Origin of the sequence: Ramlibacter sp., from assembly GCF_028291745.1 — a bacterium.
Lineage (GTDB): Bacteria > Pseudomonadota > Gammaproteobacteria > Burkholderiales > Burkholderiaceae_C > Ramlibacter.
In genome coordinates this window covers 1-41,738 of sequence record NZ_JAQGNQ010000092.1, presented here as the reverse complement: position 1 = coordinate 41,738, position 41,738 = coordinate 1, and the positions used below count along the sequence as shown (strand labels likewise).

The 41,738-nt window shown below is 66.4% G+C and carries 42 protein-coding genes and 1 tRNA gene; 28 read left to right on the top strand and 15 right to left on the bottom strand.

Annotation, left to right across the window (positions count from 1 at the left end; genetic code table 11):
• The 3 genes from JWP60_RS17325 to JWP60_RS17315 all read left to right on the top strand — a co-directional run.
• Nucleotides 1-502, top strand: a 502-nt coding sequence (locus JWP60_RS17325) for an aldo/keto reductase (RefSeq protein ID WP_299794101.1), incomplete at its 5' end; no start/stop codon positions are given.
• 228 nt (nucleotides 503-730) lie between these two features.
• Complete coding sequence (locus JWP60_RS17320; RefSeq protein WP_299794098.1) at nucleotides 731-1,372, top strand: GAF domain-containing protein; 642 nt, start codon at nucleotides 731-733, stop codon at nucleotides 1,370-1,372.
• On the top strand, nucleotides 1,341-1,766 hold the full coding sequence (locus JWP60_RS17315; RefSeq protein WP_299794096.1) for a hypothetical protein: 426 nt from the start codon (nucleotides 1,341-1,343) through the stop codon (nucleotides 1,764-1,766). The genes JWP60_RS17320 and JWP60_RS17315 overlap by 32 nt, the downstream gene beginning before the upstream one ends.
• Here the strand turns inward: JWP60_RS17315 and JWP60_RS17310 are convergent.
• A tRNA-Gly gene (locus JWP60_RS17310) sits at nucleotides 1,732-1,805 on the bottom strand. The genes JWP60_RS17315 and JWP60_RS17310 overlap by 35 nt on opposite strands.
• 253 nt (nucleotides 1,806-2,058) lie before the next feature.
• Between JWP60_RS17310 and JWP60_RS17305 the strand changes: the two genes are divergently transcribed.
• The 3 genes from JWP60_RS17305 to JWP60_RS17295 all read left to right on the top strand — a co-directional run bounded on the left by JWP60_RS17305 (nucleotide 2,059) and on the right by JWP60_RS17295 (nucleotide 4,558).
• A complete protein-coding gene (locus JWP60_RS17305) occupies nucleotides 2,059-2,604 on the top strand; it encodes an SLATT domain-containing protein (protein WP_299794093.1) in 546 nt (181 codons plus the stop codon).
• An 89-nt stretch (nucleotides 2,605-2,693) separates the two neighbouring features.
• A complete protein-coding gene (locus JWP60_RS17300) occupies nucleotides 2,694-3,956 on the top strand; it encodes a reverse transcriptase domain-containing protein (RefSeq protein ID WP_299794090.1) in 1,263 nt (420 codons plus the stop codon).
• Nucleotides 3,957-4,240: 284 nt separating this feature from the next.
• On the top strand, nucleotides 4,241-4,558 hold the full coding sequence (locus JWP60_RS17295) for a hypothetical protein (protein ID WP_299794087.1): 318 nt from the start codon (nucleotides 4,241-4,243) through the stop codon (nucleotides 4,556-4,558).
• Nucleotides 4,559-5,175: 617 nt separating this feature from the next.
• Here the strand turns inward: JWP60_RS17295 and JWP60_RS17290 are convergent.
• Nucleotides 5,176-6,966, bottom strand: coding sequence for an NACHT domain-containing protein (locus JWP60_RS17290; protein WP_299794084.1), 1,791 nt, complete (start codon nucleotides 6,964-6,966; stop codon nucleotides 5,176-5,178).
• Between the two features lie 478 nt (nucleotides 6,967-7,444).
• Here JWP60_RS17290 and JWP60_RS17285 point away from each other — a divergent pair, with 478 nt between their 5' ends.
• The 6 genes from JWP60_RS17285 (at nucleotide 7,445) to JWP60_RS17260 (ending at nucleotide 13,481) form a co-directional block, all read left to right on the top strand.
• Nucleotides 7,445-7,759: an ATPase with chaperone activity gene (locus tag JWP60_RS17285; RefSeq protein WP_299794080.1), complete on the top strand. Its 315-nt coding sequence runs from the start codon at nucleotides 7,445-7,447 to the stop codon at nucleotides 7,757-7,759.
• 39 nt (nucleotides 7,760-7,798) lie between these two features.
• The gene (locus tag JWP60_RS17280; protein WP_299794078.1) at nucleotides 7,799-8,266 is read left to right on the top strand and encodes a GAF domain-containing protein; all 468 of its coding nucleotides are present in this window, start codon (nucleotides 7,799-7,801) and stop codon (nucleotides 8,264-8,266) included.
• Nucleotides 8,263-10,284, top strand: coding sequence for an FUSC family protein (locus JWP60_RS17275; RefSeq protein WP_299794076.1), 2,022 nt, complete (start codon nucleotides 8,263-8,265; stop codon nucleotides 10,282-10,284). Before JWP60_RS17280 ends, JWP60_RS17275 begins: the two co-directional genes overlap by 4 nt.
• Nucleotides 10,285-10,403: 119 nt before the next feature.
• Nucleotides 10,404-11,498, top strand: a complete 1,095-nt coding sequence (locus JWP60_RS17270; protein WP_299794073.1) for an L-dopachrome tautomerase-related protein — start codon at nucleotides 10,404-10,406, stop codon at nucleotides 11,496-11,498.
• A gap of 138 nt (nucleotides 11,499-11,636) precedes the next feature.
• Entirely contained in the window at nucleotides 11,637-11,972 is a 336-nt protein-coding gene (locus JWP60_RS17265; protein ID WP_299794070.1) for a hypothetical protein, read from the top strand.
• 186 nt (nucleotides 11,973-12,158) lie between these two features.
• On the top strand, nucleotides 12,159-13,481 hold the full coding sequence (locus JWP60_RS17260) for a sorbosone dehydrogenase family protein (RefSeq protein ID WP_299794067.1): 1,323 nt from the start codon (nucleotides 12,159-12,161) through the stop codon (nucleotides 13,479-13,481).
• A gap of 65 nt (nucleotides 13,482-13,546) precedes the next feature.
• Here JWP60_RS17260 and JWP60_RS17255 read toward each other — a convergent pair whose 3' ends face one another.
• A complete protein-coding gene (locus JWP60_RS17255) occupies nucleotides 13,547-15,913 on the bottom strand; it encodes an ATP-binding protein (protein WP_299794063.1) in 2,367 nt (788 codons plus the stop codon).
• A gap of 409 nt (nucleotides 15,914-16,322) precedes the next feature.
• Here JWP60_RS17255 and JWP60_RS17250 point away from each other — a divergent pair, with 409 nt between their 5' ends.
• Together JWP60_RS17250 and JWP60_RS17245 are read left to right on the top strand one after the other, a co-directional pair.
• Complete coding sequence (locus JWP60_RS17250) at nucleotides 16,323-18,170, top strand: ABC transporter ATP-binding protein (RefSeq protein WP_299794060.1); 1,848 nt, start codon at nucleotides 16,323-16,325, stop codon at nucleotides 18,168-18,170.
• Nucleotides 18,163-18,726, top strand: coding sequence for a DNA-3-methyladenine glycosylase (locus JWP60_RS17245; RefSeq protein WP_299794058.1), 564 nt, complete (start codon nucleotides 18,163-18,165; stop codon nucleotides 18,724-18,726). The genes JWP60_RS17250 and JWP60_RS17245 overlap by 8 nt, the downstream gene beginning before the upstream one ends.
• A gap of 95 nt (nucleotides 18,727-18,821) precedes the next feature.
• Here JWP60_RS17245 and JWP60_RS17240 read toward each other — a convergent pair whose 3' ends face one another.
• The 4 genes from JWP60_RS17240 to JWP60_RS17225 form a co-directional block, all read right to left on the bottom strand.
• The gene (locus tag JWP60_RS17240; RefSeq protein ID WP_299794055.1) at nucleotides 18,822-19,415 is read right to left on the bottom strand and encodes a hypothetical protein; all 594 of its coding nucleotides are present in this window, start codon (nucleotides 19,413-19,415) and stop codon (nucleotides 18,822-18,824) included.
• A gap of 129 nt (nucleotides 19,416-19,544) precedes the next feature.
• Nucleotides 19,545-20,945 carry a CoA transferase gene (locus JWP60_RS17235; RefSeq protein ID WP_299794104.1) on the bottom strand — a complete coding sequence of 467 codons (1,401 nt, stop codon included), beginning with the start codon at nucleotides 20,943-20,945 and terminating at the stop codon, nucleotides 19,545-19,547.
• A 19-nt stretch (nucleotides 20,946-20,964) separates the two neighbouring features.
• Entirely contained in the window at nucleotides 20,965-21,603 is a 639-nt protein-coding gene (locus JWP60_RS17230; RefSeq protein WP_299794052.1) for a 3-oxoacid CoA-transferase subunit B, read from the bottom strand.
• Between the two features lie 144 nt (nucleotides 21,604-21,747).
• A complete protein-coding gene (locus tag JWP60_RS17225) occupies nucleotides 21,748-22,443 on the bottom strand; it encodes a CoA transferase subunit A (protein ID WP_299794049.1) in 696 nt (231 codons plus the stop codon).
• Nucleotides 22,444-22,542: 99 nt separating this feature from the next.
• On the opposite strand from JWP60_RS17225, the gene JWP60_RS17220 reads away from it, so the two are divergent.
• Nucleotides 22,543-23,088, top strand: coding sequence for a LuxR C-terminal-related transcriptional regulator (locus tag JWP60_RS17220; protein WP_299794047.1), 546 nt, complete (start codon nucleotides 22,543-22,545; stop codon nucleotides 23,086-23,088).
• 89 nt (nucleotides 23,089-23,177) lie between these two features.
• Here the strand turns inward: JWP60_RS17220 and JWP60_RS17215 are convergent, their stop codons facing one another.
• Nucleotides 23,178-23,561: a carboxymuconolactone decarboxylase family protein gene (locus tag JWP60_RS17215; protein ID WP_299794044.1), complete on the bottom strand. Its 384-nt coding sequence runs from the start codon at nucleotides 23,559-23,561 to the stop codon at nucleotides 23,178-23,180.
• A gap of 639 nt (nucleotides 23,562-24,200) precedes the next feature.
• On the opposite strand from JWP60_RS17215, the gene JWP60_RS17210 reads away from it, so the two are divergent.
• The 4 genes from JWP60_RS17210 (at nucleotide 24,201) to JWP60_RS17195 (ending at nucleotide 26,030) form a co-directional block, all read left to right on the top strand.
• Nucleotides 24,201-24,737 carry a hypothetical protein gene (locus JWP60_RS17210; RefSeq protein WP_299794041.1) on the top strand — a complete coding sequence of 179 codons (537 nt, stop codon included), beginning with the start codon at nucleotides 24,201-24,203 and terminating at the stop codon, nucleotides 24,735-24,737.
• 180 nt (nucleotides 24,738-24,917) lie between these two features.
• Nucleotides 24,918-25,193 carry a BrnT family toxin gene (locus tag JWP60_RS17205; RefSeq protein WP_299794039.1) on the top strand — a complete coding sequence of 92 codons (276 nt, stop codon included), beginning with the start codon at nucleotides 24,918-24,920 and terminating at the stop codon, nucleotides 25,191-25,193.
• Nucleotides 25,183-25,425, top strand: coding sequence for a BrnA antitoxin family protein (locus JWP60_RS17200; protein WP_299794037.1), 243 nt, complete (start codon nucleotides 25,183-25,185; stop codon nucleotides 25,423-25,425). Before JWP60_RS17205 ends, JWP60_RS17200 begins: the two co-directional genes overlap by 11 nt.
• A gap of 26 nt (nucleotides 25,426-25,451) precedes the next feature.
• A complete protein-coding gene (locus JWP60_RS17195) occupies nucleotides 25,452-26,030 on the top strand; it encodes a peroxidase-related enzyme (protein WP_299794035.1) in 579 nt (192 codons plus the stop codon).
• A gap of 82 nt (nucleotides 26,031-26,112) precedes the next feature.
• On the opposite strand, the gene JWP60_RS17190 is transcribed toward JWP60_RS17195, so the two are convergent.
• From JWP60_RS17190 to JWP60_RS17180, 3 genes are all read right to left on the bottom strand, one after another.
• Nucleotides 26,113-27,363: a PQQ-dependent sugar dehydrogenase gene (locus JWP60_RS17190; RefSeq protein WP_299794032.1), complete on the bottom strand. Its 1,251-nt coding sequence runs from the start codon at nucleotides 27,361-27,363 to the stop codon at nucleotides 26,113-26,115.
• Between the two features lie 82 nt (nucleotides 27,364-27,445).
• Complete coding sequence (locus JWP60_RS17185) at nucleotides 27,446-27,865, bottom strand: thioesterase family protein (RefSeq protein WP_299794029.1); 420 nt, start codon at nucleotides 27,863-27,865, stop codon at nucleotides 27,446-27,448.
• Between the two features lie 6 nt (nucleotides 27,866-27,871).
• The gene (locus JWP60_RS17180; RefSeq protein WP_299794026.1) at nucleotides 27,872-28,654 is read right to left on the bottom strand and encodes an SDR family oxidoreductase; all 783 of its coding nucleotides are present in this window, start codon (nucleotides 28,652-28,654) and stop codon (nucleotides 27,872-27,874) included.
• A 122-nt stretch (nucleotides 28,655-28,776) separates the two neighbouring features.
• On the opposite strand from JWP60_RS17180, the gene JWP60_RS17175 reads away from it, so the two are divergent.
• The 9 genes from JWP60_RS17175 (at nucleotide 28,777) to JWP60_RS17135 (ending at nucleotide 38,773) form a co-directional block, all read left to right on the top strand.
• A complete protein-coding gene (locus tag JWP60_RS17175; RefSeq protein ID WP_299794023.1) occupies nucleotides 28,777-30,456 on the top strand; it encodes an electron transfer flavoprotein-ubiquinone oxidoreductase in 1,680 nt (559 codons plus the stop codon).
• Nucleotides 30,457-30,679: 223 nt separating this feature from the next.
• Nucleotides 30,680-31,657, top strand: coding sequence for a tripartite tricarboxylate transporter substrate binding protein (locus JWP60_RS17170; RefSeq protein WP_299794020.1), 978 nt, complete (start codon nucleotides 30,680-30,682; stop codon nucleotides 31,655-31,657).
• Between the two features lie 113 nt (nucleotides 31,658-31,770).
• Nucleotides 31,771-32,910, top strand: coding sequence for a glycine cleavage system aminomethyltransferase GcvT (gene gcvT, locus JWP60_RS17165; protein WP_299794017.1), 1,140 nt, complete (start codon nucleotides 31,771-31,773; stop codon nucleotides 32,908-32,910).
• Nucleotides 32,911-32,920: 10 nt separating this feature from the next.
• Nucleotides 32,921-33,298, top strand: coding sequence for a glycine cleavage system protein GcvH (gene gcvH / locus JWP60_RS17160; RefSeq protein WP_299794014.1), 378 nt, complete (start codon nucleotides 32,921-32,923; stop codon nucleotides 33,296-33,298).
• A 105-nt stretch (nucleotides 33,299-33,403) separates the two neighbouring features.
• Nucleotides 33,404-36,310: an aminomethyl-transferring glycine dehydrogenase gene (gene gcvP, locus JWP60_RS17155; RefSeq protein ID WP_299794011.1), complete on the top strand. Its 2,907-nt coding sequence runs from the start codon at nucleotides 33,404-33,406 to the stop codon at nucleotides 36,308-36,310.
• A 231-nt stretch (nucleotides 36,311-36,541) separates the two neighbouring features.
• Nucleotides 36,542-37,297 carry a sulfite exporter TauE/SafE family protein gene (locus JWP60_RS17150; RefSeq protein ID WP_299794008.1) on the top strand — a complete coding sequence of 252 codons (756 nt, stop codon included), beginning with the start codon at nucleotides 36,542-36,544 and terminating at the stop codon, nucleotides 37,295-37,297.
• 95 nt (nucleotides 37,298-37,392) lie between these two features.
• Nucleotides 37,393-37,836: an Hsp20/alpha crystallin family protein gene (locus JWP60_RS17145; RefSeq protein ID WP_299794005.1), complete on the top strand. Its 444-nt coding sequence runs from the start codon at nucleotides 37,393-37,395 to the stop codon at nucleotides 37,834-37,836.
• 13 nt (nucleotides 37,837-37,849) lie between these two features.
• Nucleotides 37,850-38,269, top strand: coding sequence for an Hsp20/alpha crystallin family protein (locus JWP60_RS17140; protein ID WP_299794002.1), 420 nt, complete (start codon nucleotides 37,850-37,852; stop codon nucleotides 38,267-38,269).
• Nucleotides 38,270-38,380: 111 nt separating this feature from the next.
• Complete coding sequence (locus tag JWP60_RS17135) at nucleotides 38,381-38,773, top strand: response regulator (RefSeq protein ID WP_299793999.1); 393 nt, start codon at nucleotides 38,381-38,383, stop codon at nucleotides 38,771-38,773.
• Between the two features lie 97 nt (nucleotides 38,774-38,870).
• Here the strand turns inward: JWP60_RS17135 and JWP60_RS17130 are convergent, their stop codons facing one another.
• The 4 genes from JWP60_RS17130 to JWP60_RS17115 form a co-directional block, all read right to left on the bottom strand.
• The gene (locus JWP60_RS17130; protein WP_299793996.1) at nucleotides 38,871-39,524 is read right to left on the bottom strand and encodes a DsbA family oxidoreductase; all 654 of its coding nucleotides are present in this window, start codon (nucleotides 39,522-39,524) and stop codon (nucleotides 38,871-38,873) included.
• 45 nt (nucleotides 39,525-39,569) lie between these two features.
• Complete coding sequence (locus tag JWP60_RS17125; protein WP_299793992.1) at nucleotides 39,570-40,571, bottom strand: SDR family oxidoreductase; 1,002 nt, start codon at nucleotides 40,569-40,571, stop codon at nucleotides 39,570-39,572.
• A gap of 93 nt (nucleotides 40,572-40,664) precedes the next feature.
• Complete coding sequence (locus tag JWP60_RS17120) at nucleotides 40,665-40,853, bottom strand: DUF3606 domain-containing protein (RefSeq protein ID WP_299793989.1); 189 nt, start codon at nucleotides 40,851-40,853, stop codon at nucleotides 40,665-40,667.
• 73 nt (nucleotides 40,854-40,926) lie between these two features.
• Nucleotides 40,927-41,367: a signal peptide prediction gene (locus JWP60_RS17115; RefSeq protein ID WP_299793986.1), complete on the bottom strand. Its 441-nt coding sequence runs from the start codon at nucleotides 41,365-41,367 to the stop codon at nucleotides 40,927-40,929.
• Between the last annotated feature and the right edge of the window lie 371 nt (nucleotides 41,368-41,738).

The window sequence follows — 41,738 nt, the reverse complement described above, 5'->3', positions numbered from 1 at the left end:
CTTCGAATCGCTGCAGGCGTATTACACGGTGGCGGGCCGCGACCTGGAGCGCGAGCTGATCCCGATGCTGCAAAGCGAAGGCCTGGGGCTGATGGTCTGGAGTCCGCTGGCGGGCGGCCTGCTCAGCGGAAAGTACGGCCGCGAGCAGCAGGGCGAGGCCGGCAGCCGCCGCACCGCCTTCGACTTCCCGCCGGTCGACAAGGACCGCGCCTGGGACTGCGTCGACGCGATGCGCCCGATCGCGCAGGCCCGGGGCGTGTCGGTCGCGCAGGTGGCGCTGGCCTGGCTGCTGCACCAGCCGCAGGTGACCAGCGTGATCGTGGGTGCCAAGCGGCCCGACCAACTGGCCGACAACATCCGGGCAACCGAGGTGCGACTGAGCGCGCAAGACCTGCAGCAGATCGATGCGGTGAGCAAACTGGCGCCGGAATATCCCGGCTGGATGCTGGAGCGGCAGGGCGAGTTCCGCCGCCAGCAGCTGAGGGAAGCACGGCGGGACTGAGCGACGCGGGTCGGGCAAACGCTGCCGTTGCAGCGCTACGGGAGTTGTCCGACCGCCGATGTGCGTTTGCGCTGTCTTCGCGGCCGGTTGCGGGTCGGCAGTATCGCGTCCACGCCCACAGAACAGCCAGTGCGCACAAGGTGAGTCGCATCGTCCCATTCCACCAGGCGCCGCCGGGCGCCCTGCCCGCCCATTGCGGCGCGCGCAACACGTTCGCGGTGAGAAGCCATGCGACGTGAAATCTGGCATCCGTTCCGCAGCGCGAGGACTGCTCCCAAGGAGGCGCAGCCGCGGCTGGACCACGTGAAGCTGGCCGATGCCGTGCACGGCCACCCGGATGAACTCCCGACCGAATTCATCACCGACTGGGACGACCTCTCCGGGGTCGAGGTCGTGTCCGGCGAGTTCGTGACCACCACTGCGGACGGCAGCAGCAATACCTTCTTCGAGCCGATCACCGGCCTCTTGCGACAGGTGCGCGAGCGCACCGGCATGGACGTGGTGTTCGTCGCGCAATTCCTCAACGGCAAGCGCCTGATCCGCAACGTGGCCAGCGAACCCGGAGACCCGCAGGCAATGACGGCGGGCCAGGCCGACCCGCTGGAAGCGACCTATTGCCAGCGCGTGCTGGACGGACGCCTGCCGCCCAAGTTGTCGGATGCGCGCGCCAACCCCGAAGCAGCGCGGCTTGCGGCCACCCGCGAGTACGACATTCGCGCGCACATCATCGCCCCGATCGTGACGCGCGACGGCCGCGTGTTCGGCACCGTCTGCGCCTATGCCCACCAGCCACGCTTGAAACTGGACGAGCCCCGGGCCGTGCTGCAATCGGTTGCCCGTGCGCTGGCGCGGGCGCTGGAGCAGGCGTGAGGGCGCGAGCACCTGCTGCCGCCATCTCGTTCCTGTCGAAGGCATGAAGCGAATACTGGGCCGCCTGATCTCGAAACTGCTGCATGCGGCCTTCTGGATCGCGACGCTCTTCGTGCTGGTGTGCCTGCTTGGCTCGCTGCGTTGGCTGCGGCCCGGACACAACCCCACGAGCACGGACTTCGCAGCCTTCGGCGCGGCGGTGCTGTGCGCGATGGGGCTCTTCACAATCTTCTATGTCTACGACACCTTCTGGCGGCCGCCGGAGAGGGAGGAGTGGCAAGAGCAGGGGATGCGGGTGGGGACTGGCGCACACCCGCCGCAGGGTGATCGCGCGAGCAGGACCGCGGAGGTGGAAAGCGTGGAGCGGGCGATGGGGATCGAACCCACGTCTTGAGCTTGGGAAGCTCAGGTCCTGCCATTGAACGACGCCCGCGGGACAGCGGCGGATTGTACAGGGGCGTTCTCTGCTCCGAGCGCGGCTGGGTAGATTCCAGTGGAGGCATGCTGATGCTCCCATCTACCTCGCTTCTCGAATGTGGAATGAGTTAGTATCCGCCTCGGAGCGGCGGGCACGAGGCTGTGCAAACGGCGAATCTAATGACTAACGGGGCAACCCGTTGGGACTATGTCCCTGGTCCTGAACAAGGGCGAATTACTTACTTCTCAATACTCGCCCCTCCACCTTCATGCCGCAGTTTGACGACATCTGGTTCACTTACAAGGCTCGTATTGCCGCTGAAGTCAGGCTGCGCAACGACGATCTTCACTCGCAGGTACTGCTTGTCTGGTATGCAGTACTGAGCACTGCCGGGTCTATCATTGCGGTCAGGCACGAGAAGTTCCTCGGTCCAGATACCGACATTTCGCTGGCCATCCTGTCCGTTGGCTTACTCGCAATATCGATGCTCGTCGCGAGCCGCGATTTCAAGGGTCGTGCGTTGATGATGCGTGCCAATCATCTTGCGCTGAAGACCTTGTACGACGAGCTGAAAGCTGGCACCGTGCCTGCAACTGAAAAGCCGTCACGATACGCAAAACTTCTCCAGGAATGTGAGAACCACACCTCCTATGACGATCGCCATTTTCGCGTTCTAAACAGGACAGGGCTCACCTCCAGAATGCCTTCGACGTCTGACTACCTGTTGTTCGGACTGCACTGGTCGCTTCGCGTTGCGGCCTTCGGTGTCGTGTACCTTCTTCCACTCGGCCTCGCATTCGGATGGCAAAAATAAATGCGGCTAAGGCTTTTCGCGAAAAGTTCTCCCCTACCGGGATAGCGGACACATACTCGAAGCGCCTTTCCGAAAGTCGAGCCGTCGGGTTGGACAGAGTCGACGCGCGCAACTTCCTAGGACGCCTTGCCTCTGAGGTCGCCCTGATCTCCAAGAAGGCGCTCGCAGGGACCTACGAGTACACAAAATACAGAGAGAAGCTCGTTTCTCGTGGTGCTGACAAGGCGCCAAGGCAGCTTGCCATTCCCACCATCCGTGACCGGGTCACGCTTCGAGCTCTTTGCGACTATCTGTTTGACATTTATCCGGAAGCGAGACCGGACCTTCCGCAAGGCAAGATTGACGCTCTGAAAGCCGCTGTTGACTCCGGAAAGTATCCTCACTTCATACGAATTGACCTCCGCGACTTCTATCCGTCACTGAATCATTCCATTGTCCTGTCTCGCGCTAGGCGGCGAGCGCGATTGCCCGCGTTTCGCAAGCTCGTTGCGAACGCTCTCATGAATCCGACTGTTGCTGAAAACGCAGTCAACAACGCTTCGACTAGAACCAAGGGAGTGCCCCAAGGCCTGTCAATATCAAACGTATTGGCTGAGATCTTCATGCTGGAGGTTGATGCTCGAATCAAATCGCTCGCGCCTGTATACATCAGGTATGTGGATGACATCATCATCCTTACTGACGTTGACCCCGGTCCGCTATGCAAGGAAGTGTTTGGAATTTTGCGCGCGTCGAAGCTGTCACCGCACCCTATCAATGAGCCAGGATCAAAGAGCCACATCGGGTTGACTGCTGCGGGATTCACGTATTTGGGGTACTCAGTAGAGCCGACTCGTATCTCGGTCAAGGCGACTAATGTGCTCGCATTCGAAGGCTCCTTGGTCGAGACGTTCGTTGAGTATCGGCATCGACTCAGAACAGCTGTGACCGTTCTTGAACGCGACGCCGCTCGTGCACGCTTTCGGTGGAATCTAAATCTGAAGCTCACGGGATGTATCTACAAGGGTCAGCGCTTTGGATGGGTCTTCTACTATTCGCAAATCAATGATCCCACTGTGCTGCACCGGATCGACAACACCGTGCGCCTATTGTTCAACAGGTTTAAGATTGCAGTGCCACCCAACCCCAAGCGAGCGGTGAAAGCGTACTTCGAAGCGAAACGAACCGACAAGGCTACCCACAGGTATATTCCGAACTACGATTTGCTAACGGTTCCTGCAGTTCGCACGTTCCTCAGTGAGATTGGGGTAAATGTCGCTGGCCTTCCAGATGACGAGGTATTGATTGCCTTTAACCGTATTATTGGTCGCGCGACGCACAAGCTTCAGAAGGACGTGTCCAGCATGTCATAGGGCAGTTATCCCCGGATGGGGATATGCATCAGCATGCCTGCACTGGAATCCGCCAAGTCGAAAGGCACAAAGCGTCCGAAAGCGAAATGATCCGTGGCATTCGTCGAGAGGCTTTCCAGACGCAGCCCTCCGACCCGACGGCCGCGCAGACCCGAGCTACCACCCAAACCGTCCAAACAGGAACGAGTAATGGGGTGACGCACTCTCTCAACCACTCTTGCCCAAGCATGTCCCGAATCTCTCTAAGCTCTTGACGTACTGTCTGGGAGGTGCAGGAACCCGCGGTGGAGCCGATCGTCGCTGTGACGGTGGGCCGATTTTCGGGTGAGGTTGAAGGAAGCTGCGATCGGGAAGTGAGCGACAAGTGCTACGTGGATGCGCTGCACGATCCTCTTGGAGACAACGATTTGATGATGATGATGTTCAAATCGCGTGAGAAGCTGCTTGGTGATCGTCGGTGCGTTCCGGTGGTCGAAGCAACGGCGGAGTCGATCGGCGCACCAGGTCGGGATACCGAGATCTGCGGCCCCGTGAGAGTGCTACCCTTGATGTCGCCTCGCGTCGTTCGCGATGGATTTCACCCGAATTCCATCCGGGAGTGATGCGTGTGGCTCGTGGAGGACGAGGATAGTTGTTTGCACTCTGCTCCCATATCTAACTTTTATCCCGGTGAAGGGTAATGGGTTCGTGGGAGCTAGGGGGTAGTTGTTTGCACTCTGCTCCCATACCTGACATTTACCCCGGCGGAATATGGGTGAAGGCGAGTGACCGTTCTCGGGCGGAACAACTGTCAACCAGTGGGGAGGCGACTTGGAACCCGAATTTGGAGTGTTTGCCGCCGAGGACACCGGCTTCAACTGAGGTTTGGGAGTTTCCCCGATCCAGGTAAACCGCAGGAACCTCAGGGAAGCTCAGTCGGTGAACACGACGGACAAGATGGCGACGCCGGCCGTGGACGACCGGCTCGGACCTTCCCAAGCTCAGTGACGGTCTAGACGTTGGAGGGGAGCAACAGAGGAATCCGCATGGCTCCGGCCGATGCAGCGAGGGAAGACCTCGATGTGGGGTCGCTACTGTGCCCGATTCTTGGGAAGCTCAGGCCCTGCCATTGAACGACGCCAGCGGTTCGGCGGCAGATTGTATTCTGGTTTGCCGACTGTCGGTCCGACGCTGGGGCACGTTACAGGGGCGGGGATCGCGTGCGATGGGTTTGAATGCGTCACAACAGACTTGTTGGAAGTCTGATCGTTGGCGCGAGAACGTACCCGTCAAAATCCTTTATCTTCTTGAACGTCACGAATTCACCTTTTGCGCTGTGACTCCTTGTGTGCACCTTGTAGTGATTTTCTAGGAAGGTGAACAGATCGCCCGGCAGCATTGGCTGAAGAAGTGGCACAAAAGACTCGGGATTTTCCGCAAACGAGAGAAGAGTTACTGCGGCGAATGTGGCCTGCGGCGTATATCCCGTCTGAAACTCGGTCTTCTCAATTGCAAGGCGCCCAAGAAAGACGTTGTACCACGCTTGGTCGAGCTTGGCATCGATCAAAGATCCAAGCACGAGCTCACCGAGGTAAGCTGCCGGCTTCGAAGATAGCGCAGTAGCGACGGCAAGTTCGTTCGCGAGTTTGGAGAACTCACCTTCCAAGAACTTGGCATTAGGCAGTCGAACTATGTAATCAGCAGCGAGGTACTCTTGGAGCGACTTGTGCGCGAACTCATAGCTACGGTAGCTGCTTTCTATGATCAGACCGCTGTGAGATTCAATCTCCCCGATGACATCAGCAGCCTCCCGCTCAGGAAGACCGTACTCCATGTGGATCGAGGTATAGATGCTCGCGAGAAGCGCGCTGTCAAAAACGAGTTCTCCCTGTATCGTGAGCATGAAAGCTACATGCGCCAAAAACTCGAATTTTCGGTCGAGGTCGAATCCAGCATAGACGGACCGGCGAACAATCTGCCTCTGGCTGTCCCATTCTTCCAGCAGTAAATTTACGATGCGCTTGTATACGCTTTTCGGCTTTTCCGGAATGGTCCGGATGCGCTCGTAAATTGCACACAGGTGAGCGACGGTCAAAGGCCGCATCGCGGTATCTTGGTACGGGCTTCCCTGAAGCTTGCTAAGGAAATCCTTCGCATCTCCTTCTGAGGCGAGCCATCGCCGTGCGAAGACTTCGATTTGCTCCTCCTTGAGTGGAGCGATCTCAAACTTTTCTAGATTGCCTAACTTGTACCTGAACTCACGACTCCTCGATGTGACTAGCATTCGAGAGTGCCGGAGAAAGTTGGCTAAAGTCTCAATGTCGGCAATGACCCTCTGCTTGACCACCTCGTTCGAGATTTCATCAAAACCGTCCAATAGGAGAACGACGCCGAGACCATTTAGGTATTCATTGATGGTTTGTCTAACGATGCCGGCACAAACTTCCGATGATAAGCTTTGCTGCTTCTCCTCGGGGAACAAGACAGCAATTCCAAGAGTTTCCTGCAGGCGGTCGTAGATCGGGTGAACGCTTTTGCTGCTTGTAAGTTCGCGTAGTCGGATCAACAGAGGGAAGTTGTAGTTCGCTAGGACTTTGCCCTTCGAGAAGAAGTCGGCGCATATCTTCTGCAGTGAAGTTGTCTTGCCCGCACCAGGATTTCCCAAGATTGCTGCATGCGCGTTCGAATTTTGTAACGCAGTCAAAAGGGGCTGCGTCTGACTTCTTTCTGATCGGTCTACGTGTGTGCTCAGCGGCATCAAGTACGTGTCGAGATCGACGTATATCGCTAACACCGACTTGTGAGTCCGCGAGTCCGAAATGCGGATGCTACTTGACCATGCCTTTATCTCCTGAGCGTGCCGAGCGATGGCTTGCTTTACCAACGCTGAGGTGGCCACAAAGTTCGCTTGAACAGGCCCTTCCTGCGCGCGCAGCAGCGAAGCGTTCTGGCGTTTGACTGCTTCAAGAAGCACTGAAGTCGCGCCGGCGGCCGCGCTGTCTAGGATCCTTGCAGCAATCGCTTCGAGCATCTCGCCTCCGGTGCCGTTCTTGTTAACCGCGCTTCAATTTAGGTCGCGTAGATCGTACAGGATCAAGGAACTCATAGCTTTCGCTTCGGGATGCGGTGCATGCACATGGTTCTCAGACTTCCAACAAGTCTGTTGTGACGCATTCAAACCCTTCGCACGCGATCCCCGCCCCTGTAACGTGCCCAGCGTCGGACCGACAGTCGGCAAACCAGAATACAGTCTGCCGCCGAACCGCGGGCGTCGTTCAATGGCAGGACCTGAGCTTCCCAAGCTCACAGCGTCGGTTCGCATTCGTGGAACACCGCAGTAGCCATCCGCCACGCTCTCACCCTGCTAGAGTTCGTTGCGAGGCGCGGTCGCCCAAGCGCCGGGCCTGTTTGCTGCCTGAACCCACAGCAGCATCGTGTCGCACCACGATGGATCCCCGGTCAACCCCGGGATGACATCATCGAGGTCAAGCATCCGACCTCCCGACCTCATGCACGACCCCAACCAGATCGAAGTCCCCCCGTCCTTCCTCGCCCTCTTCACCACCCCCTCCGGCCACCGTCTCACCGAGCCGATGTCCACGGTCCGCGAGCGCTACGAGCTCTGCGAAGACCTGGCGCAGATGCTGACCGACCGGGCCTCTACCGCGCAATTCAAGTCCGGCGCCAGCGCGGGCGAGGTGCTGCAGCAAATCCAGCTTGGCCTCACGGCGGAAGGCTCGACCGTGCAGCCGTCCGAAGCGACGTGGGTCGTCACGCGGCTCGCCGAACTGCTGGATTGGAGGGCGCCCTCGCCTGCTAGCTGAGCCGGGCAGACAAACGTTCTCGCCCCTACACTGGTCCGAATGGCCGCCTCCCCCACCGCCGACCTGCAGCGCCTCACCACCGCGCTGGACAGCGGTGGCCTGCCTGCAGCCTTGCGCCTGCTCAACGCTCGCACACCCTTCCGCTTCACCGGCATCTACCGCTTCGATGGCGACACGCTGCGCAACGTGGCGCTGTTCGATCGCTGGACCCCGGCGCTGACGCGCGGGCATGACGCGCCCATGAACGAGACCTTCTGCGCCATCACCGCGGGTACCAACCAGCCGCTGGAAGTCACCGACGGCCACCACGACCCGCGCTTTCCGTGGATGCAGGCCAATGCCGTCGAGTCGTATTGCGGCACGCCTATTCGTGATGCCGGCGGCCACGCGGTCGGCACGCTGTGCCACTTCGACTTCAAGCCGTGCGAGTCCATCAGCAGCGAGCTGCCCCTGCTGGCGCACGCGGCCACGCTGTTCCTGCCCTTCCTGGACGTGCGACACGCGTGAACCGCCGCCTCGCCGGCCTGCTCTCCGATCGCTTCGTCGCCTCCGACCCCGAGCGCGCTCGCCTGCGCGGTGCCGTGCGCGCCTGGCTCACCGCGGCCATCGGCGCCGCCATCCTCCTGGGCATCGCCCATCTGCTGCAACAACCCGCGAAGCTGGCCCTGATCGGCGTGGTGGTGCCGCTGATGTCGGCGGTCGCGGTGCAGGACCCCACGCCCGCGCAACAGCGCATCACCATGCTGCTGCTGCCCTTGGTCGCTGCACCCGCGGCGTGGCTGGGCGCGTGGCTGCACGACGCGCCGCTTGCCGCTGGTGTCGTGTTCCTGATCGTGATCGTCGCCGGCTTCGAGGGCCGGCGCTTCGGCCCGCGCGGCGTCGCCCTGGGCACGATCGCCTACCTGGCGTACTTCTATGCGCTGCTGCTCAAGCCGGATCCCGGCAGCGGCTTCGTGGTCGCGGGCTTTCTTGTCGTCGGCACGACCATCGCTTACGGGGTGCGCCTGCTCACGCCCGACCGGCGCGATCGCGTTCTGCGCCAGCAGCTGCGCGCCTTGCGTGCGCGCATGGCGTTGCTGCTGCGCGCCTTGCTGCGCAGCCTCGACGCGAGCGATCACCAGCGTGCGGCGGCGCGTGTGCAGCGCCAGGTCGAAGCGCTCAATGCGCAATCGCTTGCGCTCGACGCCCGCCTGGCGCAGCTTGCGGGCCACGACGATGCGGGCGATGCCGTCGCGGTGTTGCGCGACCGCCTGCTGCACGACGAACTGGCGGCCGAGTCGCTGGCCAGCGCCGTCGCCGCGCTGCTGCGGCGGTCTGGCGAACAGCAGGCGCTGCGTGCCGCGCTTTGCGGCTTGCTGCAATCGGTGCGCGGCGGCACGCGTTTCGATGCCGACACCTTCCAGGCGCAGCATGCGCACCGGGAGGACGCCGATCTGCACTGGCGCCTGCGCCATGCGCTGCACGTGATCGCCGACGAGCCCGCGTGGGCCCTGCCCCTGCCTTCGTTGCAGCCCGCGCGCACGCCCTCGGCCACCGACGGCCGCGCCGCCACCGCGCAGCGCCGCCGCTGGTTCGCGCTCGACGAGCCGACGCGCCAGGCGATCCAGGGCGCCGTCGCGGCCGCGGGTGCGGGGATCGCCGGCCACTTCATCTCGCCGGATCATTGGTTCTGGGCGGTGTTCGCGAGCTTCGTCGTGTTCACGCGAGCCAGCAACGTGGCGCAGACGCTGTCGCAGACATGGAAGGGCGTCCTCGCAACCGTTGCCGGCGTGGCACTGGGGCTGGCCGTGGCCGATGCGGTGGGCGGCCACACGGCGCTGCAACTGGTGCTGCTGTATGTCTTTATCGCCGTCGGCTTCTATGCCTATCGCGGCCTGCAGTCGCTCTATAGCGCGATGCTCACGTCCATGCTCGCGATGCTCTACGGCCTGCTGGGCATGGACGCCTCCGGCCTGCTGGTGATCCGCCTGCAGGAGACGCTGGCCGGCGCCGCCATCGCTCTGGCCAGCGGCCTGGTGGTGTTCCCGGTGCGCACGCAGGACCACGCGGATCGCGAGAGCGCGGCGCTGCTGCGCAAGGCGGCACAGGTGCTGCGCGAGGCGTTCGATGCCGCGCAGCCGCCGCCCGCCCGCGACGCCGTGCGCGCACTCGATCGCGAGCTGCAATCGCTGCGCTCCGCACTCGGCCCGGTCACCGAGACGAGTTATCCCGCGCACAAGCAGAAGCATCGGCAGCGCCTGCACCAGCTCACCCGCCTGGCCTACTGCCTGCGCCATCTCTATCGCGTAGTCGACGAGCATCCCGCGGAACTGCGTGGCGATGCGGCGCTGGCGGATTGCGCGCGGCACGTGAGCGATCGTCTTTGCGAAGTCGCCGCGCGGCTCGAAGGTCACGAAGCAGCGTCTTCGCCGCACGGCAAGCCGCTGCCGTCGCAGCCTGCCGACGACGATCGCCTGCGGCTGGCTCGTCACTGGCTGCGGCATGCCGGTGCGATCGCGGATGCGATGGCGGCCGAGGTTGCCTGAGCCGCTCTCCTGCTGATCGGCCAGGCGCGCGCCAGTCTTCCGACAGCGCCGCCCTCCGTTCACCGACATGGCACCGGCCCCTTCTCTGGCCACATGGGTTTCTCTTCCCGAGGACCCCCATGAGCAAAGAAGAACGCAATCTCCCCTCCGACTCCGTCACTTCGTCCAACGGCACAGCCGCGGCTTCAGGCGCCCCCGCCCGCCTCGTCGTCGTCGCCGAGTTCGAGCACCAGGTCACGGGCGTCACCGTCACGCCGTCGAACCGCATCATCGTCAACTTCCCCCGCTGGAGCGAGGACGCGCCCCTCTCGGTGGCGGAGCTGCGGCCCGACGGCTCGCTGCGTCCCTTCCCCAACGCCGAGTGGAACGCCTGGCGCAACGCGAAGAAGGACGAGATGACGCCGCACGACCACTGGGTGTGCGTGCAGAGCGTCGTGGCCGATGCGCGGGGCAATGTGTGGGTGCTGGATCCGGCCGCGCCGGCACAGGACCGCGTGGTACCCGGCGGCCCCAAGCTGGTCAAGATCGATCCGCAGGACCGCGTGCTGCAGACCATCGCCTTCGACGAGTCCATCGCGCCGCAAGGCAGTTATCTCAACGACGTGCGCTTCAGCGCCGACGGCCAGCATGCCTTCCTTACCGAGTCCGGTGCGCGCGGCGCGCTCGTCGTGGTGGACCTGGCCTCGGGCAAGTCGCGGCGCGTCCTCGACGGGCACCCGAGCACGCAGCCCGAGAAGGACGTGCAGATCCAGGTCGAGGGCAAGGTGCTGCGCCGCACGGACGGGCGCGGCGTCGAGTTCTCGGCCGACGGCATCGCGCTGTCTGCGGACGGCCGCTGGCTCTATTGGCAGGCGATCAAGGGGCGCACGCTGTACCGCGTGCCGACGGAGGCACTGCGCGACGATTCGCTGCCGCCCGAGCAGCTCGAATCGCAGGTCGAAAAGGTCGGCGAGAACGGCCCGGCCGACGGCCTGTGGATCGATGCGGCGGACCGCATGTATGTGAGCGCCGTGCAGGAGAACGCGGTGAAGGTGCGCGAGGGCCAGCAACTGCGCATGCTGGTGCAGGACGCGCGACTGCGCTGGCCCGACACCTTCTCGCAGGGACCCGACGGCACGATGTACGTCACGGCCTCGCACATCCCGGACATGAACTGGTTCGATGCCGCCAAGCCGCTGGCGGTGAAGACGACGCTGTTCCGCATCGAGCAGTGAGGCACGCAGGGGTTCACGGCCGGGTCGGCTTGCGCCGACACGCCAGCGAGACGCTCGCCGTCTTTCGCGGGCGTAGGCGCGGTCCCACCCTGGTCCCCTCGGGGCGTTGCTTCCGCCGCCCCCAACCCAGGAGATCGCATGCAATCGCAAGAACTCAAGCAATCCATAGCCCGCATCGAGCAATGTGCCGACGACGCCAAGCGCGCGGCGCAATCCGGGAATGTCCCGCAGGACCTGCGCCAGCAGGTCGAGAGCTTCCACCAGCAGGCCAGCCAGGCCAAGAAGGACGGTGGATCGGACGAGAACGCGCTGCGCCAGACGGTGCTGCAGCTCGAATCCGCGGCCGACCGCATGAAGGCCGCATGCCAGCAGGCCGGCGGCAACGTGAGCCAGGACCTGCAGCAGGCGGTGCAGCGTGCGCACGACGAGGCCTCGCGCCTGAAGAAGCAGATCCAGGCCGGCTCGCCCGCCTGACGCATCGCCGGACCCTCGGATGTGATCCCGGGCTCAACCCGGGATCCCTCGGATGTCAGTCCGGCCCTCACCCCGGGACCCCCCGGATGTCATCCCGGGCTCGACCCGGGATCCATTCCCCCGCCGCCCGTCAACTCTCAAAGTTCACCTACACGCCAAACGCCAGTCATCGCACAAGCTCGGGAGATGTCCTCCCTCCCCCGCTCCCTGACCCTCGCAGCCGTGGCCGCCGCGTGCGCCGCCGCTGCGTTTGCACAAACGTATCCGCCCGGTGCCGGCCCCAATCCCGAGTTGCCGCCTCCGCGCGAGCAGAAGTTGGTGCCCACCGTCCACATCGCGCCCGCGCAGGGCTGGCCCAAGGGGGCGATGCCGAAGGCCCCGGCCGGCTTCACCGTGACGGCCTTCGCCGCCGGGCTGGAGCATCCGCGCTGGGTCTACACGCTGCCCAATGGCGACGTGCTGGTGGCCGAGAGCAATGCGCCGCCGCCCAAGGACGGCCAGGTCGACAAGATGAGCAAGGGCCTCACCGGCAAGGCGATGAAGTTCATCCAGAGGCGGGCCGGTGCCGGTGTGCCCAGCCCCAACAGGATCATGCTGCTGCGCGACACCAACGGCGACGGCGTGGCGGATACCAGGACGGTTTTCATGAGCGGCCTGTTCTCGCCCTTCGGCATGGTGCTGGTGGGCAACGAGCTGTACATCGCCGACGCCGACGCGATCGTGAAGGTGGCCTACCACCAGGGCGATACCAGCATCACCGAGCAGCCGGTGAAGGTGACCGACCTGCCCGCGGGCGCCAACCACCACTGGACCAAGAACGTGATCGCCAGCACTGACGGCAGCAAGCTGTATGCGACGGTCGGCTCCAACAGCAACATCCTCGATAACGGCCTGGCCGCGGAAGAAGGTCGCGCGGCGATCTGGGAGATCGATCGTTCCAACGGCGACAAGCGCCTGTTCGCCACCGGCCTGCGCAACCCGAACGGCATGGGCTGGGAGCCGCAAAGCAAGGCGCTGTGGGTGGTGGTGAACGAGCGCGACCAACTGGGCAACGACCTGGTGCCGGACTACCTCACCTCCGTGAAGGACGGCGCCTTCTACGGCTGGCCCTGGAGCTACTGGGGCCAGCACGTCGACGAGCGCGCCAAGCCGCCGCATCCCGAGCTGGTGGCCAAGGCAGTGGTGCCCGACTACGGCCTCGGCTCGCACGTCGCGCCCCTGGGCCTGACGTTCTCGGATTCGCACATGCCCGGCAACTACGCGAGCGGCGCCTTCGTCGGCGAGCACGGCTCGTGGAACCGCAAGCAGCTCAATGGCTACAAGGTGGCCTTCGTGCCCTTCTCCGGCGGCAAGCCCTCGGGCCCGCCGGAAGACTTCCTCACCGGCTTCGTCGACGCCAGGGGCAAGGCCTATGGCCGGCCGGTGGGCGTGGCAATGGATGGCAAGGGCGGACTGCTGGTGGCCGATGACGTCGGCAATACCGTGTGGCGGGTGACCGCGGCACATTGATCCGTTTTACGGCATCCCGGACTTGCGCCGGGATGCACGTCACGGTCCCTTGCTTTCGCGGATCGCTATGCCGCCTCTTCCAGCAAGCCGCGCCGCGTCAGCTCCTCCCGCGTCGCCTGCATGGTGGCGCGCAGCGCCGGCACCAGTTCGCGCGGCGTCTCGCCCTGGGCGGCCGCTTCTTCGATGATGCTGGCCAGCCGGCTGATCGCCCCGAAGCCGAGCGTGCCCGACGATCCCTTCAGGCGGTGCGCATCGCGCAGCATGGCTTCGGCGGTGACCCCGGGCGCCTCCATGCGCTGGCAGTAGTCCTCGTAGCCGCGCATGCCGACCCGCAGTAGTTCCACGACCTGCTCGTCACCGGCCAGTTCGCGCAGATCCGCCAGCGCCCGGTCGTCGACCAATTCGAGCGGCGATGCAGCCATGCCAGCGTCTTCGGCCCATGGATCGAGCGCGCTTGCGCCCAGGCCGCCCTCGCCGTAATCCGCGAGCGCCGCCTCCAGTTGCCGCCACTCGATCGGCTTGGCCAGGCAGGCGTTCATGCCCGCGCCGAGGTAGCGCTCGCGCTCGCGCGCCATCACGTTGGCCGTGAGGCCGATGATGGGAATGCCCGACACGGGTCCCGGCAGCTGGCGGATGCGGCGCGTTGCCTCCACGCCATCGAGCACCGGCATCTGCACGTCCATCAGCACGATGTCGAAGCGCTGGCGTTGCACCAGCTCCAGCGCCTGCGCCCCGTCGTGCGCGAACACGACGTGGTGGCCCTGGCGCGCGAGCGTGGTGCGCAGGATCTGCCGGTTGATCTCCACGTCCTCGGCGACCAGGATGCGGCGCGGCGCGACGGGCCGCGCCTGCGCGCTTTCGACCACGGCGGCGGCGCGCGGGTCCCCCGGGGCGAGCGGCAGCTCGAAGCAGAAGGTGCTGCCCTCCCCCGGCACGCTGGTCGCCTCGAGTTCGCCGCCCATGGCCTGCACCAGCCGCTGGCTGATGGCCAGCCCGAGGCCGCTGCCGCCGTACTGGCGCGCGATCGAGCGATCGGCCTGCGTGAATGGTGCGAACAGTTGCTGCAGCTGGGCGGGATCGATCCCCACGCCGGTGTCCTGCACGGCGAAGCGCACGCACCAGCCCGCGGCATCCTCGCGCGGACGCTGCGACACCGTGAGCGTGACCTTGCCCTGCTCCGTGAACTTGATGGCATTGCCCACCAGGTTGAGCAGCACCTGGCGCAGACGCAAGGGATCGCCGCGCAAGGCGTCGGCCTGCACGGCATCGAGCTCGAAGTGCAGCGGCAAGCCGCGCTCCACCGCCAGCGGATGCGCCAGCGAGCGCAGGTGCTCGATCGATTCGCGCAGGGAGAAGTCGACCACCTCCAGTTCGAGCTTGCCGCTTTCGATGCGCGAGAAATCGAGGATGTCGTTGATGATGCTCAGGAGATGGCGGCCCGACGAGCGCATCGCATCGACATAACTGCGCTGCCGGGGATTGAGCTGTTCGGAGGACAGCAGGTCCACCATGCCCAGCACACCCGTCATGGGCGTGCGGATCTCGTGGCTCATGGCCGCCAGGAATTCGGCGCGGGCCTCGCCGGTGCGGCGCAGGCTGGCGGCGAGCTCGCGCTGGCGCGCATCGAGCAGCGCCAGCGGCAGGCTGGAAAGCAGCACCGCGGCCAGGTAGGCCTGCATCACCTGGATCCGGTCGCCGATCGCGGTGAAGGGCAAGGCCACGCTGACCAGCGCGCCGCGTCCCTCCAGCGTCCCGTACATCGAACAGAGCGCGATCACCAGCACGCCGACGGTGGCGCCGACCAGGCCCAGGCGCCAGGTCATGGCAAACAGCACGGGGAAGGTGAAGAACAGGATCTCCTGGTGATGCTCCACCGAGAGCAGCAGCGCCACCAGCACCGCGCCGCCGGCCAGCAGGATCGCCTCGTGCCGGCTCACGCGTTCGAAAGCGCGGGCACGCAGGAGCGGATCGAACCAGCTGAAGAGAAAGGGCCCGACGATCAGCAGGCCGAGGGCCGCGGCGCTGTACCAGGTGAGCCAGGCCTCCTCGAACGGGACGTGCAGCAGCGAGCTGACCATCCAGGCGCCGAGCGCGCCGCTGACCGCCGGGCCCAGCAGGCAGGCGAGGATCACGCGCGCGATCTGGCCACCCTCGAAGATCGGCGCGTGCACGCCGCCCGTGAGCTGGATGGCGCCGGCCACCAGCGCGACCTCCAGCATGTCGGGCAGCGCCAGCACGGGCGCCAGGCGATGCCCGAACAATGCGTATGCCGCTGCGTCGGCGATCCCGGCGACCAGCAGATAGGCCGGCCAGGTGCGCACCGGCTGGCGCAGCAGCGCAACGATCACGAAGGCGTTGGAGTACCACACGGGCGTGGACTCGCCGAAGGCGTACACCACGGCGGCCGCGGCGACGAAGTAGGCAAGGAACACGGCGGCGAGCGGTGCCGCTCGGGGAAGAGTGAAACGGGGCGCGTAAGGCAAAGGTCGCGTTTGGAATGGCCGAACGGCGATTCTCCACCCCGGCGGTGATGGCCCGGGTAGGAGAGGAGGCGGCGCAAGGGGAGGCTGCGCGAGCTTGCTCTGCGAGCGGCGGGTCCCCCGCCACGCCTGCCAGGCGCCACTGCACCGAGCTTGGGCGCGAACCAGGCCGGCACGATGACGGCGACCGACTGGCCGCGCAGGAAAGGCACCCGCGCGAAAATGCATTTGTGCCATACCAACTGCATTTGGGACAACAGTAGCTCCCGGAGCGACGCGCGGGGACCGCCGCGGAAATGCGAACCTGACCCCAATTTGTTTGAAAGGCTGGTAAGGTGACTGCCGTCATTGGAGGCCTTCGTTGTACCGGCTGTTCGAGAAACTGCTGCACCCTTATCCCGAGGCCGAGCCGGCCGAGTTGCCGAGGAAGTTCTTCTCCTTCGTCTGGGCCTGCACCGAGGGGACGCGTGCCTACCTGCTGGCGCTGACGGTGCTGAGCGCGGCGGCGTCCTGCTGGGACGCCTGGCTGTTCGGGGCGCTCGGCCATGTGGTGGACTGGCTCACGCACGCGCGGCCCGGCACGCTGTGGCAGCAGGAGGGGCACACCTTCGTGGTGTTCGTGGTGGTGCTGTTGGCCAGCATCCCGCTGGTGGTCGGCCAGAGCTTCATCAAGCACCAGACGCTGGCCATCAACCTCACGCTGCGCCTGCGCTGGAATTTCCACCGCATGATGCTGGGCCAGAGCCTCTCCTTCTATTCCGACGATTTCGCCGGCCGCATCACGACCAAGGTGATGCAGACCGCGCTGGCCGTGCGCGAGACGCTGTTCACCACCAGCGAGGTGATCATCAGCACGGCCGCCTTCTTCATCACGGTGGTGGCGCTGGCGGGCAGCTTCGACCTGCGGCTGATGCTGCCCTTCCTGGGCTGGCTGGTGCTGTACGGCGCCTCATGCTGGTACTTCGTGCCGCGCCTGGGCCGCATCGGCAAGCAGCAGGCCGACGCGCGCGCGCTGATGACCGGCCGCATCACCGATGCGTACACCAACATCACCACGGTCAAGCTGTTCTCGCACACGCAGCGCGAGGCCGGCTTCGCACGCCAGGCGATGACGGAGTTCATGACCACCGGCCACAAGCAGATGCGGCTGGTGACGGCCTTCCAGTTCGTCAACCACACGCTGGTGGTGTCGCTGATCGTCGCCTCCTGCGGCTACAGCGTGTGGCTTTGGTCGCAGGGACAGGTGAGCGCCGGCGCGGTGGCGGCGGTCACGTCGATGACGCTGCGCGTGAACGCCATGTCGCACTCGATCATGTGGGAGATGGCATCGCTGTTCGAGAACATCGGCACCATCCTCGACGGCATCGGCACCCTCACCCGGCCGCGCCTGGTGCTGGATGCGCCGGATGCGCAGCCGCTGCAGGTGGCCCGCGGCGAGGTGCGCTTCGAGCACGTGCGCTTCGGCTACGGCAAGCCGCAGCCGGTGATCGACGAATTCACGCTGACGGTGCGCGCCGGCGAGAAGGTGGGCCTGATCGGCCGCTCAGGCGCCGGCAAGTCGACGCTGGTGAACCTGCTGCTGCGCTTCTACGACATCGAGGGCGGCCGCATCCTGGTGGACGGTCAGGACATCGCGCACGTCACCCAGGACAGCCTGCGCGCCAGCATCGGCATGGTCACGCAGGACACCTCGCTGCTGCACCGTTCGGTGCGCGACAACATCCTGTACGGCCGCCCGACCGCGGGTGAGGAAGACCTGGTGCGTGCCGCGCAGCGGGCCCAGGCGCACCGCTTCATCGCGACGCTGACCGACCCGCAGGGCCGCGCCGGCTACGACGCGCACGTCGGCGAACGGGGCGTGAAGCTCTCGGGCGGGCAGCGGCAACGCATCGCGATTGCCCGCGTGATGCTGAAGAACGCGCCCATCCTGCTGCTGGACGAAGCCACCAGCGCGCTCGACTCGGAAGTGGAAGCCGCGATCCAGGAAAGCCTGAAGGACCTGATGCAGGGCAAGACGGTGATCGCGATCGCGCACCGCCTCTCCACCATCATGGCGCTGGACCGGCTGGTGGTGATGGATGGCGGCCGCATCGTCGAACAGGGCGACCATCGCTCGCTGCTGGCGCAGGGCGGCCTGTATGCGCGCCTGTGGGCGCACCAGAGCGGCGGCTTCCTGGGCGAGAGCGTGGCGGAGGAGGCCGGTGCCTAAACTGGGGCCGGCCGACTTCCTGGGCGATGCCGCGGTGGTGGCGCAGGCGCTGATCGGCGCGGTGCTGCTGGTCGACGGTGTCGGCGGCCGCATCGTCGAGACCGAGGCGTACGACCGCGCCGACCCGGCCTCGCACACCTACCCCGGGCCGACGCCGCGCAATGCCGTGATGTTCGGGCCGCCCGGGCGCGCGTATGTCTATCGCTCCTACGGCATCCACTGGTGCCTGAATTTCGTCTGCCGCGAGGAAGGGCATGGCGCCGGGGTGTTGATCCGCGCGATCGAGCCGCTGCAAGGCCTGGCGACGATGTGCGAGCGGCGCGGCATGCACGACGTGCGCCTGCTTTGTTCGGGACCGGGCCGCGTGGGGCAGGCCCTGGCGATCGTGCATGCCTACAACGGCCATCGACTCGATCGCAAGCCCTTCGAAGTGCTGGCCGCGGAGCAAGAGCACGAGGTCGTGGCCGGCCCCCGCATCGGCATCAGCAAGGCCGCGGAGGTGCCGTGGCGCTTCGGGCTGGCCGGCTCACGATTCCTGAGCCGACCGTTCAGGTAGGGTGGATGCGGCCAAGCCGCATCCACCAAACGGCCCTCCTGTGCGCGGCAAGGTGGGGTGCGGCTTTGCCGCATCCCACCCTACGAGAGGACATCTCAATACCGCTGCACCTGCACGTTGCCACCGTGCTGGATGATCGTCATCGGCGGGTTGCGCATCTCGGTGATCACGGTCGACGGGTGGGCGCCAGCGCCGAGCACCGCGGTGTTCGGCGAAGCGGGCGCGGCTGCGACCGCGACATCGGCGGGGATCACCGTGAAGCTTGGCAGGTTCACGCGGGCCGCGGCCGCCGAGGGAACCATCACGATGTCGCCGGCCACCAGCGTGTGCGGCAGGTGCGCGCGCTCGGCGGTCTGCAGGTCGGTGAACAGGGGCGCCGCGCTCGAAGGCGAGGCCTGCCGGCCGCTGCCTTCCATGCGGATCGTGTTGACCGGCACGATGCCGCCGGTGGGCCGCGCCACCTGTGCGATGCCGACGGCAGTGCATTCGGCCGTCTGGTCGAACACCATGCTGGCGCCACGCTGGAAGCGCGTGACCAGGGCATCGCGCAGCGGCAGGCTCATGTCCACCGGTGCTTCGAGGCCGCGATAGACCACCCGCGAGTTGCCGTCATAGACGGTGTAGCAAGCCATCGCATTGGCGCCGGCGAGCAGCAGCAGTCCGCCCAGGACTCCGATTTTCAGTTTCATGACTTGCCCTTCCGCCGCACCAGCGGCCCAGATTTGGTATGCCGGGATGATGAGCACCGGACCGTGCAAAGTACGCAGGCCAAGCCAACTATCGGCTGTCAGCAACCTTCCCGCGGGCCTGGTCGGAGATTACCAGCGCGGCGGCGATGAGCCAGGAGGTGCCGACGGCCGGATCCAGCCTGCCGGCGTGCGGCTCAACAGCGCGCTGTGCCGCAGGGCCCGCAGCGCGCCGTAGCCGGAGGCGGTGGTTTCCAGGAAGGGCTGGAGGTCCGGTGGCGTGACGGCAAAACCATCCGGCACACGGCCGAGCTTGCGAATCCAGTGCCCGGTCTGCGCCAGCGAGACCTGCACGTGCCAACTGCCGCCTTCGCGCTGCTGCCGCCACAGCGCAGCGGCCGCAGCGAAGGCGATGAGGTAGCCGGTGGCCTGGTCCAGGATCTGCATGGGCAGCGGCCGGGGGCGCACCGGCTCGCCCGCCTTGGCGGCATCGCTGGCGTGGGCGGCCTCGCCCTCGGCCAGGTTGAAGCCCATCGCCGTCTGCACCAGCGAATCGAAGCCGCGGCGCGAGTGCCACGGCCCTTGCATGCCATAGGCGGACAACGACACGCAGACGATCCCCGGTCGGCGCGCGGCCAGCGCCTCGGGCGCGAACCCGAGCGCTTGCAAGGCGCCGGGGCGGTAACCCTGCACGAAGACGTGCGCATCGGCCAGCAAGGCGGCCATGCCCCTGCGACCGTCGTCCGTGCGCAGATCCAGCAGCGCCGAGCGCTTGCCGCGGCTGGTGTCGGCGATGGCTTCGATGTTGGGCAGGTGCGGCGCATTCACCAGCATCACGTCGGCGCCGTAGGCAGCCAGCGCGCGGCCGCCCACCGGGCCCGCCAGGATGCGCGTGAGGTCCAGTACGCGCACGCCTGCGAGCGGGCGCTGCTGGGCATCGAGCGCCGGCAGCGGCAACGGATCGGCATCGCCGATGCGGGTGATCGTGAACAGCGGCTGCGCGGCAAGCGCCTGGCCTTGCGGGCTGGCATCCCATTGCGCGAAGCTGCGCAGGGCGGTGGCGACCAGGCCCTGCCCTGCCGCGGCGTCTTCGAAGGCGAGTGCATCCCAGTGCAGCATCGCCTGTTCCGCGGCGGCGCGGTCGGCCTGCTCCGGGTCCAGGCCCAGCAGGCGCAGGGCGCCCTCGCGGTGATGCGCGAAGTTGGCGTGGATGCGCACGTGCCCATCGCGGGCACGGTACAGGCCGGAGAACTTGTCCCAGGCCTCGGGCACGCGGCCGTCGACGCTGAACCAGCCGAGGCATTCGGCGGCGGCATGCGTGGCATCGACCGCGACCTGCTGGCGCGGCACGCCACGCGCATGCGCCAACTCGCAGGCGGCGAGCGCCGCCGCAGCGATGGTGGATTGCGCCGCCGTGGCGACGGCAAAGGAAGAGGGATAGACCGGGTCGGTGCCGGTCAGGTGGGCGCAGGCGAGCGCGTCGCCGGGCAGGCCGGCGAGTTGCCAGAGGCTGGCAAGGACATCGCCCGGCATTGCTGCGCTCACTGCGAGCCTACTGGATCAACTGCACGCCGGTCTTGGATTGCACCTGCTCGAACGTCACCCCGGGGGCGAGTTCGGCGACCTTCAGGCCCTGCTCGGTCACGTCGAACACGCCCAGGTCGGTGATGATACGGTCCACCACGCCCACGCCCGTGAGGGGCAGCGTGCATTGCGGCAGGATCTTCAGGTCCTCGCTGCCGTCCTTCTTTTTTGCCACGTGCTCCATCAGGACGATCACGCGCGGCACGCCCGCCACCAGGTCCATGGCGCCGCCCATGCCCTTGACCATCTTGCCGGGGATCATCCAGTTGGCCAGGTCGCCCTTCTCGCTGACCTGCATGGCGCCCAGGATCGAGAGGTTGATCTTGCCGCCGCGGATCATCGCGAAGCTCTCGTGGCTGCCGAAGATGGCCGAGCCCTTGATGGTGGTGACGGTCTGCTTGCCGGCGTTGATCAGGTCGGCGTCGACTTCCGCATCGGTCGGGAAGGGGCCGATGCCCAGCATGCCGTTTTCCGATTGCAGCCAGACCTCCTTGTCGCCGGTGAAGTTGGCCACCAGCGTCGGGATGCCGATGCCGAGGTTGACGTAGAAGCCGTCCTGCAGTTCCTGCGCCGCACGTGCGGCCATCTGGTCTTGGGTCCAGGGCATGTGAATCTCCTTGGTGTCTGTCTTCGCTTGTCATCCCGGGCTTGACCCGGGATCCATGCGGCGCCTGATCCGAGGCAGCGTGGATTGCGGGTCAAGCCCGCAATGACATGTTCGCTGCGGGTCCGGGCCGCAATGACCTCCGGATTACGGGCGGATGGTGCGCTTCTCGATGCGCTTCTCGGGGCTGGCATTGAGCACGATGCGGTGCACGTAGATGCCGGGCAGGTGGATGTCGTCGGGGGCGAGCTCGCCCACTTCGACGATCTTCTCCACTTCGACGATGCACACCTTGCCGGCCATGGCGGCGGCCGGATTGAAGTTGCGCGCCGTGAGGCGAAAGCGCAGGTTGCCGCTCTTGTCGGCGACGTCGGCCTTCACCAGCGCGACGTCGGGCACCAGCGAGCGCTCCATCACGTAGGTCTCGCCGTCGAATTCGCGCAGCTCCTTGCCCTCGGCCACCAGCGTGCCGACACCCGTCTTCGTGAAGAAGGCCGGAATGCCCGCGCCGCCGGCGCGCAGCTTCTCGGCCAGCGTGCCTTGCGGGGTGAATTCCAGCTCCAGTTCGCCCGCCAGGTACTGGCGTTCGAACTCCTTGTTCTCGCCCACGTACGAGGAGATCATCTTCTTGATCTGCCGCGTCTGCAGCAGCTTGCCGAGGCCGAAGTCGTCGATGCCGGCGTTGTTGGAGATCGCGGTCAGGTCCTTGGCGCCACTGGCGCGCACCGCCTCGATCAGCGCCTCGGGGATGCCGCACAGCCCGAAGCCGCCGACTGCCAGCAGCTGGCCGGACTTGACGACGCCGTCGATCGCCGCCGCCGCGTTGGGATAAATCTTGTTCAAGCGAGTCTCCTCGGAAACAGCAGGCCCACCGGGCGGGCCGCATGCAGCGCTACGATACTACCTATGATGTTACGTAGTAATCCCTAGAGATCCGCCCGGATGGACCTCGATTACCGGCTTGCATTCGAGCTCGCGCCCGTCGGCCTGTGCCTGTCGCGCAACCGCGTGATCGTGGACTGCAACCAGCAGCTGTGCGAAACCTTCGGCTGGTCGCGCGAGACGCTGACCGGCCAATCGTTCCTGGTGCTGTATCCCAGCCCCGAGGAATACGAGCGCCTGGGCCAGCGCATGATCCCGATCCTGAATGCCAAAGGCCACTACGGCGACGACCGCATCATGAAGCGGGCGAACGGCGAGGTGTTCTGGTGCCACGTGACCGGCCGCGCCTTGAACCGCGCCGCGCCGCACGCGCAGGGCATCTGGGCTTTCGAGGACCTGAGCGCGCAACGGCCGGTGAAGGCGGAATTGACGGCGCGCGAGCGCGAGGTGGCGGCCCGCCTGCTCGACGGCCTGACCTCCAAGGAAATCGGCAAGACCCTGGCCATCAGCCACCGCACCGTGGAAATCTATCGCGCGCGATTGATGCGCAAGTACCGCGCGAACACCACGGCGGATCTGGTGCACAAGTTGATGGCGGGGTCGTGAATGCAAGCTGGGGTGGCCCGCGGCCAGCCCAGCCTACATGCGGGCCACTCGTAGGCTGGACTGCGCAACGCGCACCCGAGCTTGCAACCTCATTTCGCGTCGATCACTTCCGCCGCCGTGCGGAACGCATCGAGCGTCGCCGGGAACCCGCAATACACGCTCGCGTGCAGGAATATCTCCTGCAGTTCCTCCGGCGTCACGCCGTTGTTCAAGGCGCCGCGCACGTGGATCTTCAGCTCGTGCATCTTGCCCAGTCCGACCAGCATCGCGACCGTGACGATGCTGCGCGTGCGCAGGTCCAGCCCGGGACGCTGCCAGGTGTTGCCCCAGGCATGCTTGGTCACCAGTTCCTGCAGCGGCGCGGTGAACGGCGTGACCTTGGACAGCGACGCGTCGACATAGGCGTCGCCCAGAACCTTGCGGCGCGTGGCCAGGCCGGCCTGGGTTTCGGGGTCGTTGGACAGCAGCGGCATGGGCGTTCCTCCAATGAAGAAGCCGGGAGCATACGCCGGCGCGTTTCGGAAGCCATCTGCCCAAGCAGGGTCACGGTCGAGGCGTCCTCGTGTGGCTTGCGTATCGGGGATCAAGGGGTCGGCTGCTGGAGAAGGAGACCGGAAGTGGGAGACCTTGAACATCCACGACGGCTTGGGCGATGTGTTCGTCCAGGACGTGCTGCGCGTGGGTCGCCGGTGAGCTGGCGGGCGAACACCGACAGCAAGTGGCCGCGTCCCGTCCCGAGCCTCGTACCAGATGCTGCCCTTCGCTTGTGCGCAACTGCAGATTTGCAGCTCGGTGAATCGGGGACTTCTCATCCGGCGCCGGAGGGGCGCTCCCATGCACAACCGACAAGATGCTGCGCAATGCCAGGCGACTGTATTCTGCGCGTGACGCTTTTCAGGAAAGAGACGCAGCATGATGTTGCGGCAGTGTCGATAGTGGGCAAGTGCGGGTTCGCAGCTTCGCGAAATATGGATCTCTTCTCCGGCCCATGGAGGAAAATGAGTTCCTGAATCAACAATCTGCCGCACCGCCGCGGACTGCCTGATCGCGCGTGTGCGGGGCTTCAGGTTTGGGGGCGGTAGACATTACAGTTAGACCTCACGGAGAGGCTTGTGGCAGATCTCAAGCGATTCGAAGTACCAGCGCAGCTTCAGCCTGCCTTGCGGCTCTATCGTCGTCTTTGGTTGTCGCGGATCGATCTGGAAGAGGCTCGTGACGTAGGCTCAGAGCTGTTGGTGCGGAAGATCGCACTGCCACGGAGCAAGCCCATGTCTGGCCTCCTCTTGGCACTGAACACAGCTCTCGTCGTATCGTACGCACGGCCATTCGTCAGCTCCCGTGGCACTTCGGTGGCCGAGAAGGCACTTCCTGGGTCGCTTCTACGCTCCTTCACATCCGAAGAGCGTGAGTTTCACGAGTTGCTGATTCAGCTCCGGAACAGGGAAGTTGCTCACACTGATGCCGACTACCTTGAACTGGAAATTGAGGTGTTCGAAGACGGCGACGGGGGAATCTTCCGAGCTATTAGGGCGCCGATTCGAAGGCCCGCTCTGCGCGTACTGCTGCGTATGATTGCGAAGCTCGAACGAGCGATCGAGACCCGTTGCGAAGAACTGCGAAGCACGCTTCCGCAGAACGTGTGGATGTAGGAGGAGCGGTGAGGTCTAACAGGTCCTTCGACACGGACACGCAGCGGCATTGCGCCGCGAGGCGTGCTGGTGAGCGTACGCCCCGCTGCGCAATGCCACTGCGTGCCGGTCAAACTCCGACCTTAAATCTCACGGGCAGCGCTGCGCTTGACCCGAAGGTTATTGTAGCTACAATAACCAATGCGCGTGACCTACGATCCCGAGAAGCGTGACTTGACGCTTCGGGAGCGAGGCCTCGATTTCGAAGACGCAGCAGTCGTATTCGAAGGCGTGACGCTGGAGGTCGAAGACGCGCGCAAGGACTATGGTGAGGCCCGGATCATCTGCTATGGGCGCCTGGCTGGTCGCATGGTGGTCGTGGGCTACACACCGCGTGGCGCGGATCGTCACGTCTTCAGCATGAGGAAAGCCAATGCCCGCGAGCAGGCCCGCATCGCGCCGCTCCTTGAAGTCTGATCTTGCGCGCGTGGATGCGCACCGGATCAGGAAGAGCGAGTACGAGGAGCTCCCTGAACTCGACGAGGAGATGCTGGCGCGCGCCAAGATCAGCAAGGGAGGCCGTCCGCCTTCCGAGAACCCTCGTAAGCAGCTCACACTGCGGCTCCCGGCCGATGTGATCGAACGTTGGAAGGCGACTGGCCCTGGTTGGCAGACCCGGATGGCCGAACGTTTGAGCAAGGTGCGGTGAGACTTAACCCAGCCAAGGAGACCGCCATGGACCGCTACCCCATGCCCGAACTGAAGGACCTGCCCGAGGACATGCGCCAGCGCATCCTGGAGGTGCAGGAGAAAAGCGGCTTCGTGCCCAACGTCTTCCTGGCGCTGGCCCGCCGCCCGGCCGAGTGGCGCGCCTTCTTCGCCTACCACGATGCCTTGATGCTCAAGGAGACCGGCTCGCTCACCAAGGGCGAGCGCGAGATGATCGTCACCGCCACCAGTGCCGCGAACCAGTGTCTCTATTGCGTGGTGGCGCATGGCGCCATCCTGCGCATTTACGAGAAGAAGCCGCTGGTGGCCGACCAGGTCGCCGTGAACTATCGCAAGGCCGACATCACGCCACGCCAGCGCGCGATGCTCGACTTCGCGATGAAGGTGTGCCTGCGCTCGCACGAGATCGACGATGCCGACTTCGCCGCGCTGCATCCGCACGGCTTCGACGACGAGGACATCTGGGACATCGCCGCGATCACCGCCTTCTTCGGGCTGTCGAACCGCATGGCGAGCTTCTCGAACATGATGCCGAATCCGGAGTTCTATCTCCTGGGCCGCATCCCCCGCGAAAAGAAATCATAGGCAGGACGAGCGGTGGGATGCCCACCCTACAGGAGAATTTGTACGGTGGGTGGCGCGCAGCGCACCCCACCGCGGCAGCCCTTCAAGGCCCATACCGCAGCATCTTCCCATCGTCCGTCAGCAGGTACAGCGCCCCGTCCGGCCCTTGCACCACGTCACGCATGCGCTCGTGGCGCTCGAACAGCAGCCGCTCCTGGCGCGTGATGGTGTTGCCATCCAGGGTCAGCCGCCAGAGTGCCGTGCCGGCCAGCGCGCCGACGAAGAGGTTGCCCTTCCACTGCGGCACCGCATCCGAGTCGTAGAAGGTCATGCCGCAGGGCGCGATCGACGACTTCGCCGCGCCATCGCCCGGCCAGGCGGAGCCGTCGATCTCCACCCACACCCAGGCCGGCGGCTCGGTGCCCGCCAGCGAGGTGGGTGCCACCGGCGTGTGCGTACCGTATTCCTGGCTGAAGCTCGTGATCGGCCAGCCGTAGTTGCGGCCCGGCTGGATGCGATTGATCTCGTCGCCACCGCGCGCGCCGTGTTCGCTGATCCAGAGTTCGCCGGTCGCGGGATTCAGCGCCGCGCCCTGCGGATTGCGATGGCCAAAGCTGTACAGGTGCGGCTGCGCGCCCGGCTGCCGCCACACCGGATTGCCGGGCGCAGGCGCACCGTCGGTGGTGATGCGCGCCACCTTGCCGTCGCCGCGCGTGACGTCCTGCGCGTTCTGGCGGTTGACGAAGTGATCGCCGAGCGTGACGAAAAGATTGCCCGTGCGATCGAACACCAGCCGCGACCCGAACTGCAGGTTGGACGCCACCTTCGGCGTCTGCCGGTAGATGACGGTCACGCTGGCGAGCGACCGCGTCTGCGGATCGAGCACCGCACGCGCGACCGCCGTCCCCATGAGCGTCTCGTCCCTGGCATCGCGCTCCGAGTAGCTCAAGTAGATGCGGTGGTTCTGTTGGTAGCCGGGATCGATCGTCACGTCGAGCAGTCCGCCCTGCCCTTCGAACGCCACCGCCGGAACGCCACTGACGGTGCCCAGCACGGTGCCACTGGGCTGCAGCAGTTTGAGCGTGCCGCCGCGCTCGGTGACCAGCATGCGGCCGTCCGGCAGGAAGGCCATGCCCCAGGGATTGTCGAGATGGGTCGCGCGTTCCGTCACGTGCACGGTGACGGCCTGAGGTGCAGGCGAGGGCGCGGTTGCCGGTGCGGCTGCACGTGCGGGTACAGCGGCCGGCGCCGCCGCGGCGGTACTGCCACCCGCGGCACCGCCGCAGCCGTTGACCAGTACGGACAGCGCGAACAGCGCAGCCAGCGGAGCGATGCGGAGCGGGGAGGTGTCCATGCCCCAATCTACCTGCGCCCGGGCACGCAGGCGCTTGCGCGTTTCGAGAAGTACTGCGCCAGTGCAGCGGCCGCCCAGTGGCTCAGGCGATCAGCGCGCGGAACCACTCCGGCATAGGCACCGACTTCTGCCGGGGGAAGTCCACCCATACCGTGGTGGCACCGCCTGAGGCGTACACCGTGCCCTCGTCGTCGGCGCGTTCGATGGTGGCCCAGCTCTCGAAGCTGCTGCGGCCCGGATCGCTGGCGTACATGCGCACGACGATGTCGCCGGGGTACTCCAGCTGCTGGTGGAAGTTGCAGAAGGCGTTGACGATCACCGGCCCTTCCCCCTGCGGGTTGGGTGCGCAGCCGATCTGCGCGAGCCAGTCGATCCGCGCCACCTCGAGATAGCGGAAGTAGACCGTGTTGTTGACGTGCGCCATCGCGTCCATGTCGCCCCAGCGGATCGGCATGCGGGCGGTGTGCACCAGTTTCTTGCGGGCGGGCAGCTCCAGCTTCATCGCGCTTCAGAGGCTGAAGCCGTCGTCCGCCGAAATGACTGCGCCGTTCACGAAGTGGCTGCGGTCCGAGGCGAGCATCAGCAGCAGCGCGTCGAGGTCCTCGGGCTTGCCGACGCGCTTGCGCGGCAACATCTGCACGAGCTTCTGCCCCTGCTCGGTGTGCCAGTGATGGTGGTTGATCTCGGTGTCGATGTAGCCGGGGCAGATGGCGTTGACGTTGATGCCGAAGCGGCCCCACTCCAGCGCGAACGCCTTGGTCATGTGGATCACCGCCGCCTTGCTGGTGGCGTACACGCCGATCTGCGGCAGCGGCCGCAGGCCGGCGGCCGAGGCGATGTTGATGATGTGGCCGCCGGTGAAACTGCCCGGCGCCGAACCACGGGCGCGCGCCAGCATGCGCTTGCCCACTTCCTGCGCGACGAAGAAGGCGCCCCGCACGTTCGTGTTGAACACGAAGTCGAAGTCTTCCTCCGTCACGTCCTGGATGCGCTGCGTGGTGCTGACCCCGGAGTTGTTGACGAGGATGTCGATGGAGCCCATCTCGGTCTCCGCATGCGCCACGGCGGACTTGATGGAGTCGACGTCGGTCACGTCCAGCAGCACCACGTGCGCGTCGCCGCCCTCGCCCTCGATCTGCGCGCGCAGGTCCTTCAGCTTCTCGAGGCGCCGTGCGGCCAGCACCACCGCCGCGCCGGCGCGGGCCAGCGTCCGGGCGAACTGTGCCCCGAGGCCGCTGGAAGCGCCGGTGACGAAGGCGACACGCCCGGACAAGTCGATGCTGTAGCTCACGGAAACTCCTTGGGGAGAAAGAAATAGCACGATCGTTCGCCCGCCCTGCGCGGCCGCATAGAATGTGCGGCTGCCGCGCGGTGGCTGCGACCCGAACGTGCGAACCATTATCGACGACACCCATGACGCAAGAAGAAATCCTGGCCCGGTACGGACCGCGCGAAGCGATGGAATACGACGTGGTGGTGGTCGGCGGCGGGCCCGCCGGCCTGGCCACCGCCATCCACCTGAAGCAGCTCGCGCAGCAGGACGGCAAGGAGATCTCCGTCGTCGTGCTGGAGAAGGGCTCCGAGCCCGGCGCACACATCCTGTCCGGCGCCATCGTCGACCCGATCGCGCTGACTGAACTGATCCCCGACTGGAAGGAAAAAGGCGCGCCGCTCAACGTGCCCGTGAGCGAGGACATCTTCCTCTTCATGAACGAGAAGGGCGCCCGGCGCGTGCCCAACTTCCTGTTGCCGCCCAACTTCGGCAACCACGGCAACTACATCGCCAGCCTGGCCAACGTCGTGCGCTGGATGGCGCAGCAGGCCGAGGCGATCGGTGTCGAGATCTTCCCCGGCTTCCCGGCAGCCGAAGTCCTCTACAACGAGGACGGCTCGGTCAAGGGCGTGGCCACGGGCAACATGGGCATCGGCAAGGACGGCGAGCCCACCGACAACTTCCAGCTCGGGATGGAGCTGCATGCGAAGTACACGATCTTCGCCGAGGGCTCGCGCGGGCACCTGGGCAAGCAGTTGATCGGCCGCTACAAGCTCGATGACGGACGCGATCCGCAGAGCTACAGCATCGGCATCAAGGAAGTGTGGGAGATCGACGCTTCGCGCCACACGCCGGGCCTGGCGCTGCACGGCGCCGGCTGGCCGCTGGACGAGATGACCTACGGCGGCTCCTTCATGTACCACATGGAGGACAACCAGGTCGCGATCGGCTTCGTCGTCGGCCTCGATTACGCGAACCCGTATCTCTCTCCTTTCGAGGAATTCCAGCGCTTCAAGACGCATCCCAACATCCGCTGGTACTTCGACGCCGGCAAGCCCAAGCGCCTGGGCTATGGCGCCCGCGCGCTGACGGTGGGCGGCATCCTCTCGCTGCCCAAGCTGGTGTTTCCCGGCGGCGCGCTGGTGGGCGACGACGCCGGCTTCCTGAATGCGTCGCGCATCAAGGGCAGCCATGCGGCGATCAAGACCGGCATGCTGGCCGCGCGCGCGGCCTTCGAGGCGGTGCAGGCGGGCCGGCACCACGACGAGCTGGCGGCGTATCCGCATGCCTTCGAGCATTCCTGGCTGTACGCGGAATTGAACAAGGCGCGCAACTTCAAGCAGTGGTTCAAGAAGGGCCTCTCGGTCGCGACCGTGATGACCGGCATCGAGCAGTTCGTGCTGCGCGGAAGCATCCCCTGGACGCTGCATCGCGCCAAGCCGGACCACGTCTATCTGAAGCCCGCCTCGGAGTGCAAGCCCATCGTCTATCCCAAGGCCGATGGCAAGCTGACCTTCGACCGGCTCTCCTCGGTGTTCATCTCGAACACCAACCACGAGGAGAACCAGCCCGCGCACCTGACGCTGAAGGATCCGACGATTCCGGTGAACGTCAACCTGGCGAAGTACGCGGGCCCGGAGAGCCGCTATTGCCCGGCGGGCGTGTACGAGTTCGTGCCCGCCGAGGGCGGCGGCGAGCGCCTGCAGATCAACGCGCAGAACTGCGTGCACTGCAAGACCTGCGACATCAAGGACCCGACGCAGAACATCGTGTGGGTCACGCCGGAAGGCGGCGGCGGGCCGAATTACACAAACATGTGAGTGGGATAATCGGTGGAGTGATCGGATGTAGTGGATGTCCAGTGGATGTCATCCCGGGCTGCTGGACGTCATGCCGCTGGATGTCATCCCGGGCTTGACCCGGGATCCATGCGGCGGTCCTCCAGGCGCCGTCGTGGATTGCGGGTCAAGCCCGCAATGACATCCAGGCACATCCAGGGACATCCGCGCGATGAATTCCCCGAGCCCCAACCCCGCACAAGCCATGAACTCTCACCCCCTCCTCTCCCGCCGCAACGCCCTCCTCGCCTGCGCCCTCGCGCTCGCTTCGTCGGCCTCCTTCGCCGCCTGGCCCAACGACAAGATGCCCATCAGGCTGATGGTGCCGTGGCCGGCCGGCGGCGCCACCGACCAGATCGGTCGGCTGCTGACGCAACCGCTGTCCGAGGCACTCGGCGTTCCCGTGATCGTCGAGAACAAGGGCGGCGCCGGTGGCGTGATCGGCACGCAGCAGTTCGTCAAGGACAAGCCGGACGGCCACAGCATCCTGCTGGCCACCAGTTCCACCAATGCCGCCGCACCGCACCTGTACGCCCGCCTGGGCTACGAGCCGATCACCGACTTCACGCCGGTGGTGTCGCTGTGCGAGATCCCCAACGTGATGGTGGTGCCGGCCAAGTCGCCCTGGAATTCGCTGCACGACGTGGTGGCCGCCGCCAAGAAGGATCCCGGCAAGTACACCTACGGCTCCGCGGGCATCGGCGGCTCGCAGCACCTCGCGGGCGCGCAGTTCAAGACGGCGGCCGGCATCGACATCCGCCACATCCCGTACAAGGGCAGCGGCCCGGCGGCGCAGGACCTGATCGCCGGCCACATCGACATGATGCTGGACACCGGCTCGCTGGGCAGCATCCGCGGCGGCATGCTCAAGCCGCTGGCGGTCGCCTCCGAGAAGCGCCTGCCCGCGCTGCCCAAGGTGCCCACGTTCAAGGAGGCGGGCACGCCCATGCTCGCCTCGGCCTGGTACGGCCTGATGCTGCCCGCGCATGCGCCGGCGGAAGTGGTCACGCGCCTGAACACCGAGGTCAACAAGATCCTGAAGAACCCCGAGATCCACCAGCGGCTGGTGGACATGGGCGCCATCGTCATGGGCGGCTCGGCGGAGGAATTCGCGAAGTTCTCCGCTTCCGAAGTGAAGCGCTATGAAGGCATCGTGCGCGACTCCGGCGCGCCCAAGGAGTAAGGCCCCCGGCCGGCTGCGCGGATGAGCAGCCGGCAGCGCCGGCGAGCCGGGCAGGCGGGCAGCACGACCGCGCCCATCGTGTGTACGATGGTCTTCCGCCCTGTGGAGCACACGTGTCCGCGCCCGAACCAGAGCTACAGAAGACACCCCTGCACGCGCTGCACCTGGAACTCGGTGCGCGCATGGTCCCTTTCGCCGGCTACGCCATGCCGGTGCAATATCCCGCCGGCCTGGTCGCCGAGCACCGGCACACGCGCGCCAGCGCCGGCCTGTTCGACGTCTCGCACATGGGCCAGCTGCGGCTGGTCGGGCCCGCCGCGGCCGCTGCCTTCGAGACGCTGATGCCGGTCGACGTGATCGACCTCGCCCCCGGTCGGCAGCGCTATGGCCTGCTGCTCACCGACGAAGGCACGATCCTCGACGACCTGATGTTCGCCAACCGCGGCGGCGAGCTGTTCGTGGTGGTCAATGGCGCCTGCAAGGTGGCGGACCTCCAGCACATCCACGAACGCATCGCGAGCCGTTGCGAGGTGCTGCCGCTGCCCGATCGCGGCCTGCTCGCCCTGCAGGGGCCGAAGGCCGTCGATGCCTTGCAGCGCGTGCTGCCCGGCGTCGAGAAGCTGGTGTTCATGACCGGTGCCGGCCTGCAGTGGCAGGGTGCCGAACTGTTCGTCACGCGCAGCGGCTACACCGGCGAAGACGGCTTCGAGATCTCGGTGCCGGCCGCACAAGCGCAAGCGCTGGCGCGCGCGCTGCTGGCCCAGCCCGAGGTGCAACCGATCGGCCTGGGCGCGCGCAATTCGCTGCGGCTGGAGGCAGGACTGTGTCTGTACGGCAATGACATCGACACCACGACCACGCCGGTCGAAGCGGCGCTGAACTGGGCGATCCAGAAGGTGCGCCGCAGCGGCGGTGCGCGCGCGGGTGGCTTCCCCGGTGCGGAAAAGGTGCTGGCGCAACTCGCTGGCAGCGAGCCGATCGCCCGCAAGCGCGTGGGCCTGAAAGCGCTGGAGCGCATCCCGGTGCGCGAGCACATCGAGCTGCAGGACACGCAGGGCCTGCGCATCGGCGAGGTCACCAGCGGCCTGCTGGGTCCATCGATCGAGCAACCGATTGCGATGGCCTATGTCCCGCCGCAGTTCGCCGCGCCCGGCACCCGCGTGCACGCGGTGGTGCGCGGCAAGATCGTTCCCATGGAGGTGAGTCCCATGCCCTTCGTTCCCAACCGTTACTACCGCGGCCCGGCCGCCTGAGGAGAGACCCATGACCGTCAAGTACACGCCCGAGCACGAGTGGATCCAGCTGGAGGACCACGAGGCCGCCGTCGTCGGCATCACGCTGCATGCGCAGGACGCACTGGGCGACGTGGTGTTCGTGGACCTGCCGGACGTGGGCAAGAGCTACGCGAAAGGCGAGGTGGCGGGCGTGGTCGAATCGGTCAAGGCCGCGGCCGACGTGTTCATGCCGATCGCCGGTGAAGTGACCGAAGTCAACGAGGACCTGCGCAACGATCCCTCGATGGCCAACAAGGACCCCATGGGCAACGGCTGGCTGTTCAAGATCCTGATCAAGGACATGGCCGAATTCGACGTGCTGATGGACGCACCGGAATACGCGAAGTTCGTGAAGGCGAATGCGTGACCACACGAAGACGGCAAGGGATGTCATCCCGGGCTTGACCCGGGATCCATCGCCGCGGTGGATTGCGGGTCGAGCCCGCAATGACATCCAATGCAGGAAGTACGAATGCTGATGCAATCCGCCCCACCGCTGCGCGAGCTGGAAAACCACGACGAGTTCATCCCGCGCCATATCGGCATCTCGCAAGCCGACGAGCGCCACATGCTCTCGGTGATCGGTGAGGCTTCGCGGCAGGCGTTGGTGGCGGGCATCGTGCCGCGGGCCATTGCGCGGGCGACCGCGATGCGCCTGCCTCCGCCGGTGACCGAGGCTGCGGCACTGGCCGAACTGCGGGCGATTGCGCAACGCAACCAGGTCTTGCGCAGTTTCATCGGCCAGGGCTATCACGGCACCCACACGCCTGGCGTCATCCTGCGCAACATCCTGGAGAACCCGGCCTGGTACACCGCGTACACGCCCTACCAGGCGGAGATCAGCCAGGGCCGCATGGAGGCGCTGGTGAATTTCCAGACGATGGTGTGCGACCTCACGGCCATGCCCATCGCCAACGCCTCGATGCTGGACGAAGCCACTGCCGCGGCCGAGGCGATGACGCTGGTGCGCCGCATGGTCAAGAGCCGCAGCGACGTCTTCCTGCTCGCAGGCGACTGCCATCCGCAGACCATCGAAGTGGTCCGCACGCGCGCGGCGCCCCTGGGCATTCGCGTGGTCGTCGCGAACTCCGCGCAGGAATGGCAGGACGCCGTGGCGGGCGAACTGTTCGGCGCCCTGATCCAGTACCCGGCCAGCAGCGGCTGGATCATGGACTGGCGCCCCGAGGTGGAGAAGATCCACGCCAAGCAGGCGGGCGTCGTTTTCGCCGCCGACCTGCTCGCGCTGACGCTGCTGGTGCCCCCCGGCGAGATGGGCGCGGACGTGGTGGTCGGCACCACGCAGCGCTTCGGCATGCCCATGGGCTGCGGCGGGCCGCATGCGGGCTACCTGGCCTGCCGCGATGAATACAAGCGCTCGCTGCCGGGCCGGCTGGTGGGCGTGAGCGTCGACACGCATGGCAATCCGGCCTATCGCCTTGCCCTGCAGACGCGCGAGCAGCACATCCGCCGCGAGAAGGCGACCTCCAACATCTGCACGGCGCAGGTGCTGCCCGCCGTGGTCGCCAGCATGTATGCGGTCTATCACGGACCGCAAGGGCTCACGCGCATCGCGCAGCGGGTGGCCGCGTACACGGCCATCCTCGCGAAGGGCTTGCAGGAGCTGGGCTACACCGCGCACCATCACGAAAGCGCCTTCGACACGCTGTCGCTGCGCACCGGCGAGGCGACGCAGGCGCTGGTCGCCAAGGGCCACTCGCTGGGCGCGAACCTGCGCATCGCCTGGGACGAGTACATCTGCATCTCGCTGGACGAGACGACCACGCGCGCCGACGTCGAACTCGTGTGGCGGATCTTCGCGCAGCCGGGGCAGGCCGTCCCGCAGTTCACCGCGTTCGAACAGGGCATCGCGCCGCTGATCCCGCAGGCGCTGCGCCGCACCAGCGCCTTCCTCACGCACCCGGTCTTCAACACGCATCACAGCGAGACCGGCATGCTGCGCTACCTCCGCAGCCTCGCCGAAAAGGACCTCGCGCTGGACCGCAGCATGATCCCGCTGGGCAGCTGCACGATGAAGCTCAATGCCACCAGCGAGATGATCCCCATCACCTGGCCCGGGTTCGCCAACGTGCATCCGTTCGCGCCGCGCGACCAGCTGCAAGGCTATGCCGAACTCGACCGGCAACTGCGCGCGTGGCTGTGCGAGGCCACCGGCTATGCCGGCGTCAGCCTGCAGCCCAATGCCGGCTCGCAGGGCGAATACGCCGGGCTGCTGGCGATCCGGGCGTGGCACGCGAGCCGCGGGCACGCGCATCGCAACATCTGCCTGATTCCCTCGTCGGCGCACGGCACCAATCCGGCCAGCGCGCAGATGGCCGGCATGCAGGTGGTGGTGACGGCCTGCGACGACAAGGGCAACGTCGACCTGTCCGACCTGCAGGCGAAATGCGAGCAGCACAGCGAGCAGCTTGCCTGCATCATGATCACCTATCCCAGCACGCACGGCGTGTTCGAGATGCAGGTCAAGGAACTGTGCGAGCTGGTGCATCGCCACGGCGGCCGCGTGTACGTCGACGGTGCCAACATGAATGCCCTGGTGGGCGTGGCGGCGCCGGGCGAATTCGGTGGCGACGTGAGCCACCTGAACTTGCACAAGACCTTCTGCATACCGCACGGCGGCGGCGGACCGGGCGTGGGCCCGGTGTGCGTGGTGGCGGACCTCGTGCCCTTCCTCCCCGGCCACCACGCCGGCGGATTGCCGGACCATGGCGTCGGTGCGGTCTCGGCGGCGCCGCTGGGGAATGCGGCGGTGCTGCCGATCAGCTGGATGTACTGCCGCATGATGGGCGCAGCAGGCCTGACGCAGGCCACCGAGGTCGCGATCCTCAGCGCCAACTACATCAGCGCGCGCTTGCGCGAGCACTATCCGACGCTGTATGCGAGCGCCAACGGGCACGTGGCCCACGAATGCATCCTGGACCTGCGGCCGCTGAAGGAATCGAGCGGCGTGCTGGCGGAGGACGTGGCCAAGCGATTGATCGACTACGGCTTCCATGCGCCCACCCTCAGCTTCCCGGTGCCGAACACGCTGATGGTGGAGCCGACCGAGAGCGAGACGCTGGAGGAAATCGACCGCTTCTGCGAGGCGATGATCGCGATCCGAGGCGAGATCCGCCGCATCGAATCGGGCGAATGGCCGCAGGACGACAACCCGCTGAAGAACGCGCCCCACACCGCGGAGGCCTTGCTCGAGTCCGAGTGGCCGCATCCTTATCCGCGCGAGCTTGGGGCAGCGATGGCCGACCCGAAGACCGGGTCGGGCCGCCAGTTGAAGTATTGGCCGCCGGTGGGGCGGGTCGACAACGTCTACGGGGACAGGAACCTGTTCTGCAGCTGCGTGCCGATGGCGGCGTACGAGTGACCGGCGCACGGATGTCATCCCGGGCGCAGCGCATGTCGTCGCGGGCGCACCGGATGTCATCCCGGGTGCAGAGGATGTCATCGCGGGCGCATTGGATGTCATCCGGGGCTGTTGGATGTCATCCCGGGCTTGACCCGGGATCCATGCGGCGCTGATGCAGGCGCCGTCGTGGATTGCGGGTCAAGCCCGCAATGACATCCACAACTACACGAACCCGCTCACGCCCATCGCATGACCCTCATCCTCACCGTCGCCCTCGGCGCCGCCCTCGCCGGCTTTGTGCAGGGTCTCTCCGGTTTCGGTTTCGGCCTCACCGCCATGGCGCTCTGGGCCTGGACGCTCGACCCGAAGCTTGCCGCCACGCTCAGCGTCGTCGGCTCGCTCACCGGCCAGGTGCTGGCCGCTGTCACGGTGCGGCGCGGCTGGGACTGGCGCGCGCTGCAGCCCTTCGTGGCCGGCGGCCTCGCGGGACTGCCCCTGGGCCTGTGGCTGCTGCCGCGACTGGACGTCCCGCTCTTCAAGCTGGTGCTCGGGGTGATGCTGATGATCGTCTGCCCGCTGATGTTTTTCGCGTCACGGCTGCCGCGCGTGGCTGGCAGCCGCGCGGGCGATGCGCTGGCGGGTGTCGCCGGCGGTGTGATGGGCGGCCTGGGCGGCTTCACCGGCGTCGTGCCGACGCTCTGGTGCACGATGCGCGGCTTCGACAGGGACCGGCAGCGCGCCATCATCCAGAACTTCAACCTGGCGCTGCAGGTGGTCACCTTCGCCAGCTACATCGGCAGCGGGATCATCGAGGCCCGCATGCTGCCGCTGCTGGCCATCGTGCCGCCGGCCGTGGTGATCCCCGTGCTCCTGGGCGCCCGCGTGTACCTCGGGATCAGCGACACCGGCTTTCGCAAGCTGGTACTCGGGCTGCTGGCGGCCAGCGGCATCGCCTTGCTTGCCTCCGCCCTGCCCGTGCTGCTGGCACGCTGGGCCGGCGGCTGAAGGCTGCGCATCTCCCTGCGCGCACCGGTTCTTGAAACCGCCGGCAGCCGCCCCTAATTCGGGATCGGCCGGACGTGCCAGAAAGGAGAAACTTCATGAGTCCCCTGTTCCGTTCCTCCGCCGACCTGTTCGCGGAACTCAACCGAATGCAGTCCCTGTTCGACCAGGTGTTCCCCACGCCGGGCAGCAGCATCCGCTCCGGCGCCGGCAGCGGCTTCCCCGTGCTGAATGTCGGCACCACCCCGACCTCGGTCGAGGTCCAGGCGCTGGCACCGGGCCTGGATCCCGCCAGGCTCGAGATCACGGTCGACCGCGGCCTGCTGGTCATCGCCGGCGAGCGCGCCAGCGAGCTGCCCGCGCAGGGCGAGCGCACCAGCGTCTATGCCAACGAGCGCTTCACCGGCCGCTTCCGGCGCGTGGTGAGCCTGCCTGAGGATGCCGACCCGGCGCGCGTCGAGGCGAGCTACCGCGATGGCCTGCTGCGCATCAGCGTGGCCAAGCGCGAGTCCTCGCTGCCCCGCCGTATCGAAGTGAACTGAAGGAGAAGATGCCATGAACAACGCAGTCCAGACCGCTACGTCCGCCCAGCCGGGCGAGGCGGCCCTGACGCAGGAAGGCAAGCTGCGGCAGCCGCCGCAGGAGCGCTACGTCGTGCCGCCGGTGGACGTGTTCGAGAACGACCACGCGATCACGCTGCTGGCCGACCTGCCCGGCGTGACGCGCGAGCAATTACAGCTGCGCGTCGACGGCGACAACCTGCTGCTGGAGGCCACCGCCGCCGCCGCCGGCCCGCAGAACATGGAGCTGGTGTACGGCGAGGCGCAGTGCCCGGCCTATCGCCGGCAATTCACCCTCAGCCGCGAGCTGGACACCTCGCGCATCGACGCGCAGCTGCGCGAGGGCGTGCTGCGCCTGACGATCCCGAAGGCGGAGGAGGCAAAGCCGCGGCGCATCGATGTGCGGGCGGGCTGAAGCGCAACACACCGGCCGCGCACGTTAGGCGGCCGGCTTGCCTCGGTGCACAATCAATCCGCGGGGGAAAGCGGCACACACGATGCTTGCGCGCCCGCGAGGGAGATGTCGTTGGCGCTCAAGGCTTTTCTTGTGGAAGACCAGCCCGCCCTGCGCGATAGCCTGCTCGAGGCGCTGGCGGAAATCGGTGGGATCGAAGGCGCCGGCTGGGCGGCCACCGAGCCATCCGCGCTGGCCTGGCTGCGCGATCCCGCGCATCACTGGGACATCGCCATCGTCGACCTGGTGCTGGAGCGCGGGGGCGGCAGCGGCTTCGGCGTGCTGCAGGGCCTGCGCGAGCGCCCGGTGACGCAGAAGGTGGTGGTGCTCACCGGCACGGCCGATCCGCAGGTGCGCCGGCGCTGCGAAGAACTGGGCGCCGACGGCGTGTTCGACAAGGCGATGGAGACCGAGGCGATGCTGGATTACTGCGTCGCCCTGGCGCGCGCCGCAGGCGGGCATTAGCGGCGTCGTGGCCCGGTGGTGGGGTGCGCTATGCGCATCCCACCCTACCTCGGTGCGTCGCGTAGGGTGGGATGCGCGTAGCGCACCCCACCAGGCATCACTGGCCCGTCGCCAGCTGCCGCAACGCCTGCTCGAACACCTCCGGCGGCTGGCCGCCCTGGATCAGGTGGCGGCCGTTCACGATCACCGAGGGCACCGCATGGATGCCCAGGCCCTGGAAGTGCGCTTCGCGCTTGCGCACCTCGTCGGCATAGCGGTCGCTGGCCAGCACCTCCTTGGCCGCATTACCGTCCAGCCCCACGGACGCCGCGACCTCCGCCAGCACGGCGTGATCCGCCGGACTGCGGCCTTCGCCGTGATACGCCTCCAGCAGCGCCATCTTGAGGTCGCGCTGCTGTTGCGCGCCCTGCTCGCCGGCCCACACCAGCAGCCGGTGCGCATCGAAAGTGTTCCAGACCCGCCCGCGCCCTTCTTTGCGGAACTGGAAGCCGACGGCCGCACCGCGATCGGCGATGCCGGCGCGCGACTGCGCCTGCTGTTCGGGCGTGGAGCCGTATTTCTGGGTGAGGTGCTCGCTGGCGTCCTGCCCCTGCGGGCCCATCTGCGGATTGAGCTCGAAGGGTTGGAATTCCATCTCGAAGGCGACCTGCCCCTGCAGGTTCTGCAAGGCGCGTTCGAGCGAGGCGAGGCCGACGGCGCACCAGGGGCACGCCACGTCGGAGACGAAGTCGATGTGAAGGGGCTGGCTCATGCCGCCCATTCTGCGACTTCGCGCCGCACGCCGCTCGCCGCCCCCTCAATTGCCCACGGAGCCGGTGACCGGCAGCACGATGCCCGTGATGTAGCTGGAACACGCGGGGGCTGCCAGGAACACGTAGGCCGGCGAGAGCTCCTCCGGCTGCGCCGCGCGCTTGAAGTCGGTCTGCTTGCCGAATTCGACGATCTCCTGGCTGCTCTGGTCGGCCGGATTCAGCGGCGTCCACACCGGCCCGGGCGCCACGGCATTCACGCGGATGCCCTTCTCCAGCACGCTGGAGGCGAGCGACATGGTGAAGGCATGGATCGCGCCTTTGGTGGCCGAGTAGTCCAGCAGGTTCTTGCTGCCCTTGAGTCCGGTGACCGAGCCCGTGTTGATGATGGACGAGCCCTCTTTCAGGTGCGGCAGCGCGGCCCGGGCCATGCGCATGTAGCCCATGATGTTGGTGGTGAAGGTCTCCAGGATGCGCTCGTCGGTGATGTCGGCCAGCGAGTGCGCGTGCTCCTGGAAGGCGGCATTGTTCACCAGGATGTCGAGCTTCCGGAACTCGGCGACCGTCTTGGCAACGGCCTCCTCGCAGAACTTCGGGTCCTTCAGGTCGCCGGCGATCAGCAGGCAGCGGCGGCCCTCCTGCTCGATGCAGCGTTTGGTCTCCTGCGCATCGTCGTGGGAGGCGAGGTAGACGATCGCCACGTCGGCACCTTCGCGCGCATACAGCACGGCCACCGCGCGGCCGATGCCGGAGTCGCCGCCGGTGATCAGAGCCACCTTGTCCTTGAGCTTGTCGCTGCCGCGGTAGTCCGGCGCCATGAAGCGGGGCTTGAGCTCCATGTCGACCTCCTGGCCGGGCTTGGTCAGGTGCTGCGAGGGGAAGTCGCTCGGGTACTTCTGGGCGCTGGTCTGCGGCGGGCCGCTTTCCTTGCCGCCGCTTTCCCTGGGTTCCTTGCGGTCCTGTTCGCGCTGTATGTCGCGCTGCTTTTCAGCCGCGGCTTCGTTGCTGGTGCTGCGGGCCTGGTCTTTCGCAGCGGGCTTGTTGTCCATCGAGGGCTCCTGTGGCAAACCTCGATGGTGCGGCGTGCCCGAAGGCAGGCGCCGCGGACAAGCGCGGACTGGCCTGTAGTCGAGGGCCTACGCTCAGGTCGCGGTGATGTTCCTTTCGCGCAGGTAGCGTTCAACGTCGGCGACTTTGTGGCCGGCGTGGTGGACGGCACTGCGCAGCTGGTCCATGCTGACGTCGAAGATGCGGCACCAGAACTGCACGTCGGTCTGGCTGGTCAGGTCGATCACGCGGGCGCTCTCGGCCGGGCTCGGGCTGTTTTCCATGGGTTTTTCTCCTTTGCCTGGAGCCCCGATGATGCCGCGCAAGCGCGGAATGCGGGGCCGCCCGACAGCGCAGTCAGCCGTGGGACGAGGACGACTCCCGTGCCGTGCGACGCCGCGCCGCAACGGCCGCGTAAGCCTGCCGCTCGAAGTGATTCTCGCGATACGGATTGCGGCCGCGCAGCAACTGCAGCAGGCTGGACAAGGCATAGGCCGGCAGGAACAGCGGACCCCAGCGCTCGTACTGGCGCACGTGCACGTGCTCGTGCAGGCGCAGCTGGGCCAGCGCAGACCGGTCCACCGCCAGAATCACGTGGCCCAGCGTCATGGCCGAAAAGCCGAAGGGCTGCGGCACGCGCGCCATGCGCTTGCCGATGTGGCCGCCACAGATCTCCAGCACGCCGTGGTGCCGGCGCGCGCTTGCGCCGCAGAGCATCGCCACGGCACCCAGCAGCAATCCGGCCAGCGTGTACGGCGCGGCCCAGAGGTAGCGAAGGAGGCGGGATCCCCTGACCATGCCCGCATTGTGGCGCGGGCCGCGCAATCGTGCTGGAGCGCGGGGCCCGTCATGGCGTCGGACACAGGATGTCATCCCGGGCTCGACCCACTGCTGTCCGGAATAGCAGGTTCCAGCATGTCCCTGTTCAGACACCGGAACAGGCCCGGTCGTTCAGGAGACTTCACAAAGGCGCTGGTGCCAGTCCGTCACGATGAGCGACCGGGGCGGCAAAGCCGCATGCGGGCGGGCTGCGGCGCGCGGCGGGGCGTCCCGATCGCGCCAGGCGCGATCGGGCAAACCTGCGCTGGCCGGTCTTGCGGCCCCCGCGGCCGAACTCGCTGCGAGTTTGACTGCTGCGCAGCCAAACTCTCCGCTCGATCACACGTCCG

Coding starts and splice junctions, on each gene's coding strand:
- JWP60_RS17320 (WP_299794098.1), top strand. CDS start 731: ATGCGACGTGAAATCTGGCATCCGTTCCGCAGCGCGAGGACTGCTCCC.
- JWP60_RS17305 (WP_299794093.1), top strand. CDS start 2,059: ATGCCGCAGTTTGACGACATCTGGTTCACTTACAAGGCTCGTATTGCC.
- JWP60_RS17290 (WP_299794084.1), bottom strand. CDS start 6,966: ATGCTCGAAGCGATTGCTGCAAGGATCCTAGACAGCGCGGCCGCCGGC.
- JWP60_RS17285 (WP_299794080.1), top strand. CDS start 7,445: ATGCACGACCCCAACCAGATCGAAGTCCCCCCGTCCTTCCTCGCCCTC.
- JWP60_RS17280 (WP_299794078.1), top strand. CDS start 7,799: ATGGCCGCCTCCCCCACCGCCGACCTGCAGCGCCTCACCACCGCGCTG.
- JWP60_RS17270 (WP_299794073.1), top strand. CDS start 10,404: ATGAGCAAAGAAGAACGCAATCTCCCCTCCGACTCCGTCACTTCGTCC.
- JWP60_RS17265 (WP_299794070.1), top strand. CDS start 11,637: ATGCAATCGCAAGAACTCAAGCAATCCATAGCCCGCATCGAGCAATGT.
- JWP60_RS17260 (WP_299794067.1), top strand. CDS start 12,159: ATGTCCTCCCTCCCCCGCTCCCTGACCCTCGCAGCCGTGGCCGCCGCG.
- JWP60_RS17240 (WP_299794055.1), bottom strand. CDS start 19,415: ATGAAACTGAAAATCGGAGTCCTGGGCGGACTGCTGCTGCTCGCCGGC.
- JWP60_RS17235 (WP_299794104.1), bottom strand. CDS start 20,945: ATGCCGGGCGATGTCCTTGCCAGCCTCTGGCAACTCGCCGGCCTGCCC.
- JWP60_RS17230 (WP_299794052.1), bottom strand. CDS start 21,603: ATGCCCTGGACCCAAGACCAGATGGCCGCACGTGCGGCGCAGGAACTG.
- JWP60_RS17220 (WP_299794047.1), top strand. CDS start 22,543: ATGGACCTCGATTACCGGCTTGCATTCGAGCTCGCGCCCGTCGGCCTG.
- JWP60_RS17215 (WP_299794044.1), bottom strand. CDS start 23,561: ATGCCGCTGCTGTCCAACGACCCCGAAACCCAGGCCGGCCTGGCCACG.
- JWP60_RS17205 (WP_299794039.1), top strand. CDS start 24,918: ATGCGCGTGACCTACGATCCCGAGAAGCGTGACTTGACGCTTCGGGAG.
- JWP60_RS17195 (WP_299794035.1), top strand. CDS start 25,452: ATGGACCGCTACCCCATGCCCGAACTGAAGGACCTGCCCGAGGACATG.
- JWP60_RS17190 (WP_299794032.1), bottom strand. CDS start 27,363: ATGGACACCTCCCCGCTCCGCATCGCTCCGCTGGCTGCGCTGTTCGCG.
- JWP60_RS17185 (WP_299794029.1), bottom strand. CDS start 27,865: ATGAAGCTGGAGCTGCCCGCCCGCAAGAAACTGGTGCACACCGCCCGC.
- JWP60_RS17175 (WP_299794023.1), top strand. CDS start 28,777: ATGACGCAAGAAGAAATCCTGGCCCGGTACGGACCGCGCGAAGCGATG.
- JWP60_RS17170 (WP_299794020.1), top strand. CDS start 30,680: ATGAACTCTCACCCCCTCCTCTCCCGCCGCAACGCCCTCCTCGCCTGC.
- gcvH (WP_299794014.1), top strand. CDS start 32,921: ATGACCGTCAAGTACACGCCCGAGCACGAGTGGATCCAGCTGGAGGAC.
- gcvP (WP_299794011.1), top strand. CDS start 33,404: ATGCTGATGCAATCCGCCCCACCGCTGCGCGAGCTGGAAAACCACGAC.
- JWP60_RS17150 (WP_299794008.1), top strand. CDS start 36,542: ATGACCCTCATCCTCACCGTCGCCCTCGGCGCCGCCCTCGCCGGCTTT.
- JWP60_RS17145 (WP_299794005.1), top strand. CDS start 37,393: ATGAGTCCCCTGTTCCGTTCCTCCGCCGACCTGTTCGCGGAACTCAAC.
- JWP60_RS17140 (WP_299794002.1), top strand. CDS start 37,850: ATGAACAACGCAGTCCAGACCGCTACGTCCGCCCAGCCGGGCGAGGCG.
- JWP60_RS17130 (WP_299793996.1), bottom strand. CDS start 39,524: ATGAGCCAGCCCCTTCACATCGACTTCGTCTCCGACGTGGCGTGCCCC.
- JWP60_RS17125 (WP_299793992.1), bottom strand. CDS start 40,571: ATGGACAACAAGCCCGCTGCGAAAGACCAGGCCCGCAGCACCAGCAAC.
- JWP60_RS17120 (WP_299793989.1), bottom strand. CDS start 40,853: ATGGAAAACAGCCCGAGCCCGGCCGAGAGCGCCCGCGTGATCGACCTG.
- JWP60_RS17115 (WP_299793986.1), bottom strand. CDS start 41,367: ATGGTCAGGGGATCCCGCCTCCTTCGCTACCTCTGGGCCGCGCCGTAC.